Below are 56,555 nucleotides of genomic sequence, written 5' to 3'. Positions count from 1 at the left end.
GGCGCGGTTATAAGGTTGCTACCGTTAAGCATGATGTTCATGGATTTGACATTGATAAACCTGGAAAAGACACTTGGCGGCATGCACAAGCAGGTGCTGATATTGTCTGTATTTCATCTCCGCAAAAAATGGCAATGATTAAAAAAGTCGAGCAGGAGCTTTTGCTTGACGAAGTAATTGGTTATATTGACGGTGTGGATATTATTTTTACAGAGGGGTATAAACGGGAGAGTAAGATAAAAATAGAAGTTTTCCGGCAGGAAACTTCGGTCACTCCTCTCTGTAGCAAAGAAGAATTGCTGGCTATGGCTTCAGATGTTAAGGTATATGAAGATGTGCCCTGCTTTTCTTTGGAAGATGCGTCAGACATGGCTGATTTTTTGGTGACCAGAATGATTAATCCTCAATAGGCGCTCCCCGATTCGTATTGAGAACACGAAAAAATAAACAGCGAATCTATATATTCAGCATTAAAGAGTTTGCAGGCACAGGCGGGTGATGTTGTAAAATTCTTTAACACGTTGTATATATATGTGTGATAAGAGTTCCGAGTTACTCATCGCCAGCCAGGTGATAGTAAACGTGGGTGCGAGAAGGAATTTTCGTGCCAGCCATCGTGCAAAGGAAGTCCGTTGACTACGGGCTTCTTTTGTTTATTTTTCAATCTGTCCCCATACGGCTAACAGCCGGGTCACGCCCGGTAAATTCTGCGCGGGAGGCAATATAAATGATACTTGAACGGGAGCAAATAAACCGGTATTTAAGGCATATTCTTATTCCTGAAATCAGTGGTCCAGGGCAGAAAAAACTGCTGGAGTCATCGGTTTTTATTTGCGGGGAAACGGTAAATGATAGCGCTGCGGCCGTCTACTATCTCGCGGCGTCAGGTATAGGCCATATTTGCTGCCATTTTGATGAACCCGCGGGGTTTGAGGGGCTTGCCGCCGAGATACATGATTTGAATGATGATGTTTCTATTGAATGTTCGGACGGCAGCCGTAGTGACCTTCGCATCTTTTTAGGCCGACCGGAATTTATTAGCAACAAACAAGACTTGATTTGTTGCAGTCGGGTACCTTCTGTACTAGCTTTCTATCGGGGCTGGAAAGGAGGAATGCAGGTAGCTGGTGACGGCGGGGGCTTGCATTTCCTGTTGACAAAGTTAAGCGACACGCTGGCGGAATGGGAGCTTGCGTCGCTTGCTAATGCGACAAATGGGGAGATATTCTCAAATTGTGTGTTAAGTGCGTTGGGCGTGATGGAAGCAATTAAATTATTACTTGGCATTGGGACCGTAATTCCTGACTTTCTCTATTTCAGTCTTTTATCCATGGAATTCGCAAAAGTTGGCGATGCAGAGCTTGCACATAAGCTGCCGGAACTGTGTAGCCTTAGTCCGGAAGAATGTCCGGAAGTTAATTTGACAGACCGCAAAGTGCTGATAGTGGGGACAGGCGGACTGGGATCTCCTGCCGCTTATGCGCTGGCGTTAGCTGGTGTCGGCACAATCGGTCTGGTCGATTATGATACTGTCGAGATAAGCAATCTTAACCGCCAGATACTTCATTCCGGGTCAAGAATTGGCATGCCCAAGGTAGCCTCTGCCGCTCTGTTTTTAAAACGCCTAAATCCGGCTATTGCGATCAATTGCTACCATACAGGCCTCAATAAAGAGAATGTTTTTGATACTATTGCCGGTTATGATGTTGTCATTGATGCCGTAGACAATTTTCCTACCCGCTTTTTAATAAATGATGCCTGTTTTTTTGCGGGAAAGCCGTTCATTGATGCCGGTGTAATCCGCTTTGACGGTACTTTTAGGACCGTTTTGCCCCAACAAGGACCATGTTATCGCTGTACACTTCCCGATATCCCGGTTGACGGCAGTATTCCGTCATGTGCCGAATCAGGTGTGCTCGGACCAATACCGGGGATTATGGGTTTTATTCAGTCAGCCGAGGCGGTTAAACTCTTAACCGGTGAGGGCCATATTTTAAGTGATAAAATGATCTTCTTCGATGGATTATTTTCTGAATTCTGCACGGTAAAATTGAGCAGGAACAGCGCTTGCCCGTTATGTGGCACAGATCCTGCTATCCGTGAACTCCAGGAATATGAATTTATCTGTCCGGATAAAGCTGATGAGACAAATTGTCCTTAGACAATTATTTTAAAAAATATATCAAAAAAGCGCAAATATTAAGAGATTTTAGCAGGAATAAATAAATTTTAAGCGAATATATCATGATAAGAGTTCCGAGTTATCATCACCAGCTAGGTGATGGTAAACGTGGGTACGGAAAGGAATTTTCGTGCCAGCCATTGCGCAAAGGAAGTCCGTTTTTACGGGCTTCCTTTGTCTATTTTCGCACCGGGAGTTAAGCATAGGTGTGATGCCATTATCGAGTCTGCCAAGACGCAAAAAAGAGGTATACAGGATTATTGAGTGCTTCTTTTTCGTAAAAAATCACTGTAGGAGGGGAGTTTATGAACAAGTTTATCCGTGTAAACATGACAACCAAGGAAGTTACAACAAGTGATACCCCGGAGAAGTACGCAGGCCTAGCAGGCCGGGCACTGACTTCCAACTTTGTTAATGACGAAGTCAAGCCGACATGCCATCCTCTGGGGAAAAACAACAAGCTGATTTTTGCTCCCGGGTTCCTCAGCGGCACGAATGCTGCGCAGTCAGGCCGGATTTCGGTAGGGGCCAAGAGTCCTCTGACAGGTACGATCAAGGAAAGCAACAGCGGGGGAAGCTTTTCTCAGAAGCTGGCTAAAATGGGCATCAAGGCGTTGGTTATTGAAGGAATGCCCGCAGAAGACAAATTTTTTATCATTAAAGTTGATATGAAGGGTATAATCATTGAGGAGGCTCCGCCGGAAATCCTTGGCGGTTGCGGCAACTATGAAGCCATTAAAGTTTTGAATGAAAAATACGGTGCCAAAGTGGGCATTGCGCTGGCAGGACCGGCTGGCGAGTACCGTCTGCCTACCGCGAATATTTCTTTCAAAGATCCTGAAAGCAATATTCGCAGTGCCGGTCGCGGCGGACTGGGCGCCGTGCTGGGTTCCAAGAAGGTAAAGGCTATTATCGTCGATGATACCGGCGCGCCCGGAGTTACGATTGCAAAACCGGAAGAATTCAAGGCCGCGGCCAAAGCTTTTGCCAAGGCGTTGCTTTCTCATCCGGTTACCGGACAAGCCTTACCCGCCTATGGCACAGATGTGTTGGTTAATATTTTAAACGAAGCCGGTGGCCTGCCTGCTAAAAACTTTACTGCCGGCCGCATTGACTGGAATGATAAAATCTCCGGCGAAACCATGAATGCCACGATCAGTGAGCGTGGCGGCGACGGCAAAGTGTCCCATGGCTGCCATGCCGGCTGTATCATTCGTTGTTCACAATGGTATCCTGACAAAAACGGCAAATATATTACCAGTGGCTTTGAGTATGAAACGGTATGGGCTCTTGGGGCTGACGCCGGTATTCAGGATTTGGATGACATTGCATATCTTGACCGGGCGATGGATGACGTTGGCGTAGATTCTATCGACGTTTCTGTTGCTATCGCAACGGCTATCGAAGGCGGGCTGCTCCCCTGGGGTGATGGCAAAGCGGCTTTGGATGCTGTCAAGCAAATTGCGACACCTACTCCGCTCGGCCGGATTATTGGCGGGGGCGCCGCGATTGTCGGCAAGGTTTGCGGCCTGTTCCGCACGCCGGTTGTTAAGGATCAGGCTATCCCGGCCTACGATCCGCGGGCTGTAAAAGGCGTCGGCCTGACATATGCCACCACGCCGATGGGAGCCGATCATACGTCCGGTTACAGTGTTGCTACCAATATCCTGAAAGTTGGCGGTTATGTAGATCCGCTGCAGAAGGAAGGCCAGATAGAGCTCTCCCGCAATCTGCAGATTGCCACTGCCGCCGTAGATAGTACCGGTATGTGTCTCTTTATTGCGTTTGCTATCTTGGATATTCCCGAAGGCTTTAATGCGCTGGTCGATATGATTAATGCGCGTTATGATCTGGCGCTGACTGCTGACGATGTAACCGCTCTCGGAAAATCGGTTCTTAAGGCTGAACGGGCCTTCAATGCAGCAGCCGGGTTTACGAATGCTCACGACCGCCTGCCTGAATTTTTCGAATACGAACCTTGCCCGCCGCATAATGCTGTTTGGGACTTCACTCCCGAAGAAATCGACGAGGTATTCAATTTCTAGATTATAAAATCCGGGAACGCCGAGCCTTTGGCGAAAGCGTTAGCCGATGGTTTGCATTTAGGTCAACAGAATTCAGTGATACATTCTGTTTGATCAGCAAAAAGCCGGGCTTAAGCCCGGCTTTTTGGGCTAATACTAAAAGTACCTTCGTTAAAAAACTCTAGGAGGCGCTTTACGATGGTAGTGGAAGTACGTTTATATGCCACCTTGCGGCGTTATACGACAATTCCCAATGGAGTAATAATAGTGGATGTGCCTGACGGCAGTACTGTGCTTGATTTAGTGGAAACAATGAAAATTGATCCGGCGGAAATTCATCTGATTATGATAAACGGTGTGGGATGCGACCTTGATAGGACAGTAAATAGTGGTGACCGCATCGGGTTGTTTCCGCCGGTAGGCGGGGGATAAGCGCAGAAAAAAGTAAGCGAAATATTCCTTTTTTTTTTAACGCTGTATACAACGTGCTAAAGATTTGTGCAGGCGGATGGTGTAACTTGGCAAAAGCGGAAGTCAAACGCCAGTGGTGGAGCGTTGTCAATACACCATCTGCCTGTGCCTGCAAAATTCTTTAATGCGGAATATATAGAAAGAGGTAGTGCTATTTATTATCATATAGTAAAATAGAATTGAAAAGATAAATAAAAAAGGCAGGACGGCTGAGTTTTCCTAATATTGCATATTCTAAATATTGTAGAACCTCCGTCCTGTTTTTTTAGTTTGTGCTTTGAATCCAAGATCAGCGCGCAAGGAGGGATAAAATGCCGGAACAAGATAGAAAAACCATTGAAGTGCGGGGATTTCTGCATTTATATAAATATTTTAAGGATAGAAACTGGCCCAGTCCTTTAATCATTGATTTAGAAGGACCTACTACCGGCACCGGTCTGGCTGAAAAACTGGAGATTCCCCTGGAGGAAATTGAAATAATTTTTGTCAATGGCTTCGCACAATCATTAGACTATCCTATTCATGCAGGTGACCGGGTAGCTTTTGTACCTCCCGGCTGTCCGGGTCCCTACCGCATGGCTCTGGGTTTTTATTCAAAGAACCAGGGAAATAAATATAATTTTGTTCGAAAATAGCCAATCCGTTACAGGGAGGTTGCGGTTATGAAAACGGTGAACGAAGAACTGAAAAATAAACTAATAGATTTAGCGAAAAACGGAAAGCTAACTTGTGCGGAGGCTCATCAGTTAGCCGAGTCGGCAGGTGTTTCATTGCGTGTGATCGGTAAGGCGGTTGAAGCAGCCGGGATTAAAATAAGCGACTGTCAGTTAGGGTGTTTTGGCAAGTACAAGGAGCGGTAATAATGGAGTATTTTACCTGTATATCTCTAAAAGAGGCCAAGCAATTGTTGATGAACGCGTTAGCAGGGCGTATCGTTGCGAGTGAGCCAGTATCTTTGGACGAGGCTTTTGAGCGTATTGCCGCCGAAGATATTGTCAGTAAAGAGGACTTGCCGCCTTTCAGCCGGTCGACGGTAGATGGTTTTGCAGTGCGAAGTGCAGACACATTTGGCGCGAGCGAGGGTGTGCCGGCACTCTTTGACATTGTAAGTGAAGTGGCCATGGGACAGGAAACCTGTGTTCAACTGCAACCGGGACAGGCTGTAACGATACCAACCGGCGGCATGCTGCCGGCGGGAGCGGACGCTGTTGTTATGCTGGAACATGCAGAACGGCCTGACAATAACAGTCTGCTGGTTCTCAAAGCGGCTGCCCCGGGGGAAAATGTCGTTTTGAAAGGGGAAGATATCAGCAAAGGGCACTGCATTCTGAGGCAGGGACAGCAAATTTTGCCGCAGGACATTGGTGCGTTGGCCGCTTGTGGCTTTGAGAAAGTGCCGGTACGGCGAAAGCCTAATGTTGCCATTATTTCTACCGGTGATGAACTGGTCAATGTAGCTTGCACCCCGGTGAACGGACAAGTACGTGATATTAATTCCTATGCATTGGCGGCAATGCTTGCAGAAGCCGGTTGCCTGGTGCGGCGTTACGGGATTGTACAAGACCAATATGAAGAGTTGCGGACAGCCGTGTCCCAGGCCATACTGCAAAGCGATCTGGTCGTCATCTCAGGAGGAAGTTCAGTCGGGGCGAGAGATCATACAGTTAAAGTTATACAGGAATTAGGAAACCAGGATGTATTATTTCATGGAATGGCGGTGAAACCGGGCAAACCCACCATCTTTGGCATGATTGGCAAAGTACCGGTATTTGGTTTGCCGGGGCATCCCGTAGCGGCGATGACAGTTTGTGGACAAATTGTAAAACCTGCAGTTCAGGCACTTCTTGGTCAAAAGTCCGGAAATGTATATACAATACCGGCCCGACTAACGCGTAATATGGCCTCCGTTCCGGGCAGAGATGATTTTATCAGGGTCCGGTTAGTGAAAAAAGCCAATGAATACCGGGCTGAACCGATTCTGGGAAAATCAGGACTAATTAGCACAATGGCAATGGCTGACGGCATTGTACATATTCCGGCAGACAAGGGCGGTTTGTATAGTGAGGAAATCGTGCAGGTAAATTTAATTACCAAACCGTAAGGAGGAGGCATTTTGCATAAAGGAAAAGCGTATTTGCACTGTCTGCCCCGGCAGCAGGCGGAAAGGATATGGTGGGATAAGCTTACCGCTATCGGCTATTTTTCCGGTTTGCCTGTACAGCAGGTAAGTGCCGGCGAGGCATTAGGGCGTGTAACCGCACAGTGCGTGTACGCCAGGCAGTCGGTACCGCATTATAATAGTTCGGCGATGGACGGAATTGCCGTAAAGGCACAGGATACTTTCGGCGCGGGTGAAACCGCTCCCCGGAAATTAGTTGTGCTAAAAAGTGATGAGCCTTTTGCCGACGCAGGCTGCTATATTGTTGATACCGGCGACGTAATGCCGGCAGGCACCAATGCGGTAATTATGGTAGAGGATGTACACTTTTCCGAGGGGTATGCCACTATTACTGCGGCGGCCGCGCCCTGGCAGCATGTTCGTGTTATTGGCGAAGATATTGTGACCAATGAAATGGTACTGCTGGAACATCATGTTATTACCCCGGCGGATATTGCCGCTTTGCTTGCCGCGGGATTAGACAGTGTGGAAGTAGTCGCAAAACCGAAAGTAACCGTTATTCCTACCGGCAGCGAGTTAGTCGCCACTCACCGGGAACTAAAGCCGGGGACCATTTTGGATGTTAATTCCCATATGTTATGTGCGGCGGTAACTACCTGGGGCGGCGTCCCCAATCGCCACGCGATTGTTTGCGACGATTATCAGCAAATAAAAGAAGCGATTGTTGACAGTTTGCAAGTCAGCGATATGGTGATTACTAATGCCGGAACTTCCGCCGGTACGGAAGACTTCACCGCCGATATACTGGTTGAGTTGGGGGAAGTATTGGTGCACGGTGTCGCCATTAAACCAGGCAAGCCGGTAGTACTGGCTATTTGTCAGGGAAAACCGGTTATCGGGCTTCCGGGATATTCCGTATCGGCGATGCTGACTGCTGAATTGTTTGTGCGCAACGTGCTGTTTGCCAGGCAGAAACTTCCGCGGCCACAGGTGGAAACCGTCGCGGCTGCTGTGTCCAGACAAGTTTATTCACATATTGGTGTGGAGGAATATGTAAGAGTATCATTGGGCGAGGTTCAGGGAAAAACTGTCGCTGCGCCTTTAGGTCGCGGCGCCGGTTTAATCAGTTCATTAACAAAAGCCCAGGGAACACTGGTCATAAATGAGACAAAAGACGGTTTGGCAGCAGGAACCGTAACCCCGATAAGTCTGTTTGGCAAATGCTCGGTCGGCAACAATATTTTATCGGTCGGCAGCCATGACCTTGCTCTTGAAATTCTGGGGGTATTTTTAGGCCGCCAGGCAAACCTGGCATTGTCCTGTGCAAACGTCGGCAGTATGGGGGGCATCATGGCGATCCGCAATAACGAGGCGCATATCGCCGGCATCCATATGCTTGATGAAGGTAGCGGCGAATTTAACGTGCCGTTTGTAAAGCGCTATTTAACGAATAACGGGTCTTGGTGCCTGGTCCATCTGGCTATGCGGGATCAAGGTCTGATGGTGCTGCCGGGCAATCCCAAAGGGATTCAGAGTCTCCGGGATTTAGTGCGCCCTGATGTCGAATATGTAAACCGCCAGCGAGGCGCCGGTACAAGGATGCTGCTGGATTATCAACTGCGGCAGCTGGAGCTGGAGCCTGGCAATATAGCCGGTTATGATAAGGAAGTCAGCACCCACATGGCCGTTGCGGCCACAATCGCCGGGGGGGCTGCCGACACCGGCATGGGAATACGGGCCGCAGCTACAGCGCTGGGATTGGACTTTATTCCGGTTGCGCAGGAGCAGTATGATCTTATTTTAAATTTTTCGCCTGAGGATGAAAGGCTTGCGCTAATTATCGGGATATTACAATCACCGGAGTTTCGGCAGCAGGTGGAAGCACTTGGCGGCTATGACTTATCCAAGGCCGGCGAACGGGTAGCATTTTAGTTGATAAAAGGATAACGGCAGGCGATGCAATTTAAAAAAAGGAGCGATAGGAAGATGCATAACAAAAATACGTCAGTTTTCGCAGTACTGTTTATTTGCTTAATGCTTGTTGGCCTGGCGGGCTGTGGGACAAAACCGGACAAGGCTTCTCCGGAACCGGCTAAACCCCAGGTTCAGGATGTAATCCTTGCGACTACGACGAGCACGCAGGACAGCGGTTTACTTGATGTTCTGATACCTGCTTTTGAAAAAAAGACGGGCTATAAGGTAAAAACCATTGCGGTTGGCACAGGCCAAGCCCTGGCTATGGGGGAAAAGGGCGAGGCGGACGTGCTTTTGGTACATGCGCCCGATGCGGAGAAGAAAGTCGTTGCAAGCGGTGCGGCTATGAATCGCCTTATGGTTATGCATAATGACTTTATCCTTGTCGGTCCTGCCGATGATGCCGCCCATACTAAAGGGCAGACGGTTACTGCGGCACTGACGGCTATCGCCAAGGCCCAGGCACCGTTTATCTCGCGTGGCGACAAGTCAGGTACGCATCAAATGGAGCAGAAGTTGTGGAAACAGGCCGGGATTGCGCCAACCGGGAACTGGTACCAGGAAGCGGGTGCCGGTATGGGGCAAACGCTGGCCATTGCTAACGAGAAAAAAGGATATACGCTGACCGACCGGGCTACATATTTAGCCCAAAAGAAGAATTTAGCGTTAGACATCATGGTCGAAGGCGATCCGAAGCTGCTGAATCTTTATCATGTTATGGAAGTGAATCCTGAAAAGTTTGCCAAAGCCAATCATGCGGGCGCGAAAGCCTTTAGTGCGTTTATCCTGTCAAGCGAAGGGCAAGACATAATCGGTAATTTCGGCAAGGATAAATACGGACAAGCGTTATTTTTCGCAGACGCCGGCAAAACGGAAAAAGATTTCGGTTTATAAGAGGATTTACGTATGGATAGTATTTTCTCTGGGTTTATGCAAGCGCTATATTTGCTGGCAACCGGCGATGCCGAGGTCTATGAGGTTGCTGCGTTAACCGTTAAGGTGTCCGGTTTCGCGACTTTGTTCAGTGTGGCGATCGGGGTTCCGATAGGTTTGTGGCTTGCGTTGCGGGAATTCCCCGGCAAGCGATTTTGTCTCAGCCTGATTAATTTTGGGATGGGGCTGCCGCCGGTGGTAGTAGGCTTATTTGTCAGCTTGCTTCTGTGGAGATATGGCCCATTGGGGATGTTGGGATTCATGTATACGGTCTGGGCGATGATCATCGCCCAGGCCATTATTGCCGGCCCCATTGTGGCCGGTCTCAGTTTTGCGGCAATTGGCGGGCTTAATCCCAAACTGCGCTTGCAATTATTATCGCTTGGCGCTACGGAGTGGCAGGCTAACTGGCTATTAATCAAAGAGGCTAAATTAGGTCTATTGGCGGCGGTTATGGCGGGATTTGGCGGTATAGTTTCGGAGGTTGGCGCATCCATGATGGTAGGCGGCAATATTAAGGGGCAAACAAGGGTGCTTACTACCGCTACGGTTATGGAAGTGGGCAAAGGCAACTATGACATTGCTTTGGCTCTTAGTTTTGTTTTGTTGATTGTTGTTTATGGGATAGTGGTTTTATTAACCTATTTGCAAAATAGCGGAAAGCGAGAGCGGTATGAGACAAGCGGTGCTGGAAATAACGGATGTAAAAGTGGTTCGCAATAAACGGCAGATATTATCGATTGGAGAGTTATCTGTCGACGAGGGTGAGATGATTGCCGTCATCGGACCTAACGGGGCGGGAAAGAGCACGCTTTTACAACTGATCAATATGCAACTGCCGTATGATACCGGCCGCATGGTCTTGTTTGGAGAGGATGTTGCGCGAACCAATAAACTTATTTTGCGTCGACGGTCGGCGATGGTATTTCAGGAGACGTTATTGCTGGATAATACGGTATTTGACAATGTTGCGCTGGCGTTACGGTTTCGCGGCATGAATGAGCGTGCGATAAATGCTGACGTGAATCAGGTCCTTAATGAGTTTCAGTGTGCCCATTTGGCCAACAGGATGGCTCGTAATTTGTCCGGCGGCGAAGCCCAGCGGGTTTGCTTGGCGCGGGCGCTGGTCTACAAGCCGGAACTTTTACTATTGGATGAGCCGTTTGCTTCCCTTGATTCACCGACGCGCAATACGTTGCTGGCGGAATTGAGGCAGATCGCGGTCGAACGGGGAACTACGGTCATATTAGTAAGCCATAATTTTAATGATGTTTTGTATTTTGCTGACAGGGCTATTGTTTTGCAGGACGGCCGTATTTTGCAAGATGATACGCCTGAGGTAATTTTGCGTCGACCGGTAAATGCGGCAATTGCGGGTTTGATTGGGATGGATAATATATTACCCTGCCAAGTGGCACAGCAAGGTAGTGATATTATGGTGCAATTGGATAACGGTATACGATTTTCCTGGCAGGGAGAGATTGCTGTACCGACGGCGGCGCTGTGCTGCCTGCCGGGAGACGCTATATTTATTTTGGATGAACAGCGAGCGTCGGCGTATGATGCTCTGATAGTCATGGAAGGCAGCGTTTGGCAGATCGTGCCGGGCATTGGCATGTATCGCGTTATGGTGGAGGTTAAGGGAGTGACCCTGACAATGCGGATACCGCGGGAACAAGCGGTTGACAGAGTGTCGATCGGGAGGCAGCTTAGAATAGCCTTTAATCCCAAGGAATGCAATTTGTATGAGGTTGTCTGAAGAAATTCTTCACCCGAGGGTTGAATGTTACCGGTCTTAATTAAGCGATCTGGAAGATTAGCTAAAAAGATAGTGACAGAATTGCACATTTTGATTATTATAAATGGGTAAGGAAAAAATGTGAACCATTTCGTGGTAATCCCCAATGATAAGCGGATTCCATGAAATGGTTCTTTTGTAAACGCAATGGGGGGAGAGTTACTATGCAACTGAGCCTTAGAAAAACCTATATCATCCTATTGTTGGTTCCCTTGTTTTGGGGTGGCGCCTTTGGTACAACCAAACATGTGCTTACGGAATTGCCGCCGTTAACCGCGTCAGCACTCCGATTCCTTATTGCCGGGCTGCTTATGCTGCTATGGAGCGTATGGCGCCGGGAGTTGGAATGGGCGCCAATCCGGAAGAATTTCTTTAGTTTACTGGCACTGGGGGCAACCGGAGTTTTTTTGTATAATTATTTTTTTGCAACCGGACTGCAGTATACATCGGCAATCACGGGCGCGCTGGTCATTGTGGTCAATCCGGTTTTTACGGCATGCATTGCCAGCCTTTTTATGGGGGAAGCGCGCAATCTGCGTACCGCCGTTGGCGTAATCCTGTCGTTAATCGGTGTCACTTTTGTTGTCAGCAAAGGCGATTTCAGCATACTTAGCCAAATGTCAATTGGTGTAGGGGAACAATGCCTGTTTGGCGCAGTTGCAAGCTGGGTTGCCTATACGCTGTTAATAAAAAAAGTTACGCGTACAATGGGGGCGGGAGCAGTAACATCGGTTTCCACAATATTGGGCGCAGGCATGCTGCTGCTGGTGTCCGTTATCACGGAGGGACAGTGGCATAAAACGTTACATCTCTCCAATCAGACGATGCTGGAAATCCTGTATCTTGCCATATTTGCAACCGTTGTGGCATTTTTATTGTTTAACTGGGGTATTCAGCGCAGTGGGGCGACTAAGGCTTCGGCTTATATTAATCTGATGCCGGTAAATGCCTTATGGATTGCCGTCCTCCTGTATGGCGAGACAATATCGGCGTATCATGTAATCGGTATGGCCTTAACCATTGCCGGCGTGTTTATTACAACACAAAGTAAAAGCCAGCCCGCTAAACAGAAACCCACCTTCCTGGCTTAAAGCTGGAAAGTGGGTTTCTGTTTCATTTAGAATTTCTGTTTATATAGAATTTGATTTTGGTCATTTGGTCTCAATTCCAGCGTTTTTGTATTTTCCTCATCAAGGCTAATATCGATACCGCCACTTTTTACTTTGACACCTGGCGCAATTTCCAGTCTTTTCTTTTGTTCTTTTTTAATTGACATTGTCTGACTGGATAAGTCTACCGGAGGATCTGCCGGCGTTTGTGTTTTTTCAGGGGAAATACGCATTGGGCTCAATTGTCGTTCTTCGGTGTTTTCATTTTCTAAAGCGGGCTCTTCGGGCTTTGGTTCTTGTATACCTGTATTGTCTTCGACAGGAGCAGGCGGTGGGGGAGTGATTGTCGCGGGAACAGACGTTTCCACAGAATGAGAAAAATAAAGGGATTTGATTGCCCAGCCTGCCAGTAATGCGATTGCTAAAGTCAATATCCAAATAACAAGTTTCTTCATTGCCCTCTCCCGTGGATCTGTATGTCTATTGCCTGTTAGTTGCAAGCAACTATAATACCCCTATCATTTTCTTTAAAAAACTGTTAATTCCTGCAAAAAGTTTACGTGCTTCCCATTTTTCAGTTGCCTATAACCACTCTGCGGTGTAGTTGAAATGCGTAAGAGAAAAGCCTGCCGGATGTGGCAGGCTCATGCAATCACTGATGAATGTTGAAATTATAATTCAAGCCGTTGTTATTATCCCAATTGTTGGCGGGATCTTTAAAGGCGACGCATAAGGTGTCATGGTTATTTGCCGTAACCGTAGCCTCAAAACCGGAGGGTGTTTGAGTCATGTGTACATCCTGAACATTTTGCCACTCGAAGCCATAGCCGATATGGGCGTGAATGCAGGACGCCCCGCTTTTAGGCAGTAATCCGTTATAGCAGATTTTTACGTCTTCCCCTGGACGCGGATTAGTGGGGCTGATGATAACACTGTTCGCTAAATATTCGTTGCTGTTGGCTTTAAAGAGCATGTTATTTCCTCCTTATACTTTTTAGCCTGGACTTGTTGGTTTCATAAGTGCAAGCGTTTTACGATATGTCTATCTTTTGATTTACCATCACCTCCTAAAAACGCCTACTATCTATTGTTACACACTCTGACTGAAGCATTCCTGTTAATTATTTACATAGCATAGGATAGCACCTTTGTCCTGCAGAGGATAAACGGCAGGTCGTTAACCTAATAAAGAGGCTGTTGACTTAGTCAACAGCCTCTTTATTAGGTTGCCTGATTAATCCATTATTACATAAGGTCCTGACGGGTAGGGGTGAAGATGTCAATAATTACAGAGTCATCTTCGAGTGCCGTTACGCCGTGCAGCATGTTTTTACCAGCGTAAAAACTATCTCCCTGTTTGAGGACTTTTTTTTCATAGCCCAGAGTGATTTCAAAACTGCCTTTGGCGATATATGAAATCTGTTCGTGATCTTGGTGCTTATGGGCGGCGCCAACGCCGCCTTTTTTAAACCGATTTTCCACCGACATGATCGTATCCCCGTAACTCAACACTCGCTGTGACTGTTTATCGGTGATTTGCTTAAAGTTTACGTTCTGACATTCTACAATCATTTTATCCATGTTTGCTGCCTCCTGATTAGTCCATATATACTTTTCTTTCGTGACCCATAAGTAAATTCCTCTTATGGGCTGAGGAATTTACTTTTAAATTACCTGTTGCCGTCGTTTTACTTAAAACATTTTGGCAATTTCATCAGATTTTCACAATCTCTTCATAACATCTTCAAATTCATCCGGTAAAGTATAGCCAGGGATGGTAGCCGGCAGAGAGCGACCTACAGGCTACATACAGCCCCGCCAGAACACAGGGCGGTAACCGAAAATTCAAGGAGGTTGAATAATGAAGAGTATCCCCAGGGCCGGCATTATAAGGGCATTGGCTGTAGGGAGCATATTGCTTGCAGCCAGTTTACAGCCTGTGCTTGCAGAGGAGCAGCCCATGACTCTGCAGGAAATTGTGAATCATGCCATCAACCATAACCCAGCGGTGAACGAAAGTGAAAAAAAGTGGGAGGAGAAGTCAAGCCGTATTTCCGCCGTTACGGCGCAGCCTGATCTTAAAATCGGACTGATGAAGGATGATATCCCTACCACGAGTTTGAATCCGGGTCGAGGCATAATGACCGAATTTAGTATCAGCCAGGAATTTATGAATACGGCTAAGCGTAAAGCTATGGGCAAAATGGCGGAGAGTGAAGCCAACATGACCAAAGCCGGTTGGAGCGACAAACAGCTAGAGGTTTATGCCCAGACTAAGCAGGCTTATTACGATTATCTTTATACCAAACAGGCGCTGTTAATTGGTAAGGAGAGCCAGCAGCTTATGGGGCAGCTCGCGAAATTGGCGCAAGTCAATTATGCAACAGGCATGGTGCCCCTACAGGATACGATGAAAGCGCAGACGGAGTTTTCGCAAATGACGGTTGATCTCTTAAATATGGCCTCCATGGAGGCTGTGGCCAAAGCCAAAATTAACAATCTAATGGGGCGCAGCACCAATACCGAACTTGAGGTTAAAGAAGAGTTTACTGCTCCGCCGCCCAATTTTGATTTGGCCGATCTTATCAAAACCGCTACGGAAGACAAGCCGTCCGTTATGGGGATGCAGTATCAGGTAGCAATGGCTCAGAACGGGATCGAATTGGCTAAAAAACAGCAGCTGCCTGATTTTGAAGTCCGGCTGGGGTATAAAAGGAACAGAGAGCTGATGGCAGAGTATGACGACATGGGACAGGTAATGCTTGACAAGCGGAACCCGACCTGGAAAATCGAAGTCATGGCCATGCTGCCTATCTGGGACAAAAAAAATAAAGCGGAAATAAAAGCAGCGCAGGCCAATCTTGAAGCTTCGCAGGCAGCCCTGCAGAATATGAAGAACATGACTGAGCTTGATGTCCAAATGGCGCTTACGGAAGCACAAACCTCCTGGCGTCAGATTGATCTTTATAAGAATACCATTATCCCTCAGACCGAGCAAACCTATCAGGCCGCCGTTGTCGGCTATACCAATGGCAAGGTGGACTTTATGACTGTGCTGGAAGGGGTCAATACTCTGCGAAATGCCAAATTGGGACTGTATAAAGCGAAAGTAGATTATGAAAAAGCGGCGGTTAATCTGGAAAAAGCAGTAGGCAAGCCCTTATTTACCAGTGGGGTACAGCCATGATGAGAAAGCCCGAAAAGGAGAGGACAGCATGCTAGAAAAGCTTCAGGCTAAAAAGAAACTGATCATGGGTGTGACCATTGGTGCCCTGATTGCCGGCGGCAGTTATTACTATACGACGCAGCATGCCAGGCCGGCGGCAGCCGATCATTCCGGACACCAGATGTCCGGGCCGGTTATGGCCATGGGTGATGTAGTGACACTTGACGCCAAGGCCAGGCAATTGGCAGGGGTGCAAACAGCCCAAGCCGTAAATAAATCATTGGACAAGGAGATCAAGACTACCGGCAAAATTGCCATGAATGAAAATGGGCGGACTTATATTACCTCCAGGGTGGAAGGACGGGTCGATGAACTGTACGTGACGGCCGAGGGAGAATTTATTGCCCCCGGACAAGCTATTGCCTCCGTATACAGTCCGACTTATATCGCGGCGCAGGAAGAATATTTGTTGACACTGGAAAATGTACAAAAACTAAAAAACGCCAGTAGAGATATTGTCCAAATTAACAGCCGCCTACGGGATGCAGCCTTGCGAAAATTGCAACTGTTAAACGTTGCGGACGAAGATATCGCCCACTTGGAGCATACCCGGCAGCCCCGGGACCATATGACCGTGTATGCCCCGTTCGGCGGCACCGTCCTGGAAAAGCAGCTGTTGCCGGGAGCCTACATTATGCCTGGTGATAAATTGTACACGCTTGCGGACTTATCGACTGTTTGGCTGTATGCCGACATTTATGAAAAGGATATCGCTGCCATTACGCCCGGATTGCCGGTGGCAGTGACCAGCAATGCTTATCCGGGGCAGGCTTTTGCCGGGAACGTGACTTTTATTAATCCCGTGCTTGATGACGCAACCCGGACAGTCAAAGTACGGATTGAAATGCCTAACCCCGGTGGCAGGCTGAAACCTAACATGTTTGTCAACGCCAATGTACAAATCCCCCTGGGAGACAGTCTGGTTATACCGGAATCCAGTATCCTTGATACCGGCAGCCATACCATCGTCTATGTGGCCCAAAGCGAGGATACCTTTGTTAAGCGGGAGGTGGTTGTCGGACAGCAGGCCGACGGCTATGTCCAAATTCTGTCCGGATTACAACCAGGAGAAACCGTAGTTACGGCTGCGACTTTCCTCATAGATTCACAAACCAAGCTGGGCAGTTTTGGCAGCCATGCCGGACACGGTGGCGGAGGAACCAATGCATCGTCACAGACTTCAGGCAGTGCCGATAATGGTACCGCAGTCCCGGCCCAAGCTCCGTCTGCACCGGCTGCCGCCGGCGAACACAGCGGCCATAGCGGTCATTAAGGGGGAACGGGATGCTAAACAGATTAATAGAATTTTCGTTGAAAAACCGTGTCATCATCCTGGTATTCGCCGCGCTGGTCATTGTTTGGGGCGTATTTACCGTACGCGATACACCCATTGATGCGTTTCCTGATCTTAGTGAAAACCAGGTACTTGTTTCAGCCGATTGGATGGGCCGGGGTCCGCAGGAAATTCAGGACCAGGTCACCTACCCCTTAGAGACCGCTTTGCGGGGGCTGCCTAAGGTTAAAGAAGTACGTTCGTCTTCCTCTTTTGGGATGTCGCTTATTACCGTAATCTTCGAGGACGGGGTAGATCCTTATTTTGCCCGCCAGGTTGTCAATGAAAAAGTGCAGCAGGCCATACCCCGTCTGCCGCGTGGCGTGGAGCCGTCCCTGGGGCCGGTCAGCACGCCTATGGGTCAGATTTTCATGTACACACTGGAAAGTGACCGGCATAATCTGGCTGATTTGCGCACCGTGGAGGACTTTACCGTCAAAACCCAGCTTAGTGCGGTGCCGGGTGTAGCCGAAGTTGCCAGCATCGGCGGGTATGTGCTGCAGTATCAGGTCAATCTTGATCCGCAACGCCTGCAAAGCTACCGGGTTACCTTCAACCAGGTTTTCGGAGCGCTTGGCAGCAGCAACGCCAACATTGGCGCTAAAGTTGTCGAACAGAACGGCCAGGAATTTATTATCCGTGGACTGGGGCTAATCCAGTCTGTGGACGATATAAAAAATATTGTGATTACCCAAAACAACAACGTGCCGATTTATATCAAAGACGTAGCCAACGTAAGCGTTGGTCCGGATTTTCGCCGGGGCGTGCTGACGAAATTTGGCTATGAGGCGGCCGGGGGAATTGTCATTCAGCGTATGGGGGAAAACACGCTGAACGTGATTGATCAGGTCAAGGCCAAGATCAATGAGATTCAGCCGACATTGCCGGAAGGCATGAAAATTGTGCCTTTTTACGATCAAACCGACCTGGTGAAAAAGGCAGTAAACACGCTTACCAGGGCCTTGCTGGAAGAGTTTATTTTAGTTTCCATCATTGTCATTGCCTTTTTGGGGAACGTCCGGTCCAGCCTGATTGTCACCAGCGCTATTCCGATTGGCATTTTGCTTGCCCTCATCGCCATGAAACAGATCCACTTGTCAGCCAACCTGATGTCGCTTGGCGGCATTGCGATCGGCATTGGTGTTATGACCGATGCCGCCATTGTTATGGTAGAAAATATTTTCCGGCACTTAGCCGAAGACCGTGGACGGCGGGGAATTATCGACGTGACACTGGCAGCGGCTAAAGAAGTTGCCGCGCCTATCTTCTTTTCCATTACGATCATTATCGTTACCTTCCTGCCGGTATTTACCATGACCGGAACCGAAGGCAAGCTGTACACCCCCATGGCCTGGGCCAAATCATTTGCCATGAGCGGCTCGCTGCTGTTGGCTTTTACCCTGGTGCCGGTATTATGCACGTTGTTTTTAAAAGGTAAAATTCAGGAAAAGGATACCTGGATTGTCGCCAACATGCACCGCTGGTATCTGCCGCTTTTGAAAACAGTGATGAAATACCATAAAACAACTATTGCTATCGCTGTTATCGTAATGATTGCCGGGTTTTCGCTGTTGCCGCTGCTCGGTACCACCTTCATGCCGGCTTTGGATGAAGGGACATTTTTGGTAATGCCCACCATGCTGCCCAGTGTGTCGCTGACAGAAGCGGTGGAAGCGGCTAAGGCCATGGATAAAGTCATCATGGAAATTCCGGAGGTTGACATGTCGGTAGGAAAAGTAGGCCGGGCCACGTCAGCCATGGACCCCGCACCGATTAACATGATTGAAACCATTGTCACCCTAAAACCAAAAGACCAGTGGCGGCCAGGGATGACCAAAGAGGCTGTTGAACAGGAAATGATGACGAGACTTGCCAATATTCCCGGCCTCAACTTAGCCTTTACGCAGCCGATTGCCGGCCGGTTAGCCATGCTGACGACCGGCGTGCGCACCGAATTGGGTATCAAACTTTATGGTGAGGATCTCAAGGTATTGCAGCAAAAGGCCTTTGATATTGAAAAAGCGTTGGCAGCCGTGCCGGGCGTCAGCGATCTGTTAGCCGAGCGGGTTTTTGGCGCTCCGTATCTGGAAATTGAGGTTAACCGCGATAAGGCGGCCCGCTATGGACTTAACATTGCCGATGTGGAAGATGCGGTTGAATTAGCGGTCGGCGGTAAAACCGCCACCACCACAATTGAGGGACGCAAACGCTTTGATGTCCTGGTCCGCTATAACCGGGAAAACCGTGAGACCATTGAGGCCATGCAGAACATTCTCATACCGGTAACCGGCGGCTCGCCAGCAGCGGCAAATGCCGGCGGCAGTATGGGCGGTATGGGCGGCGGTGGCGCAATAACGGCCAAACCGGCGACCGGAGCCTACGTGCCGCTGGGAGAAGTTGCTCAGTTCCAGATAGTTGACGGACCGTCGATGATCAGCAGTGAAAACGGGGTTTACCGGATGAGCGTGCAGATGAATACCCGGGGCCGGGACGTTGTGAGTTTCGTTGATGAGGCCAACAAGGTCATTAAGGAAAAGGTGGATTTGCCTCCCGGCTATTCGCTAAAATGGACAGGTCAGTATGAAAACCAGCAACGAGCGAAAGACCGGCTGGCAGTCGTGGTACCGGCAGTCATCGTTCTTACCTTCTTTTTACTTTATATGAGCTTTCACTCCGTCAGTGACGCGTTTCTGATCCTGATGAATATTCCATTCTCTTTGGTAGGTGGTATTGTCGCCATGTATGCGACAGGCACTTATCTGACAGTAGCGGCGGCTGTTGGCTTCATTGCCCTCTTTGGGATTGCCGTGCAGAATGGGGTTATTATGGTGACCTATATCAAACACCTGCGAGAGCACCGGTCTTTGGAAGAAGCCATCGTCGAAGGGGCGCATACCCGTTTGCGACCGGTTATGATTACGGCGCTGGTTGCCAGTCTGGGCCTGTTCCCGCTGCTTTTTGCCACCGGCACCGGTGCCGAAGTACAACGGCCTATGGCTACCGTCGTCGTTGGCGGTTTGGTTACATCCACCGTTTTGACCCTGATTGTGCTGCCCTGCATCTATCTGGTTTGGAATCGGTGGCGCGAACGCAAGATTAAATAGTAAGCTAAAGGAGCTGTTACATTATGAAAAAACAAAAAATAGCAATCGGTGCTTTCGCGATTGTCATAGTGATGTCTTTGGCTGCAGGGTGCGGCTCTAACGATAAGCCGGCAGCTACACAACAGCCGGCAGCCCAACAAAATTCGGGTCATGATATGAGTATGATGAATATGCCCAAGGAAGACCCCATGCCAATGATGAAAGATATGGATAAAGCGTTACAAGACATGGTTAAACAAGTGAAGGCCGGCCAAACGATGGATGCGCAAAGAAACGCTGCACAGTTGGTGAGTACCACCGATAAGGTTATGCCTCATATGATGGACGACAGTTTAAAAGGGCAATTGCGCAAAGCTGCCGCTGACATCAAGGATAGTGTGAACTCAGGGAAAACAGACCCCAGTGCTCTTGAAGGCAAGGTAAAAGCCATGCAGGATATTATGAAGCAAACGACAACGCACCTGCAGAGCATGAGTCATAATTGAGCGCGGCAAGGAGGGGCGGCCGATGACCAGATGGATATTGCCGCGCTGACAGGTACGCTGCTAAGCGGCGCGTCAGTGGCTGAGGCTGCTCCGGTTTCCGGCTATAAGCAGTTTGTGGAGTCGCTGGACAACATTTTGTCCGGAACCGTGATCCCCATTGCCGAAGAACAGGAGACGGCTGTACGTCAGCTATGTTCTCTCTTGAAGTCCATGCGGCAGCTGAAAAAATACCAAAGTCTCAGTAGTGAGACTTTGGTATTTTGGCTATCGTCTATAACAGTAGTTGAAAACATAATGAAATTAGCCTAACACATAGTGAGCCAGGACACTCTGCAATTCGTAAATATTCAGGCTTTTATTAAACTGCTTCTCAATAGGGGCTGCTTGCCCGGTAATCCATATTTTTAACTCTGCGTCCAAATCAAAATGTCCGGCAGTTTCAATGCTAAAGTGAGTAATGCTCTTATAAGGAATGGAATGGTATTCCAGTTTTTTACCGGTTAAGCCCTGTTTATCAACCAGAATGAGTCTCTTGCTTGTAAAAATAAACATATCGCGAAGCAGCTTATACGCTTTTTCAATTGTTTCTGACGGGGCAAGTATATTGGCGTATTCACGTTGAATATCTTCGCTCTGTACTTCTGACGCATTTCCCAGCAAACCATCTAAAAGGCCCATTATCTCAACCCTCCACTTTTTATTTACAGGCACATACTAAAATACTTCTGCCTCATCGACAGAGATTCCTACTCAATGTGAAAATAAGTAATGTGGGAGACAGAATTTCTACACATCGGGAGTCTTATAGTACTGCTCTTAAGATTTTTTTAAATAAAACGATAAATAAACTGGAAATATAAAATTTTAGTGAAGGCGTGGGGATTGTATGAGTTTGCAAGGGGTTTCGGCAATCGCGGGCCAGACAGCCTATGGAAAGCAAGGCCAATCTTCCGAAAAGACAGATGATAATGCCAGCGGTTGGAGGTATCTCACTGTTCGGGAAGGCGGTCGGGTATATACTTATGTGGTAATTGGTAAAAACATGAGGATCTTGATCGGTGAAGCTCCTGATGAGGGAAATGACCAAAAAGATAAAAAATCGGCAGACGGGAGCAAAAATACTGCTGCTAAGCCTGATTCAGCGAATGCGTCCAGCGGCAATGTGGTTTCAGTCAATACGCAGCTGTCTGTGAGCGGACAAAATAGCAGAAAAGAAGAAAAAAAGGTTAAACGTGATTTCCTGACAGATACCAGTATGTTTGCGCTGACCGGTTATTATCAAAAGAAGATGCGGGAAACGATCGATAAGTTAGGAACTCAGACGAAGTAGATTGGAAAATGACTTTAGACTGGAACCTATTAAAATAAATCATGCATTTGACGTACTGTGATGGCCGTATCCTTCGGGATCCGGCTTTTTCATTTGTCATAGTTTTGTCACATTTCCATATTATTCTTAAGACAGCAAATGTAAGGGGGATACTTCAGTATGTCAAAGTTATACTTCGAGAAACTGGGGGTCTACTGTTTTGAAGAAATGACCGAAGAAGAAATCTGCGACCACATTTGGGAACTTTGTGATGCGTCACGGCCGTCACCTCAGGGGATTACAGAGAAAGAACTCATGCAGGAAATTGATTTACTCTGCAATTACATGAAAAAAAGGCATAATAGTGAACGCATTGGTTCGTAAAAGACGATAACAATTGATAACGATTAGCTTTTAATAACAAATACCATAGCTTTTGGCAGCGACAGGGACCTGGATGATTTCGCTTTAAGGCAACAGGTTAAAATAAATCTTCAGGGAAATTCAATACCAGATTGCTGCCTGCCGGGTTGGCTTGGCGGGCGATTTCCATTTTCTATCCACTTCTAAAGAAATTCTAAAAATACTTATTTACAATATAATCATCTCGTTTTTTCATGGATACTTCTCCAACCCAGTGGCAGCTGGGCTATTTTTTTTATCGGTGGTAAGATAGGACATAACAACTTAATGAAATGTTTACCGATGCTTAACCAATCACCAAGCGCAACGTAGTATTGTAAGGGTAAGTGAATATGTAATTGTAAAGGCGGTGTTTCTAGTGGACGATAAGCCTGATGATGTAAACGACAATTTGACGGAAGAAGATTTACGGATTTTATTGAATGACTTGCCCAATATTCTGAAAGAATTAGAAGCATGGGCAACGAATGAGGCGAAGTCAGCCCAGTCCAAAAGTTTGCGGTATTAGCGTTGGCCCTGTTAATTACAAAATAGAAAAGTACCCAGCGACATGAGTCTCTGGGTACCTGGAAGATAGGTGCAAGCAATTTGTTTTCATAGGAAGTAATGTTATTTTATCACAAAAAGTTGGGGTCAATATTGATCCCATTGGCAACTGAATACCAAGTTGCCGCTGTAACTATCAGCGCATATACCACATAGCTGCCGATAACCACCCAGTTGCTGTTATCTCTTTTTTTTCTATTTACGAGATTACAATGCGCCTCATGGCAATACGTATTGGCCATTACAATCATCTCCTTCAAAATCTATCCGTAAGGATTTACCTTACTATAAATCTACGACAATTAACAAAAATTGTCAATTTAAAAGAGTATTCTAGTAACATATACAATTAGTTAAATTATAAATATTACACGTTTAACCAATTTTGTGAAAAGCCATATAATAAGCGCTATTACTGTTTACACCGGAATAAAAAGAATGGTTGTAGTGCTTTTTTCTGAGGAAAGTATATTCTTATTTTATAAAAGCAATATACTTTTTTAGTTTAGGCAATTGCAGAGAGGCAATACATGGGAAAAACTTCTTGACAAGACTATACGTATCTGCAATAATATAAATATAAATAATGATAATGATTATCAATATCGATTGCAATCAGCAGTGATCTGAGTTTGTATAGCAATAGGCAGTTCGTATAATGGTGAGGTGGGGAAAAAGTAATAGTGACTATGAAGTATAGATTACTTGTTGTTTTACTGATGTTTGGTATGCTGCCTATAGTGGTTATGTTTATTGCGGCCAGGCAAACACCCCTGGGGTTAAGCCGGGAATTTCACAGTACCATGGCAATAGGGGTGATGGTGACAAGTCTTGCCGGGTTAATTAGTCCCGGCCTTATCAGGCAGTGGCTTTTTTCTAACCGGATACAGAAAATGAAAGAGTTTTGCCAGAGTGTAAAAGACGGTAGTTCATACCTGGAAGGGAACTTTCGCCCAGATCGGGATGCAGCGTGTTGTGGCGAAGCTGCATGAATTAGAATCTGCTCTCGGAAGTTTACGGGATGAAGCCGGGGAGGTTGATGCCCAGGATGCTGTACAAGTACTCTTTAAAGATTATCCGGCGACAAGGTTAGCCGGTTGGCTGGAACAGGAAGTAAGCAATTAAGAAAAGTTTTGGGTAATCAATTCCTTCTTCAGGCTGAGACAATCGTTTTGGAAAGCAGCAAACTATATGAATTGGAAGAAAAGATCCGCTGCCTGCTCGCTCCCTGTCAAGCCGAACCGCTTATTGAAGAATTGCGGCGTTTGCGATACAAGCCTTTTCGTGATTTAATTGACATGCTGCCTGAGTATATAGCTGATTTAGCGGTAAATCAAGGAAAAGAGATTGCTCCGCTACGCATTACCGGTCCAGAAGCATTGGTAGATCCTGTACACTACCATGATTTTGCCCAAGCGCTTGTCCATGTTTTCCGCAATGCGGTTGCGCATGGGGTGGAAACACCGGATGAACGCCTGGAGGCGGGCAAGCAGCCGCAAGGGCGGATTACCTGTCACATCAAGGAACAAGGTGCCAATCTGGTAATTACGATTGCGGATGATGGAAGAGGGATCGACGATAAGTTGATCCGCCGCGTGGCCATAGCCAGAGGAATATGCAGTGAGCATGCTGCTTATGGCTTAGCGGAGGAAGAAGCAATTCGGCTGATTTTAGCCGATGGATTTTCCAGCGCGGATAATGCTAATGAGCTATCCGGCAGGGGAGTTGGGCTGGCGGCCGTTAAACAAGAACTCGATAAGCTTGGCGGGCATCTGGAAATTATGTCGACAGTGGGCAAGGGAACTAAGTTTACCTTTATTTTGCCGGTCATGAAGACTGGCTGCAGGCTGAGTATAAAGGGGGTTACAGAGGAAAATGGCACGTGTGCTTGTTGTGGATGACGCATTAATGATGCGTAAAACGATTGGAACTTTTTTAGTAAAGGCCGGACATGTGATAGTGGAGGAAGCGGCTAATGGCAAACAGGCGGTTATCGCTTATAAAACGCACCGACCGGACCTGGTTACCATGGATATAACTATGCCCGGGTGGACGGTATTGATGCTCTTAGGCAGATTATCGCTTTTGATTCCAAGGCACGGGTTGTTATGGTAAGTGCTCTCGGCCAGAAACATAAAGTATTTGATGCTTTACAGCATGGCGCAAAAGGCTATATTCTAAAGCCGTTTACAGAAGATAAGCTATTGTTGATTGTTAACGATTTATTAGGAACAGGCAGACATAGTGAATTTCCGCCTGCACAGATTGCAGCTCGTGCGGCAAAACCACTTACCGCCCAAATGGCATTTTCTCTTGAAAGCCAGGAGGAGGGAGTAAGAATTACGCCATTACGCGAGTTTTCTGACGCTGATTATGACGATATGGTTAAGGCCATGAAAAATATAAAATTAGGAAAAGACACGGAAATCATCATCGATTTTACATGTGGAAATGTGCTTAACCCTAAGACGGCGCTTGATTATGAGGCCGTTGTTAAGGATTTTACTGCTTGCGGAGGTATCATGCGGATTGTTTGTCATACACGGGACTATACAACGTATTTTCGCAATTTGGGTGGTTTGCAAGCGGTCGAGTTTGAACTTATTAAAAAGTACAGTATAATCTGGGGTTTACACCGGGGACTCCGGTCTGCGTAATCAGCCGTACTTGTGAATCAATCATTGTTAAATTGAAAGGAAGATATATTATGTTAAGCAAACAAATGGCCTACACCGTTAAGGTGGAACAAGGCCGGGAAAGAGAGGGCTTTCATAGGCCAACAAGAAAAAATCGGAGATCACACAGTTTAGTATGAATTCTGTTACGGGTTCGCTGCTTATCTGCTATTGCCCCGCTGATGTCCTGCGGACTCCTTTTTTACGCGAGTTAGAACAATTAGTAATTCAACAATATAGAAGGTGATAGAAATGACATACCTTACAGGATTGACCTTGGGCATTTCCGCCGGGGGTAAGCTCTATCGGCTTTTGGCGGGAGAGGGTTTCTCACTGGTACATGCCTTACCCGGAAGGCGGCGTCGGTACTCTCGCAGGTGCTTTTGGCTATAAAATGATGTCTGAACAGTCAATGCGCGGTATGTTGCCAAGTGTGTCCATGCCTGCTGTTCAAGGTGTCGGTGAGATTCCGTTAGACGAGCTTATGCGTCAAAAAGAGCGGCTGGAAGACTTAATCGCAGAACGCCAAGGAGGGGTAAGCAAGGTTTAACAGGGCCAGTTTACGTGTTTTGAGTAATGCAAATGGACCGCCATTATGACGGTCCATTTGCATTATATGAGTTACATAAAGTTTTGGTGCGGAATAGAATATAGTAAGTCTATATTCGGGAGGTGAAATCTTGTATAATCCGGGAATGACGAATTTTGTTCCGGCGGGAAAACACAAATTGCCGCCCTTGCCGTATCCGTATTCAGCCCTTGAACCGGTTATCAGCGCTGATACCGTACGTATTCATCATGATATACACCATAAAGCTTATGTGGAAGGTTTAAATAAAGCAGAATTAGCTATGGTTGAGGCAAGACGATGTAATGACTTTTCCCTGGTGAAGTATTGGGAAAATGAATTGGCGTTCAATGGTTCAGGGCATATTCTGCATAGCATCTATTGGACGGTTATGGCTCCGGAATGCTATGGCAGTGAACCGATGCGCTGCACCGTACAGAAAGTTACCCAATATTTTGGGCGCTTTGATGCGTTTATGGAACAATTCATTGCGGCCGCAACCAAAGTGGAGGGATCCGGCTGGGCAATCGTTGCCTGGAATCCTGCCTGGAGCCGCTTGGAAATCCTAATGGCGGAAAAGCATCAGAATCTTACTCAGTGGGGAGTCATACCTATACTGGTTATTGATGTGTGGGAACACGCCTATTACCTTGATTATCAGTCAAAGCGCGAGCAATATGTTAAAGAGTGGGTGAAACTAATCAACTGGAGTGAGGTGGAGAGACGGCTGGTATTAGCAATGCGCCGGAAAGTGCCGCTTTTTTATGCTGATGAGGTTGATTGATGGAGGTATAGCCAGAGTTGCGGCAAGTTGCGAATCGTTTGGAGCTTAAAAAGACGTAAGATGTCATAGAAAAAGCATGGCCAGCACTTGGATAAAGCGGCTGGCCTTTTGTCATTTTTTTCCACGAAAAGTTTAAAGAGTGCTTATATCAGCATGATATTCTATACTCTGGGCTACCTCTTGTGCAAGTTTTAAGCCGAATAGCTGCTTGAGCAAGTAAAAGCCTAGCTCAATCCCGGAACTTACACCGCCTGCCGTTATGATTTTTCCGTCATGCACTATTTTTTGGGGAAGGACTTGTACTGAATAAGCTGCCAATTCGGCAAACGCAGCATGATAGGTAGTGGCTCTTTTGCCTTTTAACAGTCCGGCTTCGGCCAGTAAAAATGCTCCGGTGCAAACCGAGGTAATATAGTTAGCCGTAGGTATTTGCTTTTGAATAAATTCTTGAATAACGACATTTTTCATGGCAGTTAGCCGGCCTTTGCCGCCGGGAACCACTACAATGTCCAGCGCGGGGCAATTGGCAATAGTGGTATCAGGAATTATTTGCATACCGTTATAGGCCCGTACCGGTTCGGCGGACTCTGCCACTAACAGCACCTTAGTGCTGTCCGGCCGAATTTTATTGACATGGCTGAGTACTTCAAAGGGGCCGACAAAATCTAATTCTTCGACCTGCGGAAATAACAATACACCGATTTTCACCAAAATGATCACTCCTTACTAAACTCTGTGAATGGGAGGAGAATAAAAAACTGCCATCTAGCCGGCAATTGGCCGATAGTTTGCAAATTAGCCGCAATACTGTGGAACAGGCCTATCAACAATTGCTGGCCGAGGGTTATTTGTTTAGCAGGCCGCGCCGCGGATATTATGTGGAGCGGATCAATCCGGCATTTATTCAGCAGTACGCTTCTAGTGCTTATGTAAAGGAAAAGGAACAAATACAGGATAAGGGAATGGATGAATACCGGTATAATTTTTGCTATGGAAAACTTGATTACCGTTACGCTCCGTTTAAAATTTGGAAAAATGTAATGATGGAGTGCTACGGGGAAGAGATGGACGGGCTTGTTTCTTATGGCGGCCATCAGGGGGAAAGCGGATTACGTGAACAAATAGCCGGATATGCGGCAGAATACCGGGGGGTAACATGCAATCCGGAACAAGTTGTCGTAGGTGCCGGGACGTTATACTGTTTAGGGGTGCTGGCTAATTTGCTTAGGGGAACTAATCCTACTGTGGGCTTCGAGGACCCGGGGTATGGGAAGGCCAGACTGGTATTCAAGAATGCCGGATTCAAGGTTCTTCCCATTAGTGTGGAACAGGATGGCATTAATATTCGCGAGCTAGCAGGCAGTGAGGCAACAGTGGTCTATGTCACGCCTTCTCACCAGTTTCCTACCGGAGTGATTATGTCCATTTCCAAGCGGCTGCAGTTGCTGGAGTGGTCTATAAAAAAGCAAGGAGTCATTATAGAGGATGATTATTCCTGCCATTTTCGGTATAATGTCAAACCTGTTCCCTCGCTTCAGGGAATTGAACCCAAGGCCCAAGTTGTTTATCTGGGCAATTTCTCCAAACCTCTGCTGCCTTCCCTTCGAATTGCGTTTATGGTTTTACCGCCGTTGCTGTTGGTAAGGTATAAAACGATATATCAAAAGTACAATACCACGGTTCCCTATTTGTTCCAACGAACACTGGAACGGTTTGTGCAGCAGGAATGTCTGCATAGGCATTTGCGCCGGGTACTGCAGGTATATAAAAAGAAGCATGACTGTTTAGTGCAATCTCTGACTAAAGAATTTGGCAGCCGCATTGAGATTGGCGGGAAAAATGCCGGCCTATTTGTGACGATTACAGTGGATAGTGACCTTTTTGAACCAGAGTTGATTCAACGGGCAGCGAAACTAGGGGTTCGGGTCTATCCCTTATCTGATCATTGGGAAAGAAAACAGCTATATAATGGCAAGACCGTGTTATTGGGCTATAGCAGTCTGGATATAGCTGAAATTGAGCAGGGCGTCCGGTTGTTGCGCAAAGCCTGGTTTGGGTAAAACTGGATAATCATGTGGACAAAAAAAATATAAAAAAATTCCTATTGACAAAATTATTAAAATGTTCAATAATTAAATTGTGAATAATTGTTATTTTTAATTGAATATTAAAAGATAGATTTGGGCCTTAAGCATTTATTAGATATCTAATCTAAATAAATTTGCCCTAAATGTACACGGGATCAAGAGGATATGTAAGATCCCTATAGAGACATAAGGAATTTTCCTTATGTCTCTATAGGGATCTTTTTTGTTTAAGGAGGTAAGAAGAAAGTGGAGAGAACCCAAGTGGTGGTAATTGGCGGCGGCTGTACCGGAACAGGTATTTTGCGGGATTTATCATTACGGGGCATTCCGGCTGTTTTGTTTGAAAAAGAGGATTTGGCATACGGTACAACCGGTAGATGCCATGGATTGCTGCATAGCGGGGCACGGTACGCAGTTAAAGATATTGAGGCGGCCAAAGAGTGTATTGGCGAGAATGCAGTTCTGAAAAAGATTGCCGCTAATTGTATTGAAGACAACGGCGGGATGTTTGTTTACTTGCAGGGTGACGATGCGGAGTATGTTAAAAAGTTTGTCAGCGGTTGTAGACAAGCAGGGATTGCCACTGAAGAGTTATCGCCCCGGGAAGTGCTGGAGCGTGAGCCTAACGTTACTCACAAAATACTCCGGGCGTATACCGTTCCTGACGCTTATATTGATGTGTTTCAGCTTACGGCAGCAAATGCCCAGGATGCTGTGCGTTTGGGAGCAGTGGTTAAAACTTATACCCAGGTGACCCAAGTTGAAATTAAGAACCGGAAAGTAACAGGAGTGCATTACGTAGACATGCTTACCGGTGAAAATGGCTATATAACTTGTGATGTTGTGGTTAATGCAGCAGGTCCGTGGGCGGCTATCGTGGCGGCGCAATTAGGAATCGGAGTAAATCTGATTTGTAACCGCGGTAGCTTGGTGATTTTTAATCAACGGCTTACTCGCGGGGTAGTAAGCAGGCTGAAGGTACCGGGAGATTGTGATCTGATTGTACCAGGCGGACCGGTTTCCATATTAGGAACTACCTCGATAAATGTCGCCCATCCTGAAATTCTTGATATTAGTCCTGGTGAAATCGACTATATGCTGGGATTGGCAGCAATAACGTTTCCGGGCGTAAGCCAGGCAAGAATTATTAGAGCTTTTTCCGGTGTTCGTCCATTATATAGTGCTAAGACAACTGGTACGGAGGGCGGCAGGGAAATTAGCCGTAATTATGTGCTGCTGGATCATCGGCTTGAAGACGGAATAGACGGCTTTGTCTCTATTCTTGGGGGAAAATTAAGTATTTATCGATTAATGGCGGAGGTAACAACGGATTTAATTTGCCGTAAGTTGAGTGTTAATAAGGAATGTACTACTGATAAATTACCGTTAAAACCAATCATGGCAGTTTGTAGTTTAATAGAAGGACAAAATTTTCTTCCCTTGCCGGCTCTGGAAAAAGCAAGGCATCGTTTAGGCAGCGATTTTCCCTTAATGCTGAACCGAATTAAAAGTGATCCGCTCCAGGCAGAGATTATATGCGAGTGTGAGTTTGTAACCAGAGCGGAGCTGGAATTGGTTTTAGAAGGTGTAATTACGATACCTGTCCGCACAATCAGTGATTTAGCACGGCGTACAAGGATGGGACTTGGAACCTGCCAGGGAAATTTTTGTGGTTATAAGGCCATGATTACCGCCTATGAAAAAGGTTTTTGGCAAGGAGAACAGGCCAAAGCAGAATTAGAGAAGTTTCTTAAAGTTCGGTGGAAGGGGCAGGAAAAGGTGCCGTATGGCAAACAAAACCAACAATTGGCTCTTAGCCATCATTTATATGACGCAGCTCTGAATGGCACTCGGTAAGAGGAGACAAGGCAATATAGCTTTGCTTTCTAATTATAAAATACTTTTGCAAGGTGGTGAGCGGTGGTCGGGTTAGCAAATGAGTAAAGCGTCATGACTTACTAGTAAAAAGGAGTTGTTGAGAAAATGAAAGAATTGTACAATCCTAGTTTGTTTCCTTTAAGTGAGGGTATTGACAATAAGGATTATGTAGTTGCTACTTATTTGGTAGGAGGCGGTGCCCAGGCCGATTTAGTTACAAAATCGGCAGCTTTGGCTATTGAACAGTCCTCCGGTTCCTGGTTTGCCGTACCAGGGGAAACCGAGGCTGTCAGAGCCAGAAGTGCTGCAAAAATAATCGGCATATACAGCGTTCCCAACTATGAATTGATTGCCCAGATGCCTAAAGATCAGACACGGTATTTCATTTTACGATGTGCTTACCCCTGGGTCAATTTTTATGATAATATTCCGTTAATGCTGTCTACAGTCATTGGTAACATATCGTCTATGCCCAATCTTAAACTAGTAGACTTAGAATTCCCGGAAAGTTTTTTGAAGCAATTTAAAGGTCCGAAGTTCGGTATTTCCGGTTTGCGAAAATTAATGAATATTCCCGAACGCCCCATTGTCAATAACATGATCAAACCTTGTACCGGTATTACGCCGGAGGAAGGAGCCGAACTTTTCTACCATGCCGCCGTTGGTGGCACCGACTGGATCAAAGATGATGAACTGATCGCCGGCAGTCCGGCTTTTTCACCACTGGTAGAACGGGTTAAGGCTTATATGGCAGCTGCGAAGCGAGCCGACGCGGAAAAGGGGGAAATGACTTTATTTACAGTGAATGTTACGGATGAGGTAGTACGTCTTCGTGATAATGCTTACCGGGCCATCGAAGCCGGTGCCAATGCCATCATGGTAAATGTATTTGGCGTAGGATACTCCGGGTTACGGATGTTGGCGGAAGACCCGAATATTAGCGTTCCTATTTGTGTTCATACTTGTTACGGCGGAGCCCAGACAGTGTCGCCTTATCAGGGGATGAGTACCGAAGTGGCGCAGAAGCTAATCAGAATCTGCGGCGGTGATATGTCCCTCAATGTGGCTCCATCGGCTAAGTTTAATGCCCTTAAGGAAAAATTCGTACGTACCTGGCATATCGGCTATTCTAAAATGTATCATATCAAGCAAACCTTTACCCATATCGGTGGCGGGGTAACGCCGGGAATGGTACCTTACTTGATGGATAATCTCGGCAGCGACATTGTTATTGGGGTCGGCGCCGGTATCCACGGGCATCCTCTGGGACCGAAAGCTGGAGCAATTGCCTTCCGCCAGGCTATTGACGCTGTGATGAAAGGCATTGATATTGCTGAAGCGGCTAAGAATCAGCCTGAATTGGCTGCGGCAATCAAAACCTGGGGTATCTACGGTGTAGACGATTATAACAAGCTGTACGATATTGAAGCATAATTAAACAATCCGTGTATTTAAAAAATGGAAATAAACCCAACACTAGAGAGCATTTAACTATCGGTTGGCAGCCATGTATGCTTTGCTGTAAGCATACATGGCTCAAACCGTATTAGTTAATAGAGTATAAGCTTTTCGCTTATATAATTAAATCTGTTGCCTACAAAATTCCAAAGAGAATAGAGTGGAGGGAATACGTGTGGAAAAACAGTATATTATGGCACTTGATGAAGGCACTACCGGTGTGAGAGCAATTATCTTCGATAAAAGCGGCTATGTTATCAGTGATTGTTCGCGGGAATTTACACAAATTTTTCCTACTCCGGGTTGGGTCGAGCATGATGCGGAAGAGATACTCGAGGCTCAGATTGAGGTAGCTCGCAGGGCTATTAGCAAAGCTAAGATATCTCCTGGAGAAATACGCGCGATTGGTGTAACAAATCAAAGAGAAACTTCGGTTATCTGGGATAGAGTCACCGGAAAACCCATTTATAACGCAATTTGCTGGCAGTCACGCCAAACAGCGGAAATTATTGAAAAGTGGGTGGGAGACGGCTTGTCGGAAGAGATCAGAGAAAGAACAGGCTTAGTCATTGATGCTTATTTCTCAGCGTCAAAGATTCCTTGGATTCTAGATAGGATACCCGGGGCACGGCAACGGGCCGAGCAGGGAGAACTGTTATTTGGAACCATTGATACCTGGCTAATCTGGAATTTGACAGGCGGCAAAAGCCATAAGACCGATTACTCTAATGCCTCCCGGACTATGCTCTTTAATATTATGAAAATGGAGTGGGATGAGGAACTATGCCGGAAAATGGACATCCCGATGGCTATCCTTCCCCAAGTAATTGATTCAAACGGTGACTTTGGGGTAGCTGGCGCCTCCTTATTTGGGGCTGAGATACCGATTAGAGGGGATGCCGGCGACCAGCAAGCAGCGCTTTTTGGGCAGGCTTGCTTTAAACCCGGTATGGCTAAAAACACTTTTGGCACAGCCGGGGTATATGTCATGAATACCGGCGATAAGCCGCTATTTAAAGAAGGATTGACGACAACGATTGCCTGGGGTATTAATGGCAAAGTAAGTTATGCTTTGGAGGGAGTTATTTTTATCTCCGGCGCTACCATTCAGTGGCTGCGGGATGAAGCAAAAATTATCTATACAGCGGCTGATACGGAATGGTACGGTTTTATGGTCCCGGACACCGGCGGCGTTTACCTTGTGCCGGCATTTGTAGGCCTGTGCGCGCCCTATTGGGATATGTATGCGCGGGGAATGATCATCGGTATTACCCGTGGGACTAGCAGGAACCACTTAATTCGTGCTGGCCTGGAGGCTTTAGCCTATCAGACTAAAGATATTATTAATGCTGTCATAAAAGATGGAACTATTGAAGTGTCTGAACTGCGGGTGGATGGCGGGGCTGTAAAAAATAGCTTGCTTTGCCAGTTCCAGTCCGATATTTTGGGCATACCGGTTATTAGACCCCAAATTACCGAAATGACAGCTCTGGGTGCAGCCTATCTGGCTGGATTAGGCAGCGGATTGTGGCAGAGTATGAATGACATTGCTTCTCAATGGGCAATTGACCGAACCTTTACGCCGGAAATGCCGTCTGAACGCCGTGACAATCTTTATCAGGGCTGGCAGGAGGCCGTGCAACTTTGCAGAGGCTGGGCTAAAAAAGTTAAAGTTTAATTGATGAACTATATACAAATTTATTCATAATTTACGGAATATTTTAAATAAAGGAGCATTTGCTTATGACAAACTTATTAGGTGAATTTTTTGGAACCTTAGTCCTGTTAAGTTTTGGTGTTGGCGCATGTGCAAATTTGACCCTGACACGTTCAAAGGCAGCCGGCGGCGGTGGTGGCGGTGCCTGGATCGCGGTCACGGCCGCTTGGGGGTTTGCTGTGCTGCTAGGGGTATTTAGTGCCATTGCCACCGGTGCTCCTCAAGCCGATTTAAATCCGGCTGTTACATTGGCCAAAATGATGGTAGGCGTTTATACTCCCGGACATGCCGTTATGACTATGTTGGCCGAAGTGGCCGGTGGTTTTGCCGGTGCTGTTATCGCATGGCTGATATTTCTTCCGCATTGGGAACTCACTGAAGATAAAGCCAGCAAACTGGGATGCTTTTGCACTATCCCGGCTGTTCGCAATACTGCGGCGAACCTAATTTGTGAAGCGTTGGCTACTGCTTTTTTGTTACTCATGATCTTTGTGATTTTTTCCAAAGAAGTCAGCGATGGTGGCACTAAATTTGCCGTTGGTTTTGGCCCGTATATGGTTGGTATTCTAATTTGGGCATTGGGTCTTAGTTTTGGTGGCCCTACGGGGTACGCACTCAACCCGGCCCGGGATCTTGGACCGCGCATTGCTCATGCAATTTTGCCTATTGCCGGCAAAGGTGATTCAGACTGGGGGTACTCATGGATTCCGGTTGCGGGTCCGTTTGCCGGTGCAGTATTATCCGTTGTCATTGGCAAGACGATCGGAATTTTATAGCGGTGATTTATCGGGAAAACAGTAATTCGAAACCGAGTAGGCCAGGTGATAAAAATGGATAATGCTCCAAATAAGACGGTTCTCGTTATTGGTGGCGGTTTGGCGGGAATCACTGCCGCTTTAGCGGCAATGAAAAATGGCGCACAGGTAATTTTAGTAACCAGCGGCCCCGGTACTTTTGCCTTAAGTGGTGCTACAGTAAGTATCCGGGGAATGAATAAGGAACAGCCCTATCTTCAGGAAGCCCTGGATTTTTTTAAGGACATAACAATTGCCGCCGAATGCGAATATAAGGGCGCTTTTACAGGGAGTACATTCATTCCTGATATTATAGGGGGACTTCAAGAGATAGCATTGGCTCCTTTCTCTCTTTGGGCCGGCAGGCCGGTCAACGGCAGTAAAGTCATGATTGTGGGAATTCGCGGGTTGAGCGGCTTTAGTGCGGGACTGACCGCCGAACTGCTTACTTCATCTGTAAAGCAAATAGGTCTGCAAGTAACCTACAGAACTGCTACTATCGAAATTCCTTGGGTGCGAAATGGTTTCTTTACCAGCTTGGAAGTAGCTAACCATCTGGAAGATAAGCAAAGACAGGCGCAACTGGCTGAGCTGCTTAAACCGCTGGTCAAAAACCAGGACTTGCTGCTGTTGCCGGCGATTTTCGGAATGACAATGGGCTCAGGGGAATTCAACGGACTTGCCCGGCAAATTGGGTGTTCTGTAGGAGAATTGATTACACTGCCGCCTTCCATGGTAGGTCTGCGGGTTCTGCACGCTATGCAGAAATACCTGAAACAATCCGGTGTAGAAATTATTTCCGGTTATCCGGTACAAGCCCTCCAGGTAGAAGATGGAATTTGTACAGCGGCATTTGTGGATACGCCTGGCCGGAACCGTGTGATTAAAGTCGGGAGCATTATCGTTGCCACCGGTAGAATCAATAAGAGTAGCTTGGCTATAAGAACACCAAGTCAAAAAACGGAAACATTCCTGCAGGATGATTGTTTAGTAAATGAATCTATGCAGTTATTGAATGAGCAAAACATCCCATTTGCGGCAAATATATATGGCGCAGGTGATATGTTAGAGACCTCTGACTGTAAAAATGGGAATGCTTTGGCGATATGGACAGGTTACCGCGCAGGAGTGCTGGCAGCGGGGGGGGACAATATAGGATGAAAAAAGAAAACCTAAATCTGGATTGCTGTCTCAAATGTTCTTACTGTAATACCGTATGCCCCTTGTTAGAAGTCTGTCCTGATTACCCCGGCCCCAAAAAGCTGGGCTCGGATATCGAGCGCTTCCGCCAGGAAGGCATAGATTGTGATATGGAGTGGGTCGATTATTGTCTGGGATGCGGTCAGTGCGAATTAAATTGCCCTAATCAGGTTCATGTGGCAGAGTATATTGCCGAAGCCAAGGCGCGGCAAAAAAAAGGGGGAGTAAAAAAAATTCGCGACTATTTCTTTGCCCGCCCCGCTTTGCTGGGAAAAATGAGTACATTTATAACGCCGGTTACTAACTGTGTTCTCAAAGCGGTAACTCCGTTTATGCCTTTGGGGGGGATTAGCGCCAAACGTAAACTGCCAGCCTATTCATCGAAAACGCTGACAGGATCGGCAATGAAACGGCAGAACCGGCAAAAGGAACCGGTACTTTTCTTTCCGGGTTGTTACATCAAATATAACCAACCCGAAGTAGGCGTGGCCACGGTAAAAGTTCTCGAAAAGGCAGGATATACAGTGGAAATTGCGCAAACAGGCTGTTGCGGCCTGCCGGCTGTTAATGATAAAGCGGAAGCAATAGCCGATGCTCGCAACAACATTCTGGCAATGAAAGCTGCTGTGATGGATGGATGTAAGATCATTACCGCTTGCACAAGTTGCGGTCATACGCTTAAATCCCGGTATGTAGGTCTAGTCAGCGAGGATGAAGAGCTTGTGAAAGTGGCCCAGTTGATAGCGGCCAATACCTACGATTTGGGTGAACTTTTGTTAGACTTGCAGGCGGAGGGGAAACTGGAGCAAAAACCAATTACTAGTTCTCGCAGATTAGCCTATCACGCACCCTGTCATCTTAAAGCACAAGGCATCGGGAAGCCCTGGGTTAAACTACTGCAGTGTATCCCCGGTCTGGAAATTGTTGATGTAGATAATGGCTGTTGCGGAATGTCGGGAACTTATGGATTTAAAAATGAGAAATATGATATTTCGATGAAGATTGGTCAGGCCTTGTTTGCTAGCATTAATGAATGTAATCCCGACCAGGTCATTACGGAGTGCGCTACCTGCCGCTTACAGATTGAGCAGGGAACTAAGCAGCAAACATTTCATCCGGTTGAGATATTTGCTCAAATCTTTTGCCGATAAGATACAGATTTGCAATCAGGCGGAGAGTATACTCCGCCTGATTGGCCGTTGTATATAACATGAAGTGCTTTGGATAATGAGGTGCAGGCGAGGAGGGTATTATGTTTAAAAAAGCAGGCATAAAACTAATGGTCTTTGATCTGGATGATACCTTATTGAATAATCATATAGCTATTTCGCAGCGGACTCAGCAAGCAATCCGCCAAGCAGTAGGCTGCGGGATTAAAGTAACCTTGGCTACCGGCCGTATGTATTGTTCGACAATCCCTTTTGCCAGTCAGCTTGAACTGGATATGCCGCTAATTACTTACAATGGAGCAATGGTTAGCGATTATCCTTCAGGCAAAGTACTTTTTCATTTACCGATTAATCCGCAAACGGCTGCGCAGGTTTTGAAAGTTTGCCGGGAACGGCAGTGGTATATTCAAAGTTATATAGATGATGAATTGTATGTGCGGGACATGGATAAGCATGCAAAGTTATACGCTGAAATTACGGGAGCAAAGCCGATAGCGGTGGGAGATCATTTATATGCTATGGAGAAGGCGCCGACGAAGTTGTTGGCCATTGCGGAGCCGACAAAAATATCCGAGATGCTGGAAGTACTTCAAAGCCGGCTAGAAAATAGCCTGTCTATTGCCGAATCCAAGCCCAATTATTTGGAAATTACCAACCTCGCGGTAAATAAGGGGACTGCCTTGCAGTTTATTGCTGATAAGCTGCGATTCGACCGGGAAGAGATTATAGCCTTTGGTAATGGCAATAACGATATTCCAATGATGCTCTATGCCGGTTGGGGGGTAGCTGTTGGCAATGCCCCATCAACTGTAAAAGAGGCTGCTCAGCTAGTAACAGGCACTAATGATGATGATGGTGTAGCCGACGTAATTGAAAAGTATATTTTAAATTGATATATGCTTTTTAAATTGCAGGATTATTCTTAATTATTATCGAAGATAAAAAAATAAGTTGATTGGAGAAGGGAAGAGTAACTATGCTTTCTCAAGAGAAGGTCTTGGCCGCATTACGGGAATGCCCGATTATTGCTTCTCTCCAAAAACCAGAGATGATTACTACCGCTATTAATAGCAGTGTCCGGATTGTAATGATTTCATCAGGCGATATATTTAACATTGGCGAAATAAGCCAATCTTTAAGAAAGCATAATAAACTGGTGCTGGTTCATGTCGATATGATTGGTGGTATGGCAAGGGATAAGGTTACCATACGATATTTAAAAGAAAAGCTGGATGTAGACGGGATTGTCACCCCGAACGGACAGCTAGTAGCGTCAGGCCACAAGGAAGGTTTATTGACAGCCCAGCGGATTTTTGCACATGATACACCTTCTGTGGTCAGTGGAATCAATGCTTTACGTCAGTCTAAACCGGATTTTATCGAAATTATGCCAGGGGCGGCAGTATTAAAGGTGTATGAAGAAGTCAGAAGGCATTTTCAGCAACCAATCATTGCTGCAGGTTTAATCAAAAACATTCAGGATGTAAAACAAATTCTTAAAGCAGGAGCAGTGGGCGCCGATACAAGCACTCCCAGCCTATGGAATTTCTCAATTGCAAAGTCGACAACAGAACGTCTATCCTAATTGTAAAATAAATACTGGGCTAATAAGTGAAAGAGCTGGTTAAAAGGAGTGGAGCAACCTTTGACCGGCTTCTTTACTTTTCATTTTACAGGGAATCCCCTATTTACCGAAGAATATATAATATGGAAATAGGACAGAGCTTGAACCCTAGAGGTCAAGCAGCTTTCCTGTGAAGTTAGCTAAAATTATCCTGTGAGCAACTTGCTTTAGACGGCTGTTAGCACGGCTGGCCTTGATAGAATTTAGTTGGATAAGATTTTAATAATAAAAAGGAATTTAAAAATATGAAGTTTTGGGGTAAAGTCCGGGCTCTAAGCGGGGTAATAGTTTTTATCGCTGTGTTGTGTGGTAACGCAGCTTTTGCCTCCGAGCCGGCCGTAACCACAGAATCCGCTAGTGGCATTGCCGCCGTTCCCCAGCCGGAGATAATCAGTAAAGTTAAAAAAGCTGGAAAATATGGCTGTATAAACCGGGACAACAAAGTAATAGTACCAATTGAATTTAATAAATTAGAATTAAATAATGGAATTATTTATGCAAAACAAAATGGAAAATACGGACTTTTGGATCAGAGTGGAAAAAATATCACGCCGCTTATTTTTGATGAAATTCAGCAATTTCCAGGTGACCTGGCAGCGGTAAAACTTAACAGCAAATGGGGCTTATATAATAAACAGGGCAATGTTGTTCTACCGGTAGAATTCGATACAGTCAACGATGGTTATAATGGATTGATAATCGCCAAAAAAGATAACGTTCTAAAAAATTAATTATTTTCTGTTCGGCGAATGCCACATCAAAGATTCTATAATGGCAGCAAGACAGCCGTCAGCTCTTTGCAATTTTACAAAGAACTGACGGCTGTTGGACTGTTTGCACTGTTCTATTTGGCTAGCTTGGAAGAAACCAAAGCAAAAATTACATATCCCCTTTTTGAAGCTAATTAGCGACAAAGCGCAAGCGTAACAATAACTTGCCAACATGTAGAAGGCTTATTTGTCCGGAAATCTTTACCTTACCGTTTTGGCGGAATATAATAGTTTTGAAGTTATGTATGGAGAAAATCCTATGGCAAATTTCTTTAACCAGGGAGGAAGAGTATGAATGGATATGTACTTTTGGGTATAGCAATTACCCTTGAGCTTTTTGCTACATCCATGCTGAAGGCATCAGCAGGATTTACAAAACTAATTCCCAGCATGGCATTTATTGGCGGAATGAGTTCCTCTTTTTATTTAATGTCACAAGCGCTAACATCCATTCCGTTAAGTATCGCGTATGCCATTTGGTCAGGCGTGGGAACAGCGCTAACGGCATTGATAGGGGTTCTTATTTGGAAAGAACATCTTACCGTATTCAGCGGCATCGGTATACTATTAATTATTATGGGTGTCATATTTCTTAATTTAAAGGGACCGGCTCATTAAATGCCAATTCTTCGCTATTCGCAAGAATTATTTTTTTATATCTTGTGCATTTTGAAAAAATATTTTCCAAAAATAGTGGCTTTACTTATCATTGTGTGGATTTTCTTTTTCATTTTGCAATGGCTTCGCTGTTGCCGGTTGCAGGTTGGTTTTAAAACCGGCTTTTTCAGGGCAAGCAAATATTTCTTCTTGCCACACCTGATAGCCGTATGCCATAACGCCAACGATAGTAGTTATCAACGCATTTAGCGAAGGAGTAATACCTATCTCCTGAAAAAGCCCTCTACTGCCTAGAAAATAAACATGAAATAAATAGATAAAACCAAAGTTTAAAACCGTATCGATTAATAGGTATGTCCAAAATTTACCATATATAAAGTGAAATAGCCATATAGTAATGACGGGATTTAATCCAAAAATAATATATGAACCTGTTCGTAGCGGGGAAGCTGCTGCCTCATAAATAAACCATCCTAAATTTTCTCCCACTTCTACAGCTAATACACTGGCAAGCGTAGAGAAGAGAGCAACAGGCATGAAACGCTTTATAGTTTCTTTTTTCATAAAGATCAAAGTCAACCAGGGCAGGACTAATATAGACCAAAATAATATCTGATTGCTCATAATTTTAGCAACTCCTTATAGTTGTTTATCAATTTTAGTATTTCACTAATAGTAATGCGTATTCCGAAATATCCAGGCTTTTTTGGATGTAGCGCAATGCGGGTTTGTTAATGGCAGAAAGTTATCCGCTGCTTGAATGTGGCATTCAGATGCCGAGTCTTCCGCAGCAGGGATACCAAGCTCTCCAATCATCTGTTTCCAGAAAGCGTGAACGAATACACTTTTACCCCTTGTTGTATATACTAGGGGCCTCACGAGAAGAAGATCAACTTACGATCTTTAATGCTGCCTGTACGAAAGGTGCTTTGTCTATGACCAGCTACCTGTTTGTGTGAGGTTCTTCCGTAGTAAGAATATTTGCAGGATAGCAATCTCACAACTGGCAATCACCCGTGTTTTGTTTTGAACTTACCTGATTCTCAAACAAAAATACACTTGACAGTATCATAATCATTTTATATAATTTTAAGCATCACATAATTATTAACAATAACATATGCTTGTATGCAAAGACGAGCTGATCAGTACGAACTGAAGGCTAATTTCTCTTATTATCAAGAGAAGTTAAGTCTTCTTTTGTTTTTTTATGCTGATTGTGACAGCAGATCAAGAAAGAACTAGCGTTAATGCTGATAATTATGATATAAGGTGATAAAAGAATTTTAAAGGTAAATACAGGTATACCAGTATACCTGCAAAGGGGGTGATGGCTGCTATATCACAAATATAACGGCAGGGGTATTAACATTTTGCAAAAATCAGGGGGTATGTACGATGAATATGAAAAAAAGAACTATTTTCCTAATGGTATCGCTGCTGTCATTTGTCCTGGTAATATCGGGGTGCAATACAGCAAGTAAAACGCAGAAGAAAGAAGTTGCCCAATTTCCTACAAAACCGATTACGTTAGTAGTGCCTTTTGCTGCCGGCGGTGTTAGTGATTTGGTTTCAAGGCAAATTGCGCAGGTTGGCAAAACCTATTTGAACCAGCCGATTAACGTTGTAAATCGTCCGGGCGGGTCGGGTACGGTGGGAACGAATGAAGTCGTTTCGGCAAATCCTGATGGTTATACCTTGCTTTTTGGATCAAGTGGGGAATTGTCTTCCGGCTTGCATGTTGTAAAAGCGCCTTATGATTTGAGTAAATATACGCCATTGGCACAAGTCGGTTCCCTGCGGGTGGCCGTTGCCGTCAAAAGGGACGCTCCTTGGAATACGCTCAAAGAATTAGTTGATTATGCCAAACAAAATCCGGGTAAATTATCGGCCGGCATTCCGGGTGAAGGTACGGTAGTTCATTTAACAGGGGTTAATTTTTCGCAAAAGGCCGGAATTTCTTTGACGACGGTTCCCTTTCAGGGAAGCGGTCAGTTAATTCCCAGTTTGTTAGGCGGACATGTGGATGTTGGCTTTCTTAATGTCAGCGAAATCATGAACCAGTATAAGGCCGGTGAAGCAAAAATCCTGGCCGTATTTGCCGATACGCGTGTAGATGCCATTAAAGATGTGCCTACGGCCAAAGAACAGGGGATTGATGTTGCCGGTGGTGCCAGTCACTATATTGTAGCGCCCAATGGTTTACCGGAAAATGTAGCTAAGGCATTGCAAGCGGCACTGCAAAAGACGCTGGAGGACGCGCAATTCCGTGATTTTGCCAAGAACATGGGCTACCAGGTTGTCTATAGTGATACGGACAAATCCAAAAAAGACTTGCAAGACTGGTACGATTTAACCGGTAAAATTTATTCTGATTTAGGGATGATGCCAAAATGACAGAGCGTAAATTAGGGTTGGATAAAATGATCGCCGGTATTCATCTGCTATTGGCCCTGGGCTATCTTTGCGGTGTTGCCAGTCTTTCCGCAGGCAGTTTAAAAGAACCGGGACCGGGGATGTTTCCTGCTATCATTGGCGGTTTATGGGCATTGCTATCCCTGTTTACCTTAATCCGCAACAGTCAGACTAGGGGAGAAACCTTGGAGAAAGCAGTTGTCCTGCGGCTTTTAAAAGTGTCGGCTGCTATCGTCGTATACTTTATTTTCATTCCATTGACCGGATTTTCCGTCAGCACTTTTTTGGTCTTGCTGGTTGCTTCTCGTTTGCTGGGAAATAACGACTGGCTTAGGAATACCGGGTTTAGCCTGTTAGGGGTTGTTTTTTCCGTGTTGATTTTTCAAGTGGTGTTACAACTGCCCTTGCCGGAACCGTTCTTAGAGATGTTGGATTTATGAAAGTGAGTGATGAAGTATGGAAGATTTGATGCAAGGGCTTGTCACTGTGCTTGCCGGTCCTAATCTTTTATGGTGCTTTGTGGGAGTGGTCATGGGGACTTTGGTCGGCGTATTGCCCGGCCTTGGTCCGGTTGGCGCCATGTCGCTGTTGCTGCCGGTGACCTTTAATATGGATACAACCAGTGCCCTTATTTTGCTGGCGGGTATTTACTATGGTTCTATGTATGGCGGCTCTACGACGTCTATTTTGGTTAATGTGCCGGGGGAGGCCGCCTCGGTTATTACCTGCCTTGACGGCAACCAGATGGCCAAAAAAGGCAAGGCCGGCCCGGCTCTATCGATTGCCGCCATTGGTTCTTTTGTGGCCGGTACGGTAGGGGTAGTGCTGATTATGCTGATGGCGCCGGCTTTGGCCCGCGCTGCGCTTAAATTTGGTCCGCCGGAATATTTTGGTATTGCGTTATTAGGCTTGTTGCTCTTGACACGGTTGACCGGCAAACAGGTAATCAAATCCTATATAATGATGTTTTTCGGTATCGCTTTGGCTACGGTGGGGATGGACCCCATCGGCGGGATGGAACGCTTTACCTTTGGCAGTCAGACGTTAGTCCAGGGGCTGGATTTTATCCCGGTAATTATGGGTTTATACGGTATTGCCGAGGTACTGAGCAGTACGGAAGATATATTTAAACCTTTAGAAGTTCTCAAGGTGAAATTTCGGGAACTTTTGCCGTCCAAGCAGGATTTTAAGGACAGTGCCGGTCCCATTGTACGGGGAACCATCAGCGGCTTTTTGATTGGGCTGATTCCCGGACCTGCTAACATTATCAGTACGTTTATTTCCTACGGGATGGAGAAAAAACTGAGCAAACATCCGGAGAAATTCGGTACCGGCGCTATTGAGGGCGTTGCCGGACCGGAAACGGCTAATAATGCGGCTTCCTGTGGAGCTTTGGTACCGTTGCTGTCTTTGGGTGTGCCTTTTTCGCCTCTGCCGGCTGTTTTGCTTGGTGCTTTTATGCTGCATAATGTTATCCCCGGGCCGACTTTGATTCAGGATCATCCTGAATTGTTCTGGGGTCTGATTGCCAGTATGTATATCGGTAATGTTATGCTGCTGGTGCTGAATTTACCGCTGGTAGGGTTGTTTGCCCGTGTGGCCAGTATTCCGGGCAAATATTTGATGCCATTAGTCATCGTGTTCTGTTTTATCGGTGCTTTTTCGGTACGCAACAGCATTTTTGATCTTGGCGTATTGGTATTGTTTGGTTTCCTGGGGTATTTCTTCCGCAAATACGGGTACGATCCAACACCGTTGGCTTTGGGCATGGTGCTTGGTCCTATGCTGGAAGACAGTTTCCGTCAGTCGGCGGTTTTATTCCGCGGTGATCTCACCGGCTTTTTTTCCCGTCCTTTGTCAGGCGTTATGATGGGAATAGCTTTTTTGCTTATCCTTTGGCCTTTAGGCAAGTTACTTATCAACTATTTCAGAAATAATAATGAGGTGGCATCATGAAAATTTTTAATCATGAAATACAACCGGGAGAACGTTTCTGCGATTATATCAAAGTAGGGGAATTGGCGTGTTTTAGCGATATTCGTATTCCGGTTATGGTACTGCGCGGCAAACAAGCAGGGCCGACTTTGTGGCTGACCGGTGCTGTGCATGGCGATGAACTTAATGGCCTGTGGGCTATGCGGCGTTTTTTCTGGGAGTTGGCTGCGGACAAGTTGCAGGGAACGCTGGTGATCACTCCTATTTTAAATCCGATTGCTTTTTGGGGACGCTCCAAGGTCAGTATGCTGGATCAATTGGATATGGATCAGCAGTTTCCGGGAAATCCCCAGGGCCTGTATTCGGAACGTGTAGCGCATGTGATTTTCAGCGAACTTAAGGAGAAAGCCGGCTATGTGATTGATTTTCATACTTTGAATCACTTATTTAGTGCGACTCCTTATACGGTATCGAAACTTGTTGCCGAAGCCAATGACAAGACAAATGAAGAGGCGTTCCGCCTGGCCAAAATTTTTGGGGTCTATCCCAATTGCCGTGTCGATTTAAAAACAGCCGGCGGCGAGCTTCCGGGTACGACCAGCGGGGCTCTCGACATATTGTGCATGCAGCACAATATTCCTTGTTTTATGGCAGAAATGGGCGGCGGCGGACGCTGGGAAGAATCCTCCATCCAAGTGGCTTATCAGGGAATTGAAAATGTCATGGCGGCACTGGGCATGATAGCGAAGGATTTGCCCGTATCTGAGAAAAAGTTGATTATTACGAAAAGAAAATTTTTGCGCAGTGATTATGGCGGCTTAGTACGCATGGCGGTAAAGCCGGGTGATTTTGTTCCGGCAGGCGGCCTTATTGCTACCATTTATGATTTCTTTAAGGAAGTGGGACATGTGCATGCTGAACAGGATATGTTCATGATTGCCACCTGTTTTAATCCTGTGGTATCAAGCGGTGACCGGCTGGCTTTTGTAGGCTGCGAGTGGCATGAAACTAAATAATAGATTCTGTCTACCAGCAATAACAAGGAGAAGATGTCATGCTGGCCTGGAAATATAAAATCGGTTTGCTGATTTCAGCCAGGAATCAGGTGATGGAGCCTGATTTTAACCGTTATAAACCGGAGTGTGTGAGTATCCATAGTACGCGCATCAAAAAAGACCAGGATTTTACCAATATAGACACCATGAATGATTTGCAGCAAGAGGCGCACAAGCAATGGAAGTGATTCCCTATTTGGAAATGCAGCTCAAAAAGCCTGTGGTTACTTCCAATCAGGCCAGTCTTTGGTATGCGCTGAGGAAGATTGGCAATAAAGAGTCTAGGGACAATTGCGGGTTGTTGCTGAGAACACAGTAGCCATACGGCTAGAGGAGGAAACGCATGTGAAGTGTACACAGTGTAAGCATAATGACTGTTATCATGCCGGAAAAAATTGCACCGGCTTTGACGCTGAAGATATAAAAGCAATTTATGCCGGAGAGGACAAGCGGATTATGACCGCAGCCACTTGTATCGAAGGACGCAATTACATGAAAATGTGCCGTTTGGAAGAGAGCGTGGCGTTTGCGCAGGAACTTGGCGTAAAAAAAATCGGGCTGGCGTTTTGTATTGGTTTAGTCAAGGAAACCAAGGTTATTGCGGCCTATTTTGAGAAGTACTTTGAGGTACATTCGGTATGCTGCAAAATATGTGGTATCAGCAAAAAACATTTAGACCTGGAACAAATTCATGCAGATAAGTTCGAAGCGATGTGCAACCCGAAAATACAGGCTAAGGTGCTGGCCGACGCCAGGACAGAACTGAATTTTTCTATTGGCTTGTGTGTCGGTCATGATATTTTATTTCAGCGGGCTTCCGCCACACCGGTATCCTGTCTGGTGGCCAAAGACCGGGTACTGGCGCATAATCCGCTTGGTGCCGTCTATTCCCGCTATTGGCGCCGTAAATTGGGAATTGACGATGGCGAAACAAGAGCGTAATTTTTATTGATTGGTAGTGCTCAGAAAGATTGCTTGTCAGGTAAATAAATCCAGGACACACTGCAAACAAATATAGCTGGTTGAATGTGAGGAAATTAGTGTGGAAGAGATTTTTATGCGACATTCGAAAAAAACAATGGATAAATCCAGTGATAATTTATATCGTCAAATTGTTGATGATATCAAGGACGCTATCCGCGAGGGGCGTTTACAGGCGGGAGATGTGCTTCCCTCAGAGCGTGAACTGGCTCAGTATTATGACATCAGCCGTGTTCCGGTACGTGAGGCTTTAAAAATACTGGAATTTTTGGGCGCCGTTGAACAGGTTCGCGGCAAAGGTGTGTTTGTTAAAAAAATAAAAATGCGGCATGTGCTGGACCATATTGATTTTATGATTGAAGATCCCATGCTGGCACTGCTGGATTTGTTTGAAGCCCGGGAAGCCATTGAAATACAGGCCGTGCACTTGGCGGCAGAGCGCCGCACTGCTGATGATATTGAGGCTATGGAGGCGGCTGTTACGGAAATGAAGATCAATATTGATATGGGTAAAGAAGTGAATGTGGCTTCCGTAAAGTTTCATAATGCCGTAATTGAATCTGCCCATAATCTGGTTCTTACAAAAATTAATGGATATTTGTCTGATTTATTACGCCTTTCGCGTCATTATTCACTGAAAAATCCCGGCCGGCATGAAGTGGCGCTTAACTATCATCAGCAAATTTTGCAGGCGATTGTGAAACAGGACGCCAGAAGTGCTGTTGATTTAATGCGGGAACATTTGGCGGTGGCGCGTAAAGTTATACAAACACAATTAAAGTCGTAATTGGCTTAGCATAGGTAGATCGGCATACCTCTGTCCTGCTGACACTTTTCTATAGACAAATCCTGCAAATATTGCAGGATTTGTTCATTTTACTGCTAAATAAGGTATGAGTTAATAATTATGGCTTTAATAGATAAATTAATATAAAATTGAAGAGATGATTAATAGGTAGTGTTTATCTATAAATGAAAGGAATATACCATGAATAATACTCGTTTAAAGTCAGTCCGATTTATTACCGAGGCCGCTGTAATTGCGGCAATGTATGCCGCCCTGACAATCTTCCTTGCGCCGATAAGTTCCGGACAGGTTCAAGTAAGACTGGCGGAAGCCCTGACTATATTGCCGTATTTTACGTCCGCTGCGATACCTGGCCTGTTTGCGGGGTGCCTCATTGCCAATTTTTTTGTCGGAGAAGGAATCTATGACATCCTTTTGGGACCACTGGTTACGCTCCTGGCAGCATGTATTACCGCAAAAATACTAAACAAGTATCTGGTGCCCCTGCCTCCGGTCATTTTAAATGCCGTCTACGTAGGCATATTGCTGTATTTTACCGCAGAACTGCCGATAATACCAACAACAGTGTTGGTTGCTATCGGGGAAACGATAGCGTGCTATGCATTGGGGTATCCTCTCCTGCTGCTGCTGGAAAAGCAGCGTGAGAAAATATTTGAACGCAAGTGACAAAAGGAGAATATCCGATCGATCAAAATAACGATGCGGATTTTTCCGTTCCTGAGGCAAGCGGTGGTGTTTTTTTGCTTACGATAAAGTAAAATCCGTAGGTGCCCATAAACAAAGTTACCGCGACGGCTGAAAACAAAAACGGGTAGCCCAAATGTTCGGCAACAACACCTAATATGGCTGTAGAAAGCGCGTTGCCAATGTCGCCGGCAGCTGTGAGTATGCTAAGGGCTGTGCCCCGGTTGCTTTCCGCTGTTTTTTGGACAAGCAGCAGCACCAATGACGGAAAAACGGCGCCAAAGCCAATGCCGAATAATCCGCCGGCAATGATAAGCACTAACGGGGAGATACCGATAAACTGCCAATGCTACTGGCAAAGGTAACTGCACCGGTGCCGTAAAAGGCCAGGCCAATTCCATACAGCAGGCGTAAGGCAAAAAACGAAGCAAACCGATTGGCTATTAAATAACCTAAAGTTGAAAGGAAAAATAAACTCTGTCCAATTAAAATGGCCCAGCGGCTGCCTTTGGTATCTACACTTAAGCCCACCCAGGGACGAACCAATAAAGCGCTGGCCGCGGTAATTCCGATAATAAATCCGATTTGCGTTTCTGTGAAGCCTTTATACTGCAGAAAAACAGATAAGATAGGCAAAATTAGATTGGTACCTAAGATGGTGCTGCCATGTGATAGAGCAATGCATTGAAATTGTTTGTTATAAAAAACAGCAATGGATGTATTCATAAATACCTCAAGCTTTGTTCGAATTTTTTAACGAGATTAAAGAAAATGGTAGTAACCGATATAATTTAGTATAAATAATTACTAGCTATTTGCAAGCATAAAGTCCTAAAATAGCAAAATTATGGGTTACTTGTCTTATCAGCTAATAGTATCTCAGAGCCAACTTTGATCGCTTCCGGGAAATCGCTGGTAGAAGCCGCGCTGGAAAGAAAAAATCACCTCTTATGTCATATAGTAAAACTATATACATGAGAGGTGAATTTTTTCATGGTACATTATCTGTCTGAGATAAAATGACAAGCATTGAGATGGCGGAGGAAGATAAGTTTGTTATTTAACCAACTGCATGCCAAGGGTACGGCATTTTTTCAAACCTTCGTCATCAGGAGTTTCATTAATAATGAGACTGTCGTCCACAAGAGTGGCTCCTTGGTCTTTCATTCTTTGGGTCCAATCATTCATCCACTGGCCGTCACCCCAACCATAGGAGCCGAACAGTACGAGAGGTTTGTTTTTTACCAAAGAGGCAATAGAGTTAACAAAAGGTTCCATTTCACTTTCTTCTAATTCTTCATTACCCATGGAAGGGCAACCCAGCGCCAGGTAATCTGCCTCTTCCACATGTTTGGCTGTGGCTTCGGCAACTGATAATAATGTAACTTCCGTATCTGCAGTTTTTGCACCACTGGCTACTGCCTGTGCCATTTTCTCGGTATTCCCGGTGCCACTCCAATAAATTACACGGACTTTTTTCATAAACAAGACCTCCTGGACTTTTATTTATACTGCCAAGAATAATACCGATTGCAAATTGGCATAATCCTTAAAGCAGTTGCTAACATTTGGTTTAAGATATGCTACGTGTGGTAAACACTTCATAAGGGGAAGACAAATTGGGTAACAGTCTTTCCATTCTAAGGCGGTCATTAGCGTAACAACGCATAAGTCGCAGAGAATTCTCCGAACAACCATACACTTTCCATTGACCGGTTATCTTGAGTGGACAACGTATTTCCATAAAACCAATTACATCTTTTAAAGGGATGCCGAGAATGATGCCGATTTCATGCGGGCAGCCGTGGCGGAACTTTCTATGCAAGGTCTGCAATACGGCTGTGATGCCTTGGGTTACTGGATAACCGCGGCGAGCCAGAAATTCATAGCAGCAGCGCCGTCGTAAGCATTTTTTCACAAGCTGACGGCGATAAAACAAGATAATTTCAGTATCTTTTGTTGTGCGCAGCACGATATATTCCAGTGTGGTATTTTTAAATAACGTGGTTTTATAGCTATGCCATAAATTCAAGAGATTACAAAATTTATAATTACGCAGACATAGGATGGTGGCGGGTTTGTTGCCTAAAATGGTAGGCGCAAGTTCCAAGGCCAGCCATCGAGCTAAAGGCAGACTTTCCTCCGCAAACATGAGACCAACTCCTTCCCTGTTTAAACGTAAATCCAACGAATATAATGATAATGATAATCATTCTCTGTAATAATACTTTACTACATCCATATTTTTCTGTCAATGATTATCTTTTTGATGAGAAACAGATAATCAGGGTTTGCCAACCAAACCTAAAATGGATAATGAATCTAAGCCTCATCCTGCCGAGGAGGCGTGTCTATGTCGAAATGGGATGATAAAGCGGAGGATGGCAGTATCGTCTTCTCATAAGACAATACTGCCATCCTCCGCCTTGTTCCCAATAAAGTAATAGTGCATAAACTATTCACTGGGTAATCAGGATAAGCGATTGTATTTGTTGAAAATCCGGTTGATGAAGCTGCTGGCTTATTACGTTGCAATCACCCATTGCAACTTTCTGGATCAATATCATGTATCCATTCATCAGGCATTCCGTGATCGCAAACAACCACATGTTCGGTAGTGCTGCCGTCTAACAAGGCAATGGTATCGTTGTCTTCAATGAGATTTGCTGTACGAAATGCTCTACCAATACGATTATATTTCCATGGGAGAACTTGTCCAACGGTAGCCATAGCCGGACTGGTTTTGGGAGGCGGCATAGGTTTATTCGCCCGTTATTTGGGCCTGACTACGGAAGTGTTATGGAGGCTGAAACGGTCGATGCCGGGGGAAACCAGCTGATTGCAAATCAGGATTGCAATACAGAACTGTTCTGGGCGTTGTGGGGAGCGGGTGGCGGAAATTTTGGAATTGCCGCAAGACAGGGACGGAGGAAATGTCTTTAGGACGGAACCTTCGTCCTCTTGTCTTATGCGTCCGTGTTATATTGGGTAGTTATGGTAAAATCCTACTTCCACATTCTCGAGGCAGGCAAGTGCGTCGTCTGTCAAAACCGCCGCAGAAAAATACAGGGTAAGCAGATAGGAGGCTAACGCTTTGTTGTCTATACCCATCATGCGCATCGATAAACTGGGCATGATCTCATCCGGAATACCTAGCTGGTGCAAGCCAATGACACCTTGTTCCTTTTCTCCCAGACGCATTAGCAATATTTTAGTTGAACCCGTATTGCCATTGCATTTCGATTTTCCGTCGACCAGCATTTTATTGCAGGGAACAATGGGAACGCCACGCCAGGTCAAGAAGGGTGATCCCTGAATAGTTACGGTTACTGGGGGAACGCCACGTTTGGTACATTCACGCCCAAATGCAGCGATTGCTTTGGGGTGGGCCAGAAATATAGCGGGCTTTTTCCAAACCCGTGACAGAAGTTCATCCATATCGTCGGGGGTTGGCGGACCATAGCGAGGTTGTAAGCGCATTGACGGGGCTACTGAGTGAAGCAAGCCGAATTTCTTATTATTGATGAGCTCCCATTCTTGCTTTTCTTTTATTGCTTCAACGGTCAGCCGTACCTGTTCCTCTAGCTGGTTGATTGGGTCATTATATAGGTCGGTGACGCGGGTATGGACTTTGATTACGGTTTGAACGATGCTCAAGGGATATTCACGCGGCTGCTCTATATAGTCTACAAATGTTTCCGGAAGTTCGTATTCACCTTCGTGTCCAGCCTGGATACTTATCTTGTGTTCGCCATACTCGTTTGTTTTGACGCTCCATTCGTCTCGACTCCGGCGATTTTGTTCCAGGCGCTTCCTTAATTCCGGATATTTGTTGAGCAGGGAGTTGAATTTGTCGCAATCTATGGTCAATATACTACTGGCGGACAAAGCGGTGATGGTGGCATTGTAAGGTTTATTCTCTAACAAGGCGAATTCACCAAAGTAGTCGCCACTGGATAATATACCTATCTGAACCTTCTGTTCACGCTCACCCAGAGTAGTTGCTTCGACTACGCCTTTGGCAACAATATAAAGTTTATTTGCCGAATCTCCTTCGCTAACAATAACCTGATCTTTATGATATTGTTCGACAATAAAACTATCAGCAAGCAGCGAAAGTTCTTCAGCAGTTGTGCCATAAAACAGTGAAATCTGGCGTAATTGATCGGGTTCGACGAGAAGTCGGCCGTCCCGCTCAGTGATGCTTATCTTTCCCTCCCCTTTAAACAGAACCTTGATGCGATTTACCCTGTAAGTTCCCGCAGTGACATTCACCCAGGGAAGAAATTGCAGTATCCAGCGGGGAGTAATCTCTTCCATCATTAGCAGAGACTTTGTCGTGGTTGCTAAATTTCGCGCAGCCTGAGTAGTTACGCTGTTATGATTTCTTAGAAAATCATTATCCATTCTTTAATTCCTCCTTGTAAGTTAACACAAGTATTTTTCAACGGCTAAAACCAGTTGGTCGATTTCAGTAAAAGTATTATATAAAGCAAGTGATGAGCGGATAGTGCTATCTAGGCCAAAGTGGCGAAGTGACGGTTGGGAACAGTGGTGTCCAACACGTACAGCGATTCCTTGATGGTCGAGGTATTCGCCAAGTCTTTCCGAAGAGACGCCGGGAATCACAAAGGATAATACCCCGGCCTTATGAGCAGAAGTACCAACTTGGCGCAATTGAGGGATGGTACTTAACGCATTGCGGGCGTAGGCCATCAGCTTTTGTTCATATATTTCGACCTGCTCGGGACCGAGACGGGTGAGATAATCGACGGCAGCTCCAAGACCGACAGCGCCGGCAATATGACCAGTACCAGCCTCAAATTTATTTGGCGGCGAGTTATACGTGGTCTGTTCAAAAGTAACTGTCTTGATCATATTGCCGCCTCCTTGCCACGGTGGCATGCTTTCCAGCAAAGTCTTTTTGGCGTACAAGATGCCAATACCTGTGGGGCCAAATAACTTATGGCCGGAAAAAGCGTAAAAGTCGACATCGAGACTTTTGACGTCAACTTTAAAGTGCGGAATACCTTGCGCACCGTCTACGAGGACGGGTACGCCTAGAACGTGAGCCATGTCAATCATAACCTTGATCGGGACAACCGTTCCCAGAGAGTTGGATACATGGGAAATTGCCACTAGACGAGTTTTAGAATTTAGCAGCTTCGTATACTCCTCCAAAATGATTTCGCCGTTATCGTTCAACGGAATCACCTTCAGTGAGGCGCCTTTTTCATCACACAACTGCTGCCAGGGCACAATGTTCGCATGATGTTCAAGATTGCTGAGAATAATCTCGTCGCCCGGCCGGACCACCATGCGTCCATAGCTTTGGGCAACAAGATTGATGGCTTCAGTAGCCCCCCGGACAAAAATGATTTCCTCAGCCGATTCCGCACCTATAAAGCGTTGGATTTTTTCCCGGGCTCCTTCATAGGCGTCGGTGGCGCGTTTGGCTAAAGTATGTGCGCCTCGATGGACATTTGAATTGTCTTTGGCGTAAAAGTTAGCTACCGCTGCGATTACGCATTGCGGCTTGTGGGTTGTCGCAGCATTATCCAGCCAGATGAGCGGCCGACCATTTACCATTTGCTGTAGGGCGGGAAAATCCCGGCGGATGGACTGGATATCCCAGTTCTCCATTGTTGGCAGCTCCGGGTTACTGCAATTTGCAGTAAGAAAATAGTAATTGTCGGATTGACCATCAGTTAGATCAGTGAGCCCTGTACTCAAATTTGCTAAATATAAAGCTCCGGTTTGGAAAGAGTCAGGTAACCACGCAGGCGTCTGTTCAGCCTGGTTGTGCGATATAAATTGTTTCAGGAAACCGCCGGCGGATGCGAAGCGGTTCTCGTTACTCATGTAGAAGAACACCTCCAATGCTAGAGCTGGCCGAGCGGTAACCTGTAAATATGATTGGTTTTCCTCCTAGCAACTCTACATTTTCATAGTATGACTCTGGCAGTTATTTGGTGCATTTCTGCTCATCACTCCATTTCTCCACTGAGGCCGGAAGAGGGATGAGAGCAGAAAAAAGCAGCTCAATAATTTGAGCTGTTTTTCATTATTGCAGGACTTTTCTATTTTATTGGTAAATAAAGTATTAATTGGTAATTAGATTTGATAAAGGATAGATTTTAAAACGGCTGTATTTTTAAACAGCTAACTTAGTTTTTTGCAGATATTACTAATGAGTGCTCTAATTAAATTCAAGATCGTAAGGGGAGTAAGCGATGAGGATAACAGTACTTGTTGATAATAATACACTGATTGACCGCTATTTCTATGGCGAACCGGGAGTATCGTACTTTATTGAAGAAGGAGATGTAAAACTTTTATTTGATGTAGGGTATTCCGATGTATTTTTTAAAAATGCTAATAGAATGAAGATTAGCTTGGACGATATTCATGCAGTTGTGATTTCCCACGGACATAATGACCATACTGGCGGGCTATTTTATTTAGTTAAACACTATATAGAAACTTGGGCGGAATCTAGTAAACATGATAAACCAAAACTTATAGCACATCCGGAGACATTTTCGGATAAATATATTGACAAGGAATGTATAGGCTCATTACTCAAAGAGGAACAATTAAAGAAGCATTTTCAACTGGTGCTTAGCCAATCTGAGGTATGGTTAACGGAGAAACTGGTCTTTCTCGGACAAATTGAAAGAAAAAATGACTTTGAAAATAAGGTTCCCATAGGAAAATGGCATGATCACGATTTTGTAAAAGATGATTTTTTAATGGATGACTCTGCGTTGGCATATAAGTCATCAGAAGGATTAGTAATCATTACGGGATGCTCACATTCTGGAATATGTAATATTGTAGAACAGGCAAAGAGAGTTTGTAATGATGAGAGAATTGCTGCTATCATCGGTGGTTTTCACTTGCTCAATCCAGACGAAGAGTTGCTAAAAAAGACTTGTGAATATTTAACTGGCAATCAAATAAAGGAATTATATCCTTGCCATTGTACAGATTTAAAATCAAAGATCGAGTTATCAAGAAGCTTTACTATTAAGGAAGTTGGTGTTGGACTCGTCGTAGAATTTAAATAAGACGCTGGAGTGTCTATACGCCAAATTGAGCGAGCAACGGGCTTATCACGTAGGGTACAAAAATTTACTTTTGTCTTATTAATACTGGGGGAGGGTATATGAGTTTTTTTGTAAGATGAGTCAGAAAACAGCCATGACTCAGAAGCAATGATCAGGGGGGATAATCTATGCGCTAAACCCAGTAATCCGGGGATGGTGTAACTATGGTATTAACAATGAGTCTCCGTAAAAATACCTAAATCATCAAATATACACTTCCTGTAAAAAGGAGAAAAACATCTAATGACTAAAAAATTACCCAAAGAAAGCGCCTTAATTATTATTGATGTGCAAAAAGCTATTGATAATCCGTTCTGGTCACAATATGGAGTACGAAATAATCTTAATGCTGAAAAAAACATGGCAGAAATTTTAAGCTTATGGCGAGAGTCAGGACGACATATTTTTCATGTTAAACATGAATCAACTGAACCTAATTCCACATATCGCCCCGGCCAGGTGGGCTGTGATTTTAAGGAATGTGTCACGCCTTTAAAAGGAGAGCATATTGTCGTTAAACATGTGAATAATGCTTTTATAGGAACAGGTTTGGAACTAAAGCTAAAAGAACGAAATATATCCTTCGTAGTAATTTTTGGTGTAATTACAAACAATTCTGTAGATGCAAGTGTTAGAATGTCGGGTAATTTGGGATTTGCAACGTATTTAATAGAAGATGCCTGCTTTACTTATGCTAAACTTGACTACAGCGGGCAAATCCGCACAGCCGATGAAGTGCATGCCATGACTCTAGCAAACCTTGATAAGGAGTACTGTCAAGTTATCTCTACATATGAGTTAAAGAAAATGCTAACAGGCAATACATCCGAGTTAAGGGGCTGTTCTTGAAGGGTTCAATCGGAAGTTTTGCGCGCAAAAAGGCTCAACTAGCAGCAGCTGACTGCCAGTTGAGCGACAAAACTATCTACGCGCAAAATTTTTGATTGCCCAGAAGAAGGAAATCGCGGCTAATTTGGCTATGGATTTTCAATCGGCTGTATCCTCATTTTTTTGTCTTTTTCCTGGAGAATGACTCATTTAACTGCGTTGCTACTGTTGATGCAACCGTATAATTGCAGGATTTCCCCCATTTTAGATATACTTTCCCCCTCCCCGCCACTGGGTCTTGATAGAAATATATAATTTTCATCGATATCATGGTGATGAACCTTGAACGAACGAATAGAATT

Annotated in this window: 61 protein-coding genes and 2 pseudogenes (1 of these 63 running past the window's edge); 49 read left to right on the top strand and 14 right to left on the bottom strand. The window is 45.5% G+C overall.

All coding sequences use genetic code 11. The features are described from left to right. The 12 genes from mobB to BLR65_RS10910 form a co-directional block, all read left to right on the top strand. Window positions 1–410, top strand: partial view of a molybdopterin-guanine dinucleotide biosynthesis protein B gene (gene mobB, locus BLR65_RS10965; protein ID WP_093794230.1) — the 3' portion only. It extends 82 nt beyond the left edge of the window; only the last 410 of its 492 coding nucleotides appear in the window; its start codon lies off the left edge, out of view; it ends in the stop codon at window positions 408–410. Between the two features lie 317 nt (window positions 411–727). Further along, window positions 728–2,161 (top strand): HesA/MoeB/ThiF family protein, encoded by a 1,434-nt coding sequence (locus BLR65_RS10960; RefSeq protein WP_093794229.1) that lies wholly within the window; start codon window positions 728–730, stop codon window positions 2,159–2,161. Between the two features lie 326 nt (window positions 2,162–2,487). Continuing rightward, window positions 2,488–4,227 carry an aldehyde ferredoxin oxidoreductase C-terminal domain-containing protein gene (locus BLR65_RS10955; RefSeq protein WP_093794228.1) on the top strand — a complete coding sequence of 580 codons (1,740 nt, stop codon included), beginning with the start codon at window positions 2,488–2,490 and terminating at the stop codon, window positions 4,225–4,227. Window positions 4,228–4,404: 177 nt separating this feature from the next. Beyond that, window positions 4,405–4,638 carry a MoaD/ThiS family protein gene (locus tag BLR65_RS10950; protein WP_093794227.1) on the top strand — a complete coding sequence of 78 codons (234 nt, stop codon included), beginning with the start codon at window positions 4,405–4,407 and terminating at the stop codon, window positions 4,636–4,638. Window positions 4,639–4,988: 350 nt separating this feature from the next. Beyond that, window positions 4,989–5,312, top strand: coding sequence for a thiamine S protein (locus BLR65_RS10945; protein ID WP_093794226.1), 324 nt, complete (start codon window positions 4,989–4,991; stop codon window positions 5,310–5,312). Between the two features lie 27 nt (window positions 5,313–5,339). Further along, window positions 5,340–5,537, top strand: coding sequence for a hypothetical protein (locus tag BLR65_RS10940; RefSeq protein ID WP_093794225.1), 198 nt, complete (start codon window positions 5,340–5,342; stop codon window positions 5,535–5,537). Window positions 5,538–5,539: 2 nt separating this feature from the next. Further along, a complete protein-coding gene (locus BLR65_RS10935; protein WP_093794224.1) occupies window positions 5,540–6,778 on the top strand; it encodes a molybdopterin molybdotransferase MoeA in 1,239 nt (412 codons plus the stop codon). 12 nt (window positions 6,779–6,790) lie between these two features. Then, window positions 6,791–8,728 (top strand): molybdopterin biosynthesis protein, encoded by a 1,938-nt coding sequence (locus tag BLR65_RS10930; protein ID WP_093794223.1) that lies wholly within the window; start codon window positions 6,791–6,793, stop codon window positions 8,726–8,728. A gap of 54 nt (window positions 8,729–8,782) precedes the next feature. After that, window positions 8,783–9,664: an ABC transporter substrate-binding protein gene (locus BLR65_RS10925; protein ID WP_093794222.1), complete on the top strand. Its 882-nt coding sequence runs from the start codon at window positions 8,783–8,785 to the stop codon at window positions 9,662–9,664. 12 nt (window positions 9,665–9,676) lie between these two features. Continuing rightward, complete coding sequence (locus tag BLR65_RS10920; RefSeq protein ID WP_093794221.1) at window positions 9,677–10,426, top strand: ABC transporter permease; 750 nt, start codon at window positions 9,677–9,679, stop codon at window positions 10,424–10,426. After that, a complete protein-coding gene (locus BLR65_RS10915; RefSeq protein ID WP_093794220.1) occupies window positions 10,377–11,462 on the top strand; it encodes an ABC transporter ATP-binding protein in 1,086 nt (361 codons plus the stop codon). The genes BLR65_RS10920 and BLR65_RS10915 overlap by 50 nt, the downstream gene beginning before the upstream one ends. Before the next feature lie 203 nt (window positions 11,463–11,665). Next, window positions 11,666–12,592: a DMT family transporter gene (locus BLR65_RS10910; RefSeq protein ID WP_169716728.1), complete on the top strand. Its 927-nt coding sequence runs from the start codon at window positions 11,666–11,668 to the stop codon at window positions 12,590–12,592. Between the two features lie 26 nt (window positions 12,593–12,618). Here the strand turns inward: BLR65_RS10910 and BLR65_RS10905 are convergent, their stop codons facing one another. The 3 genes from BLR65_RS10905 to BLR65_RS10895 form a co-directional block, all read right to left on the bottom strand. Then, entirely contained in the window at window positions 12,619–13,065 is a 447-nt protein-coding gene (locus BLR65_RS10905; RefSeq protein WP_093794218.1) for a hypothetical protein, read from the bottom strand. A 197-nt stretch (window positions 13,066–13,262) separates the two neighbouring features. Further along, on the bottom strand, window positions 13,263–13,583 hold the full coding sequence (locus BLR65_RS10900; RefSeq protein ID WP_093794217.1) for a carbohydrate-binding protein: 321 nt from the start codon (window positions 13,581–13,583) through the stop codon (window positions 13,263–13,265). A 272-nt stretch (window positions 13,584–13,855) separates the two neighbouring features. Further along, on the bottom strand, window positions 13,856–14,191 hold the full coding sequence (locus BLR65_RS10895; protein ID WP_245692699.1) for a cupin domain-containing protein: 336 nt from the start codon (window positions 14,189–14,191) through the stop codon (window positions 13,856–13,858). A 280-nt stretch (window positions 14,192–14,471) separates the two neighbouring features. On the opposite strand from BLR65_RS10895, the gene BLR65_RS10890 reads away from it, so the two are divergent. From BLR65_RS10890 to BLR65_RS10870, 5 genes are read left to right on the top strand one after another with little or no spacing between them, the layout of a single operon-like run. Beyond that, complete coding sequence (locus BLR65_RS10890; protein WP_093794216.1) at window positions 14,472–15,797, top strand: TolC family protein; 1,326 nt, start codon at window positions 14,472–14,474, stop codon at window positions 15,795–15,797. Window positions 15,798–15,825: 28 nt separating this feature from the next. Next, entirely contained in the window at window positions 15,826–17,109 is a 1,284-nt protein-coding gene (locus BLR65_RS10885; protein WP_093794215.1) for an efflux RND transporter periplasmic adaptor subunit, read from the top strand. 11 nt (window positions 17,110–17,120) lie between these two features. Beyond that, window positions 17,121–20,273 (top strand): efflux RND transporter permease subunit, encoded by a 3,153-nt coding sequence (locus BLR65_RS10880; RefSeq protein WP_093794214.1) that lies wholly within the window; start codon window positions 17,121–17,123, stop codon window positions 20,271–20,273. A gap of 23 nt (window positions 20,274–20,296) precedes the next feature. Continuing rightward, on the top strand, window positions 20,297–20,758 hold the full coding sequence (locus tag BLR65_RS10875) for a hypothetical protein (RefSeq protein ID WP_093794213.1): 462 nt from the start codon (window positions 20,297–20,299) through the stop codon (window positions 20,756–20,758). Window positions 20,759–20,788: 30 nt separating this feature from the next. Next, a complete protein-coding gene (locus BLR65_RS10870) occupies window positions 20,789–21,067 on the top strand; it encodes a hypothetical protein (RefSeq protein WP_093794212.1) in 279 nt (92 codons plus the stop codon). Here BLR65_RS10870 and BLR65_RS10865 read toward each other — a convergent pair. Then, window positions 21,059–21,436 (bottom strand): PH domain-containing protein, encoded by a 378-nt coding sequence (locus BLR65_RS10865; protein ID WP_093794211.1) that lies wholly within the window; start codon window positions 21,434–21,436, stop codon window positions 21,059–21,061. The two genes, BLR65_RS10870 and BLR65_RS10865, sit on opposite strands and share 9 nt — an antisense overlap. Window positions 21,437–21,644: 208 nt before the next feature. On the opposite strand from BLR65_RS10865, the gene BLR65_RS10860 reads away from it, so the two are divergent. The 3 genes from BLR65_RS10860 to BLR65_RS29735 all read left to right on the top strand — a co-directional run bounded on the left by BLR65_RS10860 (window position 21,645) and on the right by BLR65_RS29735 (window position 22,998). After that, on the top strand, window positions 21,645–22,088 hold the full coding sequence (locus BLR65_RS10860; protein WP_093794210.1) for a hypothetical protein: 444 nt from the start codon (window positions 21,645–21,647) through the stop codon (window positions 22,086–22,088). Window positions 22,089–22,247: 159 nt separating this feature from the next. Beyond that, window positions 22,248–22,451 (top strand): hypothetical protein, encoded by a 204-nt coding sequence (locus BLR65_RS10855; RefSeq protein WP_093794209.1) that lies wholly within the window; start codon window positions 22,248–22,250, stop codon window positions 22,449–22,451. A 397-nt stretch (window positions 22,452–22,848) separates the two neighbouring features. Then, window positions 22,849–22,998: a hypothetical protein gene (locus BLR65_RS29735; RefSeq protein WP_169716727.1), complete on the top strand. Its 150-nt coding sequence runs from the start codon at window positions 22,849–22,851 to the stop codon at window positions 22,996–22,998. A 109-nt stretch (window positions 22,999–23,107) separates the two neighbouring features. Here the strand turns inward: BLR65_RS29735 and BLR65_RS29730 are convergent, their stop codons facing one another. Beyond that, window positions 23,108–23,278 (bottom strand): hypothetical protein, encoded by a 171-nt coding sequence (locus BLR65_RS29730; protein WP_169716726.1) that lies wholly within the window; start codon window positions 23,276–23,278, stop codon window positions 23,108–23,110. 447 nt (window positions 23,279–23,725) lie between these two features. On the opposite strand from BLR65_RS29730, the gene BLR65_RS10850 reads away from it, so the two are divergent. The 7 genes and pseudogenes from BLR65_RS10850 to BLR65_RS10830 all read left to right on the top strand — a co-directional run bounded on the left by BLR65_RS10850 (window position 23,726) and on the right by BLR65_RS10830 (window position 27,063). Further along, window positions 23,726–24,028, top strand: coding sequence for a hypothetical protein (locus BLR65_RS10850; RefSeq protein ID WP_093794208.1), 303 nt, complete (start codon window positions 23,726–23,728; stop codon window positions 24,026–24,028). After that, the gene (locus tag BLR65_RS29725; RefSeq protein WP_169716725.1) at window positions 24,012–24,161 is read left to right on the top strand and encodes a hypothetical protein; all 150 of its coding nucleotides are present in this window, start codon (window positions 24,012–24,014) and stop codon (window positions 24,159–24,161) included. Before BLR65_RS10850 ends, BLR65_RS29725 begins: the two co-directional genes overlap by 17 nt. Window positions 24,162–24,169: 8 nt before the next feature. Next, window positions 24,170–24,937 (top strand): ATP-binding protein, encoded by a 768-nt coding sequence (locus BLR65_RS10845; RefSeq protein ID WP_093794207.1) that lies wholly within the window; start codon window positions 24,170–24,172, stop codon window positions 24,935–24,937. Then, window positions 24,912–25,693: pseudogene (locus tag BLR65_RS31605) on the top strand (response regulator). Before BLR65_RS10845 ends, BLR65_RS31605 begins: the two are co-directional and overlap by 26 nt. Continuing rightward, entirely contained in the window at window positions 25,660–25,851 is a 192-nt protein-coding gene (locus BLR65_RS31785; protein WP_143122557.1) for a FeoA domain-containing protein, read from the top strand. The pseudogene BLR65_RS31605 and the gene BLR65_RS31785 overlap by 34 nt, the downstream one beginning before the upstream one ends. Before the next feature lie 200 nt (window positions 25,852–26,051). Further along, complete coding sequence (locus BLR65_RS10835) at window positions 26,052–26,261, top strand: 50S ribosomal protein L9 (RefSeq protein ID WP_093794206.1); 210 nt, start codon at window positions 26,052–26,054, stop codon at window positions 26,259–26,261. A 130-nt stretch (window positions 26,262–26,391) separates the two neighbouring features. Further along, a complete protein-coding gene (locus BLR65_RS10830) occupies window positions 26,392–27,063 on the top strand; it encodes a superoxide dismutase (RefSeq protein WP_245692698.1) in 672 nt (223 codons plus the stop codon). Between the two features lie 132 nt (window positions 27,064–27,195). On the opposite strand, the gene BLR65_RS10825 is transcribed toward BLR65_RS10830, so the two are convergent. Beyond that, window positions 27,196–27,771: a DJ-1/PfpI family protein gene (locus BLR65_RS10825; protein WP_245692704.1), complete on the bottom strand. Its 576-nt coding sequence runs from the start codon at window positions 27,769–27,771 to the stop codon at window positions 27,196–27,198. 41 nt (window positions 27,772–27,812) lie between these two features. Between BLR65_RS10825 and pdxR the strand changes: the two are divergent. The 11 genes and pseudogenes from pdxR to BLR65_RS10770 form a co-directional block, all read left to right on the top strand. After that, window positions 27,813–29,123, top strand: a pseudogene (gene pdxR / locus BLR65_RS10820) (MocR-like pyridoxine biosynthesis transcription factor PdxR); the annotation flags it as partial. A 273-nt stretch (window positions 29,124–29,396) separates the two neighbouring features. Then, complete coding sequence (gene glpA / locus BLR65_RS10815) at window positions 29,397–31,007, top strand: anaerobic glycerol-3-phosphate dehydrogenase subunit GlpA (protein ID WP_093794203.1); 1,611 nt, start codon at window positions 29,397–29,399, stop codon at window positions 31,005–31,007. 126 nt (window positions 31,008–31,133) lie between these two features. Next, window positions 31,134–32,462, top strand: coding sequence for a RuBisCO large subunit C-terminal-like domain-containing protein (locus BLR65_RS10810; protein WP_093794202.1), 1,329 nt, complete (start codon window positions 31,134–31,136; stop codon window positions 32,460–32,462). A 199-nt stretch (window positions 32,463–32,661) separates the two neighbouring features. Then, complete coding sequence (gene glpK, locus BLR65_RS10805; protein ID WP_211285063.1) at window positions 32,662–34,164, top strand: glycerol kinase GlpK; 1,503 nt, start codon at window positions 32,662–32,664, stop codon at window positions 34,162–34,164. Between the two features lie 65 nt (window positions 34,165–34,229). Next, entirely contained in the window at window positions 34,230–34,979 is a 750-nt protein-coding gene (locus tag BLR65_RS10800) for an MIP/aquaporin family protein (RefSeq protein WP_093794201.1), read from the top strand. A gap of 54 nt (window positions 34,980–35,033) precedes the next feature. After that, a complete protein-coding gene (locus BLR65_RS10795) occupies window positions 35,034–36,158 on the top strand; it encodes an FAD-binding protein (protein ID WP_093794200.1) in 1,125 nt (374 codons plus the stop codon). Continuing rightward, entirely contained in the window at window positions 36,155–37,348 is a 1,194-nt protein-coding gene (locus BLR65_RS10790; RefSeq protein ID WP_169716724.1) for an anaerobic glycerol-3-phosphate dehydrogenase subunit C, read from the top strand. Before BLR65_RS10795 ends, BLR65_RS10790 begins: the two co-directional genes overlap by 4 nt. Window positions 37,349–37,449: 101 nt before the next feature. Beyond that, window positions 37,450–38,259 (top strand): Cof-type HAD-IIB family hydrolase, encoded by an 810-nt coding sequence (locus BLR65_RS10785; protein ID WP_093794198.1) that lies wholly within the window; start codon window positions 37,450–37,452, stop codon window positions 38,257–38,259. Between the two features lie 83 nt (window positions 38,260–38,342). Further along, window positions 38,343–38,951: a glycerol-3-phosphate responsive antiterminator gene (locus tag BLR65_RS10780; protein ID WP_093794197.1), complete on the top strand. Its 609-nt coding sequence runs from the start codon at window positions 38,343–38,345 to the stop codon at window positions 38,949–38,951. A gap of 284 nt (window positions 38,952–39,235) precedes the next feature. Then, window positions 39,236–39,721, top strand: coding sequence for a WG repeat-containing protein (locus tag BLR65_RS10775; RefSeq protein WP_093794196.1), 486 nt, complete (start codon window positions 39,236–39,238; stop codon window positions 39,719–39,721). A gap of 330 nt (window positions 39,722–40,051) precedes the next feature. Next, window positions 40,052–40,378 carry a DMT family transporter gene (locus tag BLR65_RS10770; RefSeq protein WP_093794195.1) on the top strand — a complete coding sequence of 109 codons (327 nt, stop codon included), beginning with the start codon at window positions 40,052–40,054 and terminating at the stop codon, window positions 40,376–40,378. Window positions 40,379–40,459: 81 nt separating this feature from the next. Here BLR65_RS10770 and BLR65_RS29720 read toward each other — a convergent pair whose 3' ends face one another. Continuing rightward, window positions 40,460–41,002 carry a hypothetical protein gene (locus tag BLR65_RS29720; RefSeq protein ID WP_176772730.1) on the bottom strand — a complete coding sequence of 181 codons (543 nt, stop codon included), beginning with the start codon at window positions 41,000–41,002 and terminating at the stop codon, window positions 40,460–40,462. A 774-nt stretch (window positions 41,003–41,776) separates the two neighbouring features. On the opposite strand from BLR65_RS29720, the gene BLR65_RS10755 reads away from it, so the two are divergent. From BLR65_RS10755 to BLR65_RS10720, 8 genes are all read left to right on the top strand, one after another. Then, on the top strand, window positions 41,777–42,775 hold the full coding sequence (locus BLR65_RS10755) for a Bug family tripartite tricarboxylate transporter substrate binding protein (protein WP_093794194.1): 999 nt from the start codon (window positions 41,777–41,779) through the stop codon (window positions 42,773–42,775). Further along, window positions 42,772–43,233, top strand: a complete 462-nt coding sequence (locus BLR65_RS10750; protein ID WP_093794193.1) for a tripartite tricarboxylate transporter TctB family protein — start codon at window positions 42,772–42,774, stop codon at window positions 43,231–43,233. The genes BLR65_RS10755 and BLR65_RS10750 overlap by 4 nt, the downstream gene beginning before the upstream one ends. Before the next feature lie 16 nt (window positions 43,234–43,249). Further along, on the top strand, window positions 43,250–44,749 hold the full coding sequence (locus BLR65_RS10745) for a tripartite tricarboxylate transporter permease (RefSeq protein WP_093794192.1): 1,500 nt from the start codon (window positions 43,250–43,252) through the stop codon (window positions 44,747–44,749). Further along, the gene (locus BLR65_RS10740) at window positions 44,746–45,744 is read left to right on the top strand and encodes a M14 family metallopeptidase (RefSeq protein WP_093794191.1); all 999 of its coding nucleotides are present in this window, start codon (window positions 44,746–44,748) and stop codon (window positions 45,742–45,744) included. Before BLR65_RS10745 ends, BLR65_RS10740 begins: the two co-directional genes overlap by 4 nt. A gap of 38 nt (window positions 45,745–45,782) precedes the next feature. Then, complete coding sequence (locus tag BLR65_RS30440) at window positions 45,783–45,971, top strand: hypothetical protein (protein ID WP_093794190.1); 189 nt, start codon at window positions 45,783–45,785, stop codon at window positions 45,969–45,971. A 157-nt stretch (window positions 45,972–46,128) separates the two neighbouring features. After that, a complete protein-coding gene (locus tag BLR65_RS10730) occupies window positions 46,129–46,725 on the top strand; it encodes a DUF1847 domain-containing protein (RefSeq protein ID WP_093794189.1) in 597 nt (198 codons plus the stop codon). A 136-nt stretch (window positions 46,726–46,861) separates the two neighbouring features. After that, a complete protein-coding gene (locus BLR65_RS10725) occupies window positions 46,862–47,551 on the top strand; it encodes a FadR/GntR family transcriptional regulator (protein WP_245692696.1) in 690 nt (229 codons plus the stop codon). A 201-nt stretch (window positions 47,552–47,752) separates the two neighbouring features. Next, window positions 47,753–48,238, top strand: a complete 486-nt coding sequence (locus tag BLR65_RS10720) for a QueT transporter family protein (RefSeq protein ID WP_093794188.1) — start codon at window positions 47,753–47,755, stop codon at window positions 48,236–48,238. A 22-nt stretch (window positions 48,239–48,260) separates the two neighbouring features. On the opposite strand, the gene BLR65_RS30865 is transcribed toward BLR65_RS10720, so the two are convergent. The 5 genes from BLR65_RS30865 to BLR65_RS29715 form a co-directional block, all read right to left on the bottom strand. Next, the gene (locus BLR65_RS30865) at window positions 48,261–48,575 is read right to left on the bottom strand and encodes an MFS transporter (protein WP_245692695.1); all 315 of its coding nucleotides are present in this window, start codon (window positions 48,573–48,575) and stop codon (window positions 48,261–48,263) included. Continuing rightward, window positions 48,575–48,982, bottom strand: a complete 408-nt coding sequence (locus BLR65_RS30860; RefSeq protein WP_245692694.1) for an MFS transporter — start codon at window positions 48,980–48,982, stop codon at window positions 48,575–48,577. Before BLR65_RS30860 ends, BLR65_RS30865 begins: the two co-directional genes overlap by 1 nt. Before the next feature lie 330 nt (window positions 48,983–49,312). After that, window positions 49,313–49,738, bottom strand: coding sequence for a flavodoxin (locus tag BLR65_RS10710; RefSeq protein ID WP_093794187.1), 426 nt, complete (start codon window positions 49,736–49,738; stop codon window positions 49,313–49,315). 91 nt (window positions 49,739–49,829) lie between these two features. Then, window positions 49,830–50,408, bottom strand: a complete 579-nt coding sequence (locus tag BLR65_RS10705) for a DUF3793 family protein (RefSeq protein ID WP_093794186.1) — start codon at window positions 50,406–50,408, stop codon at window positions 49,830–49,832. 383 nt (window positions 50,409–50,791) lie between these two features. Continuing rightward, complete coding sequence (locus BLR65_RS29715; RefSeq protein ID WP_169716723.1) at window positions 50,792–51,013, bottom strand: hypothetical protein; 222 nt, start codon at window positions 51,011–51,013, stop codon at window positions 50,792–50,794. 42 nt (window positions 51,014–51,055) lie between these two features. Between BLR65_RS29715 and BLR65_RS29710 the strand changes: the two genes are divergently transcribed. Then, entirely contained in the window at window positions 51,056–51,199 is a 144-nt protein-coding gene (locus BLR65_RS29710) for a hypothetical protein (protein ID WP_176772729.1), read from the top strand. A 36-nt stretch (window positions 51,200–51,235) separates the two neighbouring features. On the opposite strand, the gene BLR65_RS10695 is transcribed toward BLR65_RS29710, so the two are convergent. Together BLR65_RS10695 and BLR65_RS10690 are read right to left on the bottom strand one after the other, a co-directional pair. Then, window positions 51,236–52,663, bottom strand: a complete 1,428-nt coding sequence (locus tag BLR65_RS10695; RefSeq protein ID WP_093794185.1) for a family 2B encapsulin nanocompartment shell protein — start codon at window positions 52,661–52,663, stop codon at window positions 51,236–51,238. Window positions 52,664–52,684: 21 nt separating this feature from the next. Then, the gene (locus BLR65_RS10690; RefSeq protein WP_093794184.1) at window positions 52,685–54,118 is read right to left on the bottom strand and encodes a cysteine desulfurase; all 1,434 of its coding nucleotides are present in this window, start codon (window positions 54,116–54,118) and stop codon (window positions 52,685–52,687) included. Between the two features lie 371 nt (window positions 54,119–54,489). Between BLR65_RS10690 and BLR65_RS10685 the strand changes: the two genes are divergently transcribed. Next, window positions 54,490–55,326, top strand: coding sequence for an MBL fold metallo-hydrolase (locus tag BLR65_RS10685; RefSeq protein WP_093794183.1), 837 nt, complete (start codon window positions 54,490–54,492; stop codon window positions 55,324–55,326). A 282-nt stretch (window positions 55,327–55,608) separates the two neighbouring features. Beyond that, a complete protein-coding gene (locus BLR65_RS10680; protein WP_093794182.1) occupies window positions 55,609–56,214 on the top strand; it encodes a cysteine hydrolase family protein in 606 nt (201 codons plus the stop codon). Window positions 56,215–56,555 lie beyond the last annotated feature (341 nt).

The sequence above is a fragment of the Sporomusa acidovorans genome, from assembly GCF_900101845.1.
Taxonomy (GTDB): domain Bacteria; phylum Bacillota; class Negativicutes; order Sporomusales; family Sporomusaceae; genus Sporomusa; species Sporomusa acidovorans.
This window is presented reverse-complemented; position numbering and strand designations above follow the sequence as displayed.

Bases quoted from the DNA above. Each gene is read 5' to 3' on its own strand.
- BLR65_RS29730 (WP_169716726.1), bottom strand. From the start codon at position 23,278: ATGGCCAATACGTATTGCCATGAGGCGCATTGTAATCTCGTAAATAGA.
- BLR65_RS10855 (WP_093794209.1), top strand. From the start codon at position 22,248: ATGTCAAAGTTATACTTCGAGAAACTGGGGGTCTACTGTTTTGAAGAA.
- BLR65_RS10875 (WP_093794213.1), top strand. From the start codon at position 20,297: ATGAAAAAACAAAAAATAGCAATCGGTGCTTTCGCGATTGTCATAGTG.
- BLR65_RS10780 (WP_093794197.1), top strand. From the start codon at position 38,343: ATGCTTTCTCAAGAGAAGGTCTTGGCCGCATTACGGGAATGCCCGATT.
- BLR65_RS10960 (WP_093794229.1), top strand. From the start codon at position 728: ATGATACTTGAACGGGAGCAAATAAACCGGTATTTAAGGCATATTCTT.
- BLR65_RS10810 (WP_093794202.1), top strand. From the start codon at position 31,134: ATGAAAGAATTGTACAATCCTAGTTTGTTTCCTTTAAGTGAGGGTATT.
- BLR65_RS10740 (WP_093794191.1), top strand. From the start codon at position 44,746: ATGAAAATTTTTAATCATGAAATACAACCGGGAGAACGTTTCTGCGAT.
- BLR65_RS10905 (WP_093794218.1), bottom strand. From the start codon at position 13,065: ATGAAGAAACTTGTTATTTGGATATTGACTTTAGCAATCGCATTACTG.
- BLR65_RS10710 (WP_093794187.1), bottom strand. From the start codon at position 49,738: ATGAAAAAAGTCCGTGTAATTTATTGGAGTGGCACCGGGAATACCGAG.
- BLR65_RS10785 (WP_093794198.1), top strand. From the start codon at position 37,450: ATGTTTAAAAAAGCAGGCATAAAACTAATGGTCTTTGATCTGGATGAT.
- BLR65_RS10890 (WP_093794216.1), top strand. From the start codon at position 14,472: ATGAAGAGTATCCCCAGGGCCGGCATTATAAGGGCATTGGCTGTAGGG.
- BLR65_RS10835 (WP_093794206.1), top strand. From the start codon at position 26,052: ATGCCTTACCCGGAAGGCGGCGTCGGTACTCTCGCAGGTGCTTTTGGC.
- BLR65_RS30860 (WP_245692694.1), bottom strand. From the start codon at position 48,982: ATGAATACATCCATTGCTGTTTTTTATAACAAACAATTTCAATGCATT.
- BLR65_RS10695 (WP_093794185.1), bottom strand. From the start codon at position 52,663: ATGGATAATGATTTTCTAAGAAATCATAACAGCGTAACTACTCAGGCT.
- BLR65_RS10885 (WP_093794215.1), top strand. From the start codon at position 15,826: ATGCTAGAAAAGCTTCAGGCTAAAAAGAAACTGATCATGGGTGTGACC.
- BLR65_RS10955 (WP_093794228.1), top strand. From the start codon at position 2,488: ATGAACAAGTTTATCCGTGTAAACATGACAACCAAGGAAGTTACAACA.
- BLR65_RS29710 (WP_176772729.1), top strand. From the start codon at position 51,056: ATGGAGGCTGAAACGGTCGATGCCGGGGGAAACCAGCTGATTGCAAAT.
- BLR65_RS10690 (WP_093794184.1), bottom strand. From the start codon at position 54,118: ATGAGTAACGAGAACCGCTTCGCATCCGCCGGCGGTTTCCTGAAACAA.
- BLR65_RS10725 (WP_245692696.1), top strand. From the start codon at position 46,862: ATGGATAAATCCAGTGATAATTTATATCGTCAAATTGTTGATGATATC.
- BLR65_RS10795 (WP_093794200.1), top strand. From the start codon at position 35,034: ATGGATAATGCTCCAAATAAGACGGTTCTCGTTATTGGTGGCGGTTTG.
- BLR65_RS10900 (WP_093794217.1), bottom strand. From the start codon at position 13,583: ATGCTCTTTAAAGCCAACAGCAACGAATATTTAGCGAACAGTGTTATC.
- BLR65_RS10775 (WP_093794196.1), top strand. From the start codon at position 39,236: ATGAAGTTTTGGGGTAAAGTCCGGGCTCTAAGCGGGGTAATAGTTTTT.
- BLR65_RS10745 (WP_093794192.1), top strand. From the start codon at position 43,250: ATGGAAGATTTGATGCAAGGGCTTGTCACTGTGCTTGCCGGTCCTAAT.
- BLR65_RS10925 (WP_093794222.1), top strand. From the start codon at position 8,783: ATGCATAACAAAAATACGTCAGTTTTCGCAGTACTGTTTATTTGCTTA.
- BLR65_RS10720 (WP_093794188.1), top strand. From the start codon at position 47,753: ATGAATAATACTCGTTTAAAGTCAGTCCGATTTATTACCGAGGCCGCT.
- BLR65_RS10850 (WP_093794208.1), top strand. From the start codon at position 23,726: ATGAAGTATAGATTACTTGTTGTTTTACTGATGTTTGGTATGCTGCCT.
- BLR65_RS10915 (WP_093794220.1), top strand. From the start codon at position 10,377: ATGAGACAAGCGGTGCTGGAAATAACGGATGTAAAAGTGGTTCGCAAT.
- BLR65_RS10755 (WP_093794194.1), top strand. From the start codon at position 41,777: ATGAATATGAAAAAAAGAACTATTTTCCTAATGGTATCGCTGCTGTCA.
- BLR65_RS10945 (WP_093794226.1), top strand. From the start codon at position 4,989: ATGCCGGAACAAGATAGAAAAACCATTGAAGTGCGGGGATTTCTGCAT.
- BLR65_RS30440 (WP_093794190.1), top strand. From the start codon at position 45,783: ATGCTGGCCTGGAAATATAAAATCGGTTTGCTGATTTCAGCCAGGAAT.
- BLR65_RS10685 (WP_093794183.1), top strand. From the start codon at position 54,490: ATGAGGATAACAGTACTTGTTGATAATAATACACTGATTGACCGCTAT.
- BLR65_RS10705 (WP_093794186.1), bottom strand. From the start codon at position 50,408: ATGTTTGCGGAGGAAAGTCTGCCTTTAGCTCGATGGCTGGCCTTGGAA.
- BLR65_RS10870 (WP_093794212.1), top strand. From the start codon at position 20,789: ATGGATATTGCCGCGCTGACAGGTACGCTGCTAAGCGGCGCGTCAGTG.
- BLR65_RS29720 (WP_176772730.1), bottom strand. From the start codon at position 41,002: ATGAGCAATCAGATATTATTTTGGTCTATATTAGTCCTGCCCTGGTTG.
- BLR65_RS10770 (WP_093794195.1), top strand. From the start codon at position 40,052: ATGAATGGATATGTACTTTTGGGTATAGCAATTACCCTTGAGCTTTTT.
- BLR65_RS10920 (WP_093794221.1), top strand. From the start codon at position 9,677: ATGGATAGTATTTTCTCTGGGTTTATGCAAGCGCTATATTTGCTGGCA.
- BLR65_RS10950 (WP_093794227.1), top strand. From the start codon at position 4,405: ATGGTAGTGGAAGTACGTTTATATGCCACCTTGCGGCGTTATACGACA.
- BLR65_RS10680 (WP_093794182.1), top strand. From the start codon at position 55,609: ATGACTAAAAAATTACCCAAAGAAAGCGCCTTAATTATTATTGATGTG.
- BLR65_RS10790 (WP_169716724.1), top strand. From the start codon at position 36,155: ATGAAAAAAGAAAACCTAAATCTGGATTGCTGTCTCAAATGTTCTTAC.
- BLR65_RS10940 (WP_093794225.1), top strand. From the start codon at position 5,340: ATGAAAACGGTGAACGAAGAACTGAAAAATAAACTAATAGATTTAGCG.
- BLR65_RS10895 (WP_245692699.1), bottom strand. From the start codon at position 14,191: ATGGATAAAATGATTGTAGAATGTCAGAACGTAAACTTTAAGCAAATC.
- BLR65_RS10860 (WP_093794210.1), top strand. From the start codon at position 21,645: ATGAGTTTGCAAGGGGTTTCGGCAATCGCGGGCCAGACAGCCTATGGA.
- BLR65_RS10910 (WP_169716728.1), top strand. From the start codon at position 11,666: ATGCAACTGAGCCTTAGAAAAACCTATATCATCCTATTGTTGGTTCCC.
- BLR65_RS10880 (WP_093794214.1), top strand. From the start codon at position 17,121: ATGCTAAACAGATTAATAGAATTTTCGTTGAAAAACCGTGTCATCATC.
- BLR65_RS10865 (WP_093794211.1), bottom strand. From the start codon at position 21,436: ATGGGCCTTTTAGATGGTTTGCTGGGAAATGCGTCAGAAGTACAGAGC.
- BLR65_RS10750 (WP_093794193.1), top strand. From the start codon at position 42,772: ATGACAGAGCGTAAATTAGGGTTGGATAAAATGATCGCCGGTATTCAT.
- BLR65_RS29715 (WP_169716723.1), bottom strand. From the start codon at position 51,013: ATGCCGCCTCCCAAAACCAGTCCGGCTATGGCTACCGTTGGACAAGTT.
- BLR65_RS10935 (WP_093794224.1), top strand. From the start codon at position 5,540: ATGGAGTATTTTACCTGTATATCTCTAAAAGAGGCCAAGCAATTGTTG.
- BLR65_RS10800 (WP_093794201.1), top strand. From the start codon at position 34,230: ATGACAAACTTATTAGGTGAATTTTTTGGAACCTTAGTCCTGTTAAGT.